General features: G+C 38.0%; 32 protein-coding genes and 1 pseudogene. 17 read left to right on the top strand and 16 right to left on the bottom strand.

Annotation, left to right across the window (positions count from 1 at the left end; translation table 11 throughout):
- Positions 1 to 311: 311 nt before the first annotated feature.
- The 7 genes from NT175_07670 (at position 312) to NT175_07640 (ending at position 7,324) form a co-directional block, all read left to right on the top strand.
- Positions 312 to 947 (top strand): CBS domain-containing protein, encoded by a 636-nt coding sequence (locus NT175_07670; GenBank protein ID MCX6234588.1) that lies wholly within the window; start codon positions 312 to 314, stop codon positions 945 to 947.
- A 25-nt stretch (positions 948 to 972) separates the two neighbouring features.
- A complete protein-coding gene (locus NT175_07665) occupies positions 973 to 1,851 on the top strand; it encodes an NAD kinase (GenBank protein MCX6234587.1) in 879 nt (292 codons plus the stop codon).
- A gap of 74 nt (positions 1,852 to 1,925) precedes the next feature.
- On the top strand, positions 1,926 to 2,681 hold the full coding sequence (locus NT175_07660) for a DUF6089 family protein (protein MCX6234586.1): 756 nt from the start codon (positions 1,926 to 1,928) through the stop codon (positions 2,679 to 2,681).
- Between the two features lie 40 nt (positions 2,682 to 2,721).
- Positions 2,722 to 3,474 (top strand): isoprenyl transferase, encoded by a 753-nt coding sequence (locus NT175_07655; GenBank protein ID MCX6234585.1) that lies wholly within the window; start codon positions 2,722 to 2,724, stop codon positions 3,472 to 3,474.
- Positions 3,471 to 6,101: a BamA/TamA family outer membrane protein gene (locus NT175_07650; GenBank protein ID MCX6234584.1), complete on the top strand. Its 2,631-nt coding sequence runs from the start codon at positions 3,471 to 3,473 to the stop codon at positions 6,099 to 6,101. Before NT175_07655 ends, NT175_07650 begins: the two co-directional genes overlap by 4 nt.
- 66 nt (positions 6,102 to 6,167) lie before the next feature.
- Positions 6,168 to 6,731: an OmpH family outer membrane protein gene (locus NT175_07645; protein MCX6234583.1), complete on the top strand. Its 564-nt coding sequence runs from the start codon at positions 6,168 to 6,170 to the stop codon at positions 6,729 to 6,731.
- Positions 6,732 to 6,808: 77 nt separating this feature from the next.
- Complete coding sequence (locus NT175_07640; GenBank protein MCX6234582.1) at positions 6,809 to 7,324, top strand: OmpH family outer membrane protein; 516 nt, start codon at positions 6,809 to 6,811, stop codon at positions 7,322 to 7,324.
- 86 nt (positions 7,325 to 7,410) lie between these two features.
- Here the strand turns inward: NT175_07640 and nadB are convergent, their stop codons facing one another.
- The 4 genes from nadB to NT175_07620 form a co-directional block, all read right to left on the bottom strand.
- Entirely contained in the window at positions 7,411 to 9,006 is a 1,596-nt protein-coding gene (gene nadB, locus NT175_07635) for an L-aspartate oxidase (GenBank protein ID MCX6234581.1), read from the bottom strand.
- A gap of 30 nt (positions 9,007 to 9,036) precedes the next feature.
- A complete protein-coding gene (gene odhB / locus NT175_07630; protein ID MCX6234580.1) occupies positions 9,037 to 10,302 on the bottom strand; it encodes a 2-oxoglutarate dehydrogenase complex dihydrolipoyllysine-residue succinyltransferase in 1,266 nt (421 codons plus the stop codon).
- A 9-nt stretch (positions 10,303 to 10,311) separates the two neighbouring features.
- A complete protein-coding gene (locus NT175_07625) occupies positions 10,312 to 13,143 on the bottom strand; it encodes a 2-oxoglutarate dehydrogenase E1 component (protein MCX6234579.1) in 2,832 nt (943 codons plus the stop codon).
- Between the two features lie 166 nt (positions 13,144 to 13,309).
- The gene (locus NT175_07620; GenBank protein MCX6234578.1) at positions 13,310 to 13,477 is read right to left on the bottom strand and encodes a 4Fe-4S binding protein; all 168 of its coding nucleotides are present in this window, start codon (positions 13,475 to 13,477) and stop codon (positions 13,310 to 13,312) included.
- Positions 13,478 to 13,722: 245 nt separating this feature from the next.
- On the opposite strand from NT175_07620, the gene NT175_07615 reads away from it, so the two are divergent.
- The 4 genes from NT175_07615 to NT175_07600 all read left to right on the top strand — a co-directional run bounded on the left by NT175_07615 (position 13,723) and on the right by NT175_07600 (position 20,175).
- Positions 13,723 to 15,573, top strand: coding sequence for a 2-oxoacid:acceptor oxidoreductase subunit alpha (locus NT175_07615; protein ID MCX6234577.1), 1,851 nt, complete (start codon positions 13,723 to 13,725; stop codon positions 15,571 to 15,573).
- Position 15,574: 1 nt separating this feature from the next.
- Positions 15,575 to 16,612, top strand: coding sequence for a 2-oxoacid:ferredoxin oxidoreductase subunit beta (locus NT175_07610; protein ID MCX6234576.1), 1,038 nt, complete (start codon positions 15,575 to 15,577; stop codon positions 16,610 to 16,612).
- Entirely contained in the window at positions 16,613 to 17,950 is a 1,338-nt protein-coding gene (gene tilS, locus NT175_07605; protein ID MCX6234575.1) for a tRNA lysidine(34) synthetase TilS, read from the top strand.
- Positions 17,951 to 18,045: 95 nt separating this feature from the next.
- Positions 18,046 to 20,175, top strand: coding sequence for a thioredoxin family protein (locus NT175_07600; GenBank protein ID MCX6234574.1), 2,130 nt, complete (start codon positions 18,046 to 18,048; stop codon positions 20,173 to 20,175).
- Here the strand turns inward: NT175_07600 and NT175_07595 are convergent, their stop codons facing one another.
- Positions 20,176 to 21,564, bottom strand: a complete 1,389-nt coding sequence (locus NT175_07595) for a dipeptidase (GenBank protein ID MCX6234573.1) — start codon at positions 21,562 to 21,564, stop codon at positions 20,176 to 20,178.
- Positions 21,565 to 21,745: 181 nt separating this feature from the next.
- On the opposite strand from NT175_07595, the gene gap reads away from it, so the two are divergent.
- Positions 21,746 to 22,765: a type I glyceraldehyde-3-phosphate dehydrogenase gene (gap, locus tag NT175_07590; protein MCX6234572.1), complete on the top strand. Its 1,020-nt coding sequence runs from the start codon at positions 21,746 to 21,748 to the stop codon at positions 22,763 to 22,765.
- On the opposite strand, the gene NT175_07585 is transcribed toward gap, so the two are convergent.
- Together NT175_07585 and NT175_07580 are read right to left on the bottom strand one after the other, a co-directional pair.
- A complete protein-coding gene (locus tag NT175_07585) occupies positions 22,757 to 23,521 on the bottom strand; it encodes a UDP-2,3-diacylglucosamine diphosphatase (GenBank protein MCX6234571.1) in 765 nt (254 codons plus the stop codon). The genes gap and NT175_07585 overlap by 9 nt on opposite strands.
- Before the next feature lie 38 nt (positions 23,522 to 23,559).
- Entirely contained in the window at positions 23,560 to 24,720 is a 1,161-nt protein-coding gene (locus NT175_07580; GenBank protein ID MCX6234570.1) for a TlpA disulfide reductase family protein, read from the bottom strand.
- A gap of 190 nt (positions 24,721 to 24,910) precedes the next feature.
- On the opposite strand from NT175_07580, the gene NT175_07575 reads away from it, so the two are divergent.
- Positions 24,911 to 25,402: a hypothetical protein gene (locus NT175_07575; GenBank protein ID MCX6234569.1), complete on the top strand. Its 492-nt coding sequence runs from the start codon at positions 24,911 to 24,913 to the stop codon at positions 25,400 to 25,402.
- Here NT175_07575 and lpxK read toward each other — a convergent pair.
- Positions 25,399 to 26,472, bottom strand: a complete 1,074-nt coding sequence (gene lpxK, locus NT175_07570) for a tetraacyldisaccharide 4'-kinase (protein ID MCX6234568.1) — start codon at positions 26,470 to 26,472, stop codon at positions 25,399 to 25,401. The genes NT175_07575 and lpxK overlap by 4 nt on opposite strands.
- 141 nt (positions 26,473 to 26,613) lie before the next feature.
- On the opposite strand from lpxK, the gene NT175_07565 reads away from it, so the two are divergent.
- Both NT175_07565 and NT175_07560 read left to right on the top strand, forming a co-directional pair.
- On the top strand, positions 26,614 to 27,708 hold the full coding sequence (locus tag NT175_07565; GenBank protein MCX6234567.1) for a Nif3-like dinuclear metal center hexameric protein: 1,095 nt from the start codon (positions 26,614 to 26,616) through the stop codon (positions 27,706 to 27,708).
- Positions 27,709 to 27,739: 31 nt separating this feature from the next.
- Positions 27,740 to 28,609, top strand: a complete 870-nt coding sequence (locus NT175_07560; protein MCX6234566.1) for a C4-type zinc ribbon domain-containing protein — start codon at positions 27,740 to 27,742, stop codon at positions 28,607 to 28,609.
- 31 nt (positions 28,610 to 28,640) lie between these two features.
- Here the strand turns inward: NT175_07560 and NT175_07555 are convergent, their stop codons facing one another.
- Together NT175_07555 and NT175_07550 are read right to left on the bottom strand one after the other, a co-directional pair.
- Entirely contained in the window at positions 28,641 to 30,113 is a 1,473-nt protein-coding gene (locus NT175_07555) for a hypothetical protein (protein ID MCX6234565.1), read from the bottom strand.
- Positions 30,114 to 30,168: 55 nt separating this feature from the next.
- Positions 30,169 to 31,653 carry a hypothetical protein gene (locus tag NT175_07550; protein ID MCX6234564.1) on the bottom strand — a complete coding sequence of 495 codons (1,485 nt, stop codon included), beginning with the start codon at positions 31,651 to 31,653 and terminating at the stop codon, positions 30,169 to 30,171.
- A gap of 141 nt (positions 31,654 to 31,794) precedes the next feature.
- Between NT175_07550 and proS the strand changes: the two genes are divergently transcribed.
- The gene (gene proS / locus NT175_07545) at positions 31,795 to 33,270 is read left to right on the top strand and encodes a proline--tRNA ligase (GenBank protein MCX6234563.1); all 1,476 of its coding nucleotides are present in this window, start codon (positions 31,795 to 31,797) and stop codon (positions 33,268 to 33,270) included.
- 2 nt (positions 33,271 to 33,272) lie between these two features.
- On the opposite strand, the gene NT175_07540 is transcribed toward proS, so the two are convergent.
- From NT175_07540 to NT175_07530, 3 genes are all read right to left on the bottom strand, one after another.
- Entirely contained in the window at positions 33,273 to 34,595 is a 1,323-nt protein-coding gene (locus tag NT175_07540) for a hypothetical protein (protein MCX6234562.1), read from the bottom strand.
- Positions 34,596 to 34,756: 161 nt separating this feature from the next.
- On the bottom strand, positions 34,757 to 35,350 hold the full coding sequence (locus tag NT175_07535; GenBank protein MCX6234561.1) for a DUF2807 domain-containing protein: 594 nt from the start codon (positions 35,348 to 35,350) through the stop codon (positions 34,757 to 34,759).
- A gap of 41 nt (positions 35,351 to 35,391) precedes the next feature.
- Positions 35,392 to 36,378, bottom strand: coding sequence for an acyloxyacyl hydrolase (locus NT175_07530; protein ID MCX6234560.1), 987 nt, complete (start codon positions 36,376 to 36,378; stop codon positions 35,392 to 35,394).
- Between the two features lie 582 nt (positions 36,379 to 36,960).
- Between NT175_07530 and mazG the strand changes: the two genes are divergently transcribed.
- The gene (gene mazG, locus NT175_07525; protein ID MCX6234559.1) at positions 36,961 to 37,734 is read left to right on the top strand and encodes a nucleoside triphosphate pyrophosphohydrolase; all 774 of its coding nucleotides are present in this window, start codon (positions 36,961 to 36,963) and stop codon (positions 37,732 to 37,734) included.
- Between the two features lie 39 nt (positions 37,735 to 37,773).
- Here the strand turns inward: mazG and NT175_07520 are convergent, their stop codons facing one another.
- The 3 genes and pseudogenes from NT175_07520 to NT175_07510 all read right to left on the bottom strand — a co-directional run bounded on the left by NT175_07520 (position 37,774) and on the right by NT175_07510 (position 40,413).
- Entirely contained in the window at positions 37,774 to 38,409 is a 636-nt protein-coding gene (locus NT175_07520; GenBank protein ID MCX6234558.1) for a peroxiredoxin, read from the bottom strand.
- A gap of 73 nt (positions 38,410 to 38,482) precedes the next feature.
- Positions 38,483 to 39,967: a TolC family protein gene (locus NT175_07515; protein MCX6234557.1), complete on the bottom strand. Its 1,485-nt coding sequence runs from the start codon at positions 39,965 to 39,967 to the stop codon at positions 38,483 to 38,485.
- Positions 39,968 to 39,999: 32 nt separating this feature from the next.
- A pseudogene (locus tag NT175_07510) lies at positions 40,000 to 40,413 on the bottom strand (FtsX-like permease family protein).
- Between the last annotated feature and the right edge of the window lie 135 nt (positions 40,414 to 40,548).

The following is a 40,548-nucleotide window of genomic DNA, read 5'->3' as shown; positions in this document are numbered from 1 at the left end:
GACCAACGCAACATGTCCTGAAAAGGACTTTAAGAACACAGACATGAGTTAATGCCAATCATTCGTTTGGCTAAGCTCGCAGGAGAAACTCGCATACCAAAGGCGTTATAACTTGGAAAGGATTTATAGGAGAAATTTAACAAATATTACCTTATCGGAGTATCCCATTCCATGGTCTTTGGAATTATTCTACCGGTTGAGTATGGCAACTTTAATGATCCGAAATCAGGTAGTTCGGTCAGGATAAAAGATAAAATGATTAAGTTTGCAGCATATATTGATTGATGATAGCCAAGGAATTAATATCCAACATGATAATTCCTCTCCTGATTTCTGATAATGGGGAGATAGCTCTGAACAGGATGGATGAGTTCAATGTGACTCATTTGCCGGTACTCGATGACAACACACTTATTGGGCTAATAACAGATACGGATATTTTTAACAGTAATGAATTTTCACTATTATTGGGCCAATATACCTTTTCTCTTGGTCTGGTTTATGTTACGCAGTACCAACATATTTATGATGTCATAAAGCTTTTTGATACTCACCAGCTGACATTATTACCCGTTTTGGATGATAAACGCCATTATTTGGGATCTATTACACTTCCAAAGCTGGTCAACCAATTCTCAATTTTATCTGCCGCTAAAATCCCAGGTGCCATCATTATCCTAGAGCTTAATACTAGCGATTATCTGATGACTCAGATAGCTCAGATTATTGAATCGAATGAAGCCAAGATACTTAGTCTCTGCACAACAACTTACAACGATTCAACCCGAATGGAGATAACTCTGAAAATCAATAAAGTTGAAATTCGATCAATTTTACAAACATTTAACCGTTACAATTATATTGTCAAAGCTTCGTTTACAGAAGAGGATGTTTATGAAGACCTTCGTGAAAGATATGACTCTTTTATGAGGTATCTGAATACATAAAATCATGCAAGTGCAATAAATCTATATGATAATAACTGGTCTCTTTGGTAAAACAATCAATCATGATTCCCTTCAATACCTCCAGCAACTGATCGAAGCTGTTGAATCGCGAGGTATACATCTGGTAATTTTTGAACCATTTTATCATTCTATCATCCAGACCATCCGTTTTAATAGAGAACCTGAAACTTTTAATGACTTCACCGATATTTACAACCATATAAATTTTCTGATTTCAGTGGGGGGAGATGGGACATTGCTGGATACAATAACTCTTGTCAGAAATTCCGGTATCCCTATTTTGGGTGTCAATATGGGTAAAATGGGTTTTTTATCAAGTGTTGCCAAGGAAAACCTGGTTCCCGCTATCAATGCATTGGCAAATGGCACTTACTCGATAGATCAGCGTACAATGCTCAAGTTGATAGAACCGGGTGTTTTCGGTGATTTAAACTTTGCACTTAATGAGTTAAGTGTATTTAAAAAAGATCCTCATTCGATGATCATTATCAATGTTTTCATTGATGGTAATTTTTTAAATTCATACTGGGCTGATGGCTTGATTATAGCAACACCAACCGGTTCAACAGCCTACTCTCTGAGTTGTGGAGGCCCCATCATTACTCCAGGATCAGAGAATTTCATTATCACGCCTATTGCCACACACAATTTAACCGTCCGGCCTATCGTTATCCCCGATAAAAGCCTCATTAAGATTATTGTTGAATGCAGGCAAAGGGAGTATTTTATTAGCCTCGATTCACGGTTCAGGACTATCGATTCATCGGCAGAACTTATCATTGTGAAGGAAAATTTCAACATCAATCTTGTCAGACTTGAAGACGAGGTTTTTTTTAAGACTATCAGGGAAAAATTAAAGTGGGGGATAGATATAAGGAATTAATAGAATCATATCGCTTGACAAGAACTTTTCATGAGGAATAAAAAAATCATAATTTTGTCCGCCTATTTGCTTTTATGAAGAGATTTTTTTTGATATTACCGCTTATACTTATTGTTTCCACACTTTTTGGTCAGAAAGGAGAATTAGGCCTTTTTGGCGGAGGATCCTATTATGTTGGTGATATTAACCCGGTTAAACATTTTCTTCAGTCAAAAGCAGCATTTGGTATTTTTTACCGCTATAATATTGATACCAGGGTAGCACTCCAGGCAAGTTATAACAGGGGAAAACTCGTGGGTGATGACGCTGTTGCCCGGTGGATACCTGAACGGCAGCTTAAATTTGAATCGATCATTAATGATTTTTCTGCACGGTTTGAATTTAACTTTCTGGATTATTTTATTGGTAGTACAAGGTCATACTTTACTACTTTCATTTTTTGTGGGATCAGTCTGTTTACCTTTAATCCAAAAGCAGATGGCGTTGCACTTCGCCCGCTGACTACCGAGGGTGTAAATTATTCTAAAATTTCTATAGCCATGCCATTTGGCCTGGGATTCAAATATAGTTTAGGTGAAAACTTGGGCATTGGTGCTGAATGGGGCATGCGAAAAACTGCCACAGATTATATTGATGATGTGAGTACAATATATAATTTTCAGGAATCAGGTTCCCCTCATTATACTGATCCCTCAGGGACTTATAAGCAGGATATGCAACGCGGGAATTCACAGAATAATGATTGGTACAATTTCACAGGTATTTTCGTATCTTATAAGTTTAGTATATTTAGTACACATAAATGCCGCAATCAGGAGTTTTCAAAATAATAGGTGCAGGATGATGATATATATCTGATAAGGTGATCTGATGAATTTAAAGGAAAAAATAGATATTGAAAAGTTGCCCTTGCATATTGCAATTATTATGGATGGTAATGGCCGCTGGGCAAAGCAAAGGGGCAAACAAAGAATATTTGGTCACAGACATGGTGTTAAAGCTGTGAGAGAGACAACTGAAGCAGCAGCTGAAGTGGGAATTCAATATCTTACTCTTTTCGCTTTTTCAACTGAAAATTGGAATAGACCAAAACCTGAAGTGAACGCCCTGATGCATCTTTTGGTAAAAGCAATCAACAAAGAGACCAAAACATTACAGGAGAACAATATACGCCTTAAAGCCATTGGTGACTTGAAAAGCCTTGATAAAAGCTGTTATACAGAGTTAATGGAAGCTATTGATAAAACTTCCCATCTCAATCGGATGACTCTTATTCTTGCACTTAGCTATAGCTCTCAATGGGAGATACTGGAAGCGACCAAATCTATTGCCGGTAAGGTTAAAAATAAGGAACTGGCATTAAAAGACATCAATAAAGAGCTTTTTAAATCATATCTCACTACAGCTCCATTTCCTGATCCGGAATTGCTAATCCGTACAAGCGGAGAGCATCGGCTCAGTAATTTTCTACTCTGGCAATTGGCCTATTCCGAGTTGTATTTTACACCTAAACTCTGGCCTGATTTCCGGAAAGAAGATCTGTATGAAGCCATCATTGATTATCAAAGGCGCGAACGTAGATTTGGAATGATCAGTGAACAAATTAAAGGTCCAGTTGAATGAAGCGAAGTTATTATATTATCCTGTGTATAGTGTTGTTTTATTCACTGCCTCTCGGTGCTCAAATTTCTATTAGTGGTGATCTTTCTGAAATGGATTATGCCCGCCCTCTGGAATACGAAATAGGTGGCATCACCTTCTCCGGCATTCAATACATGGATAATAATGTTCTGACCATGCTTTCGGGATTATCAGTTGGTGATAAAATTACCATTCCTGGAGATAAAATCAGCGACGCTATTAAAAACCTTTGGCAACAGGGGTTATTTGAAGATATTCAAATTACGGCTACCAGGATTGAGGGGGATGTCATCTTCCTGAATATTTTTATCAAAGAACGCCCACGACTCTCGAAATTCTCTATCCTTGGTGTCAAAAAGAGCGAATCCGACAACATCCGCGATGAAATTAAGCTGGTAACCGGCGATGTCGTCACGGATAATCTTATAATCAGGACATCAAATACCATCAAAAAGTATTATCATGAAAAAGGCTTCCTGAATACAGAGGTTGCAATAACACAGGAAAAGGATACTAATACAAGGGCGAATCAGGTAATATTAAATATTAATATTGATAAAAATAGCAAGGTAAAGATTTATCAAATTAATGTCATTGGCAATAAAAACCTGAGTGCTGATCAGGTTAGGAAGGCATTTAAATCGACAAAAGAGAAAAGTTATATTCAGCCTTTGAATTATCTGGATACCCTCATTCTTTCTACTTTCAAGGCTGCCATGAGTTTTGATATGCTTGACGTAATCAACAACGTTGGGCAATATTTTTCGGATAATATGCGTCTGCGCATTTTTAAAACCTCAAAATACATAGCTGAGGATTTTAAAGAGGATAAAATGAACCTCATTAAAAAGTATCGTGAACTCGGTTACAGAGATGCAGAGCTCATGAAAGACTCCATTTCGATTAATCAGGATAATAATATCAATATTGATATCACTGTTTATGAAGGACCAAAATATTACTATAGAAATATTACATGGATAGGAAACACCAAATTTACAGCGGAACAGCTCAATGCAATTCTTAAAATTAAAAAGGGAGATGTTTATAATCAGGAAGCCTTAAATGCAAACCTCACTTTTAATCCAAACAGCATTGATGTCAGTTCTCTTTATATGGATGATGGTTATTTGTTTTTCAGTGTGGAACCTGTGGAGGTGCACGTCGAAAACGACTCTATCGATGTTGAAATGCGCATATATGAAGGAAAACAGGCTAAAGTGAACAAGGTAACGGTGAAAGGTAATACGCGTACCAATGATCATGTCATCATACGCGAAATACGTTCTAAACCGGGTGATTTATTTAATCGGTCAGATATCATCCGGACTACCCGTGAGTTGGCTCAATTGCAGTATTTCAACCAGGAAAAAATCAATCCGGTTCCAATACCTAATCCTGCTGATGGAACTGTTGACATAGAATATAATGTTGAGGAAACCTCTTCTGATCAAATTGAATTATCTGGTGGCTGGGGTTATGGACGGGTCATCGGAACAGTTGGTGTATCTTTCAATAACTTTTCAATGCGGAATCTGTTTAAAGGTGAAGCCTGGCGGCCAGTTCCTTCAGGAGATGGGCAGCAGCTCAAACTCCGATTGCAATCTTATGGGAAAGGTTATGTCAGTTATAATGCATCATTTACAGAACCTTGGCTTGGGGGAAAAAAACCTAATTCATTCAGCGTTTCCCTCTATCATTCACTGTATTCCAATGGATTAAATAAAAATGACCCGGAACGGCAATCTTTCGTTCTGAATGGATTATCCTTTGTTCTGGGAAAAAGGCTGACATGGCCGGATGATTATTTTACTTTGGTGCAAACCATTAACCTGCAGCGTTACGTACTTAAAAATTATACTAGTGTATTTTCATTCGGAACCGGAACCGGTGATTATAATAGTATAACATACATGATTACTCTCGCAAGGAATTCAGTCGACGCACCGATTTTCCCACGCAATGGTTCTGAGATTTCATTATCACTTGAACTGACACCTTGGTATTCACTCTTTGGAAATAAAGATTATTCTTCATTGGCTGAAAATGAGAAATATAAATGGATCGAATATCATAAATGGTTTTTCCAGGCTTATTTGTATAAACAGTTGGCCGGAAATCTTGTAATGGCTTTGCGATTGAAATATGGATTCATGGGCTGTTATAACCAGACTATTGGTATTACACCATTTGAAAGATATTACCTCGGGGGAGATGGACTCTCAGGGTATAACAATATGGATGGAAGAGAAATAATCGGTTTCAGAGGATATACAAATGAATCACTTACACCGAACTATTATAAAAATCATAATACAGGAGGAACTATATATACTAAAAACACTCTTGAACTCAGGTATCCGGTCTCACTTAATCCTAATTCCACCATTTATTTTTTAACATTCCTTGAAGCGGGTAATGACTGGCCTGATTTTCAGTCCTATAATCCCTTTAATTTGTATCGTTCAGCCGGTGTAGGCATACGGGTGTTTTTGCCAATGTTTGGCATCCTGGGTCTCGACTGGGGATATGGCTTCGATGCAGTCCCCGGTATGCCAAATGCCGGTGGTAGCCAATTCCATTTCTCTATTAACCAGTCGATAGATTGATTATGGTATGATATTTAACTAGATTAAAGCCCTGATTACAATAATGTTAACAGAAAAACAAGTACAATGAAAAGAATTATTTTGACCTTTACACTACTGATTAATATGGCATTATTTTCTTTTGCACAGAAATATGCATTTGTTGACACAGATTATATTCTTGAAAACATACCTGAATATAATGATTCACAGTCTGTCTTAGATGATCTTGCCAAACAATGGCAAAAAGAAATCGAAACCAGGTATAACGAAATTGATCAGCTTTATAAAGCCTATCAGGCTGAATCTGTTCTGTTACCTGAAGAAATGAAGAAAAAACGACAGGATGATATTATTAAAAAAGAAAAAGAAGTTAAAGAATTGCAGATGCAGAGGTTTGGAAAAGATGGAGATTTATTCAAAAAAAGACAGGAGTTGATAAAGCCGCTACAGGAGAAAATTTATAATGCAGTAGAGGAAATTGCTACAGAAGGTAATTATGCTATGATATTCGATAAAGCTGGCAGCCTTACAATGCTGTATGCAAATTCAAAGTATGACCTGAGCGATGATGTTCTCGATAAATTGGGTTATACATACAATTCCAATAAGTCAGATAATACGGAAAAACCAGACAATAAAGTAAAATAAGTGTTGAAGATCGATGCTGTCTTTTGAATTATCAGATTTATTCTTACATTTGCCCTCTGAGTTTAAAAACAATTAACATGAGAAATTTTAGAAAACTAATCGTAACAACGTGTGTTTTGTTTTTTGCGGTAGCCTCGCAAGCACAGAATCAGGAAAAATTTGGTCACCTTGATTTTGCTACCCTTTATAGCATGATGCCAGGAATTGATTCTGTGAAAGTTCAATATGAACAATATGCTAAAAGTGTTCAGGAACAGTATAATGCCATGCAGACTGAGTATCAGAATAAGGTTGTTGATTATCAGTCAAATCAGGCCACTTTGTCTGCTATAATCAAACAAACCAAAGAAAGAGAAATCCAGGACCTCCAGTCACGTATTGAGGCTTTTCAGATATCAGCCCAGCAGGATCTCCAGGATAAAGAAGCCGCTCTATCCGAACCACTTATTGAAAAAGCCCGGAATGCCGTTAAAGAAGTTGCAAAAGAAAATGGTTATACCTATATTTTAAACACTTCGGGAGGAATGCTTCTTTATGCTGACCCAAGTGATGATATAATGGAATTGGTGAAGAAAAAGCTGGGTATACAATAGCACGAAGATTTTCTATTTAAAATCCCGGTAATTAACGGGATTTTTTTTATCAAATTTAAAGGAGTTGCTGATACTTTTACCAATTATTAGTTGTCAGATTTTATTTCAGGTGCAATGTCTATAATTCTTGAATAATCAATGGAATAATGTAACCCCCTGCTTTCTTTTCTCTCTTTCGCCATTTTTATAATCAAATAGGCGATATTGATCATATTTCTTAACTCACAAATCTTTACAGTAAGAATAGATTTTTGATACAATTCTTCTGTTTCTCGGTAAAGTATTTCTAAACGGTCAAGTGCTCGTTTCAGACGCAAATTTGATCTGACAATACCCACATAATGACTCATTATTGACTGCAGTTCCTTCAGACTTTGTGTGATGAGAATCATTTCTTCGTTTAATACAGTGCCTTCATCATTCCAATCAGGTATTTCATTAACAAACTCATTTTTCATAAAGATTTCTGAAGCATGGATACTAGCGCGGTGGGAGAAAACAAGGGATTCAAGTAAAGAATTAGAAGCCAGGCGGTTAGCGCCATGTAGTCCCGTTGAAGCACATTCTCCAGAAGCATAAAGGAATTGAATGGAACTCCGGCCCCATTCATCCGTTTTGATGCCGCCGCATATATAATGCGCAGATGGGATCACTGGTATCATTTCTTTTGTGATATCAGTACCAATGCTAAGACACTTGGCATAGACTGAAGGAAAATGATCGATCAGTTCATTCTTGTTGAGATGGCGGCAGTCCAGGCTAACATAGTCGTCACCGGTCAGCTTCATCACATTATCTATTGCCCGGGCGACAATATCGCGTGGGGCCAGTGAGCCCCTGGCATCATATTTCTGCATAAACTCCTCACCATCCCTGGTTCTTAATATAGCTCCAAATCCCCGCAAAGCCTCAGTGATTAAAAAGGCTGGTTTCTCGCCTGGATTAAATAATGCTGTAGGGTGGAACTGAATAAATTCCATTTTTTCAATAATCCCCTTAGCCCGATAAACCATGGCAATTCCATCTCCTGTAGCAATATCAGGATTAGTGGTCGTATTGTAAACATTACCTATACCACCTGTCGCTATCATCGTGGTACGCGCAAGAATTGTGAAAATTTTATTTGTTTCCTTATTCAATACATATGCCCCATAGCAGCAGATATTTTTCGTGCGTTTTGTCACATTCATGCCCAGATGATGCTGAGTGATAATGTCAATCGTGAAATGATTCTCAAGAATTTCGATATTAGATTGTCGCCTGACTTCCTTAAGTAAAGTTTTTTCTATCTCCTCTCCTGTGTGATCTTTATGATGCAGAACCCTGTGCTCGGAGTGCCCTCCTTCCCTGGCCAGGTCAAAACGCCCAGATTCTTCCTTGTCAAAACTAACACCCCATTCAATCAACTCTTTCACCCTCTCTGTTGATTCCGTTATGGTCATCCTTACAATCTTACCATCGCAAAGGTCATCACCAGCAATAATAGTATCTCTGATATGTTTCTCATACGTGTCAGGTGTATACATCACTGCAGCTATTCCTCCCTGGGCATAACGCGTTGCTGTTTCATCGGCATGGGTCTTGGTCACAATACACACAGTCCCAAATTTTGCTACTTTCAATGCATAGCTTAAACCTGCGATTCCTGAGCCGATGACAAGAAAGTCAATCTTTTTACGCACCATATGATTAGGATTGTAATAAAACAATTATTAAAGAGTGAGTAAAATCCTGACAGGATCATTACCACCGAAAAGCATTTTGGCAGGATTTTCCAGCATTTCCTTTACTTTGACAAGGAATCCCACAGACTCTCTTCCATCTATAATCCTGTGGTCATAGGACAGTGCCACATACATTACCGGACGAATTTCCACTTTTCCGCTTATTACAACTGACCTGTCAATTATGTTGTGCATACCCAGAATTCCGCTTTGGGGGGGATTTATAATCGGAGTTGACAGCATCGATCCAAATACTCCACCGTTTGTGATGGTAAATGTGCCCCCGGTCATTTCTTCCAGTGTTATTGAATTATTTCTTGCCCTTTCAGCCAAATCCTTGATCTTTATTTCTATCTCAGCCATGCTCATCATTTCAGCATTTCTGATAACCGGAACCACTAGTCCTTTGGGTGCACTAACTGCAATCCCAATATCTGCATATTTATGGTAGACGATTTCATCACCATCAATTGTGGCATTTACTTCCGGGAAATCGTTCAAGGCTTCTGTTACTGCTTTGGTGAAAAATGACATTAATCCTAAGGAGATACCAAATTTCTCGACGAAAATATCTTTATATTGTTTCCTGATATCCATGACAGGCCCCATGTTCACCTCATTAAAGGTTGTCAGCATGGCGGTTTCGTTTTTTATAGCAACCAAACGTTCAGCAAGTTTCAATCGCAATGTGGACATCTTTTTCCTCTCTATATCACGGTTTCCTTTCCATAACGATGCACGAGATGGGTGTGATATTTTATCCTTTTGTTCAGCGAATTTCAGTACATCACTCCGTGATATCCTTACACTTCCATAACGACCAAGAATTTCTTTCTCCGAAATAGCATTTTCTGACATGATCTTTCTTGCCAGAGGTGAAATATGCATGTCCTTGGCAGAGGCTGTAATATCTGATTTGTCCCGAACCGGTAAAGAAGAAGAAACCTCCGAAGTCTTACCTTTAGTTTCTTTCAGAGAAGAAGCACCCGGAACTATTTCTTTCTTTATTTCTTTTACAGCTTTGGTGTTAATAGTCCCAATTCTTGAACCGACCTGGAGTGTTTCCCCCGCCTGTACAAGAATATTTATCTGGCCGCTTTCTTCTGCAGTGATGCTGATAGTGGCCTTATCCGAATCGATTTCGGCTATCTCATGGTTTTTTTCTATATAATCGCCGTCATTAACGAGCCATGAAGCCAGTTGTACCTGTGTAATCGATTCTCCCGGACTAGGAACCTTAATTTCAATGACCATTATAAATAGTTATTTGGATTTATTTTTTTTCTGTCTGATTACGGCACCTTCTTTTTCAAATGCACGCCATTGGTTACCGATACATACCATTTTACATTCCAGTTTCAACCGGTGGCAGTCACATGCATCGAAGGTCTTACTGATGATTTTACGTTGCTGGAGCAAATGAAAATTTATTGATCCTGTTGCCGGACTTCCGCTTGCAGGCCTTGCAATGACTTTTATATTAATATCTGCCGAGAGAAAGACTTGATGAATAAATGGCCATGCTCCCATATTCACAGGCTCTTCCTGAACCCAGAGTAGTCTACTGGCATGTAAGTATTTATTGATCAACGCTTTGATCTGTTTTATTGGCGTTGGATAAATTTGCTCAATCCTGATCAAGGCAATGGTATCATTTCCTGATTTTTCTTTTTCATCAAACAGATCATAGAAAACTTTACCACTACAGAATACCACTTTGTTGATTTTATCAGGATTGGCTTCTGAATCATCTATTAGTTCTTTAAATCCGCCTGAAGTAAAAGCATCCAGCGGGGACACGCACAAAGGATGACGTAAGAGGCTTTTAGGAGTGAATATGATCAGTGGTTTTCTGAAATGTCTGTGCATTTGACGCCTTAATGCATGAAAATAGTTGGCTGGTATTGAACAATTGATGACCTGAAGATTGTTTTCAGCACAGAGTGAAAGGAATCTTTCCAAACGAGCAGAAGAATGTTCAGGACCCTGTCCCTCATAACCATGAGGTAATAGAAGAACTAAGCCATTCATCACACTCCACTTGTCTTCGGCACTACTAATGTACTGATCGATTATAATTTGAGTTCCATTGCTGAAATCTCCGAATTGTGCCTCCCAGATGGTGAGAATTTTAGGTGAGGATAACGCATAGCCGTATTCAAATCCCAGAATACCATATTCAGATAGGGATGAATTATATATACTAAATCCGGGCTGGCCTTCACTCAGGTGATCCAGTGGAATATACTTTTCCTCAGAATCTTCAATAGTCATTACTGCATGTCTCTGTGAAAAGGTGCCACGCTGTGAATCCTGTCCGCTGATTCTCACAGGTATACCCTCCCTAAGCAGAGTGCCAAAAGAAAGAAGTTCGGCCATAGCCCAGTCTATCAGTCCAGATTGTTCGAACATTACCCTGCGGTCGTTTTGTAATTTAATGGTCTTACGGAAAAACTTTTTATCTGGAGGGATTTCTGCTATCTTAAGCCCAATGCTAACTAATGTTGAATGGTCTACGGCAGTCACGGGAGAAGATTCAAAATCTTCATCTTTGGCCTTGGAGAATTCTTGCCATGTATCCTCAAAGAATGAAGTTATGGTTGATTTCTTCATATTTTTTGAATCGATCAGTGACGTTTCCATGGATTCCTGGAATTTTTTTGCAAATAAATCGTCCTGACTGATATCAGAATGACCCTCGGCTATTAATTTGTTTAAATAAATATCCTTTGGATTGGGATGATTTTCAATAATCTTATACAAGACCGGTTGTGTGAATCGGGGCTCATCTCCTTCATTGTGACCGTATTTGCGGTAACCTAGAAGATCGATAAAGACATCCTTGTTGAAAGTTTTACGGAATTCCATTGCCAATTGGACCGTGTAAACGAGTGCTTCGACATCGTCGGCATTAACATGGAAAATAGGTGACTGGATAGTTTTAGCCACATCGGTACAATAGATACTTGTGCGTCCGTCAAGATAATTGGTCGTGAATCCAAGCTGGTTATTTATTACCAAATGAATAGTGCCTCCTGTTTTGTATCCTTCCAGCCCTGACATCTGGATAACTTCATAAACAACCCCCTGGCCTGAAATGGATGCATCACCATGAATAAGCACAGGTGTTATCCGGTTTGAATCTCCATTATAAATATGATCAATGCGGGACCTGACGATACCTTCGGCTACCGAGTTAACAGCTTCAAGATGTGAGGGATTGGGACAAAGGGTTAGAAGAATCTTTTTGCCTTTTTTAGTTTCCCTGATGGATGTATATCCCAGATGATATTTAACATCACCCAATAGTGATTCTTCTTCATATTCTTTGCCTTCAAACTCATTGAAAATATCTTTCAGTGATTTTTTTAAGATATTTGCCAGAACATTAAGCCGTCCTCGGTGTGCCATTCCGATTATGAACTCCTTTGTGCCAAATTCGGACCCTTTTTCTATGATGGCTTCAAGAGCAGGTATCAGTGATTCAGAGCCTTCAAGAGAAAATCGTTTCTGACCAGGGAACTTAGTATGTAAAAAGTGTTCGAAATCAACCGCCTTGGTCAACATTTGTAATATTTCCAGCTTGTCTTCTTTTAAGAAATCAGGGGTATTCCGGCACCCTTCCATTTTCGCTTTTAACCAGGCACAGATCTCTGTGTTTCTTATGTACATGTATTCGATCCCAATGGATTGGCAATACGTTTGATTCAGAAAATCAATAATTTCTTTTAAAGTAGCCCTGCCAATGCCAACCTCCTGTCCAGCCAAAAAGTATTGATTCATGTTTGACTCTGCCAGTCCATAATTTTCTATAGCCAACGTTGGACTGTATTTGCGCCGTGTACGAACAGGATTGGTTTTCGTAAACAGGTGGCCACGTTTACGGTAATCATCTATAAGAGAGATGACCTTAAATTCGGAAGACGTCCTTAACTTTTGTTCTTTCGTTAGCGGGTAGTTCTCTTTTGCGAACTGGAAACCTTCAAAAAATTTCCTCCAGCCAAAGTCAATAGAATCAGGATCCTTTTTAAACGCATTATATAGTTCTTCAATTTGTGAAGGATCGGCATTATTTAAATAAGAGAATTCATCCATGTATGCAACTGATACAATGTGGCTCCACAAAAATAAGTAAATTAATGAAATACACAGGATTCCTCCTTCGTTCTATAAACAAAAAAAAGTCCACAATGTTGTGGACTATTAAGATCTTTAAAGGTTGGAATAAATAAATCCCCCAAAAGAGTGTAACAGATGAGTCCTATTCTGGATGTATTGCTTCAACAGGGCATACGTCGGCACATGACCCACAGTCAGTACAAATATCCGGATTTATAACATATATTTCGCCTTCAGAAATGGCGTCAACCGGACATTCATCGATACATGTGCCACATGCTGTACAGTCGTCTGATATTTTGTAAGCCATAATGATTTTTTTTTGGTTAATAATGATGTAATAGATATAAAGTCATTTGTGTCTTGCAAAATTATCTGAAATATTTTCAATAAACCAAAAAAAAGTTTATTTATTTAGCAGTATTTCCATTAGGCTATTAATTAAGAAAAGTCATAAGATTCTTGGGATTGAGAGCCATTGTTATTAAAAAACAAAAAAAAATGAAATGAAATCTTAATTACTATAATTTTGCTGTCCTAATTATGTGCATAAAAATGGTTAAGAAAAAGAGAAAGATCATCGAAATTGATGATGCAGTTGTAAAATTTGCCGGTGATTCTGGGGATGGAATGCAACTGACAGGGACGCAATTTTCTGATACATCTGCTTTTGTCGGGAATGACCTATCGACATTTCCTGACTATCCTGCTGAAATCAGAGCACCTCAAGGCACAGTTGCCGGTGTCTCGGGATTTCAGGTGCATATCGGTCACAAGGAGGTAAAAACCCCAGGAGATTTAGCAGATGTTCTCGTTGCAATGAACCCTGCAGCTCTGAAAACCAACTTAAAATGGGTAAAAACCGGTGCAACTATTATTATCGATATTGATAACTTCGAATCCAAACAATATAAAAAAGCAGGATATGAAACTGATCCACTGGAAGATGGGACATTAGATGGATTCAATATCGTCAAAGCTCCCATTACGACCTTGAATAAATCTATTGTAATAGAAATGGGCCTTGATAGCAAAACCGCTGATAAGACCAAGAACCAGTTTGCTGTTGGTATTCTGTACTGGTTGTTTGACCGTGACCTGAATTTTGGAGAACAGTTTCTTGATGATAAATTTAAATCTAAACCTCAACTGGCTCTGGCAAACAAGAAAGTACTCAGGGCGGGTTACGATTATGCAGAAACCATAGAAACACTTGAATCCAGATTTCAAATACTTCCTATCAAGGAGCGTAAAGGTTTATTCAGGAACATAACTGGCAATAATGCCGTTGCATGGGGTTTTCTTGCTGCCTCCGAGCGGTCAGGACTCCCGCTTTTCCTGGGATCTTATCCAATAACCCCAGCCTCAGAGATTCTCCAGGAGCTAAGTAAAAGGAAACACCTTGGTGTGAAGGCTTTCCAGGCTGAAGACGAAATTGCAGGTATTAACTCAGCTATTGGTGCCAGCTTTGCAGGTAACCTCGCTGTTACAACAACATCAGGACCCGGATTGGCGCTTAAAAGCGAAGCTATTGGGTTAGCAGTCATCACAGAGTTACCTTTAGTTATTGTCGATGTCCAGCGTGGAGGCCCATCAACAGGATTACCTACCAAATCTGAACAGGGAGATTTGCTTCAGGCCTTATATGGAAGAAACGGTGAAAGTCCAGTCATCGTTATTGCCGCTTCATCACCTGCAAATTGCTTCGATTACGCCTTTAAGGCGTGTAAACTGTCCATTGAACATATGACCCCGGTAATACTTCTCACTGATGGATATCTGGCAAATGGTTCTGAATTATGGAAAATACCGAAGATGTCTGATTTACCGGAAATAGTGCCCCGATTTGTAAAAGATAATGATCCCGATTTTAAACCTTACCGTCGAGACCTTCAAACATTGAGCCGGTTATGGGCATTGCCCGGACAGGAAGGATTAAGACATCGCGTGGGAAGCCTGGAAAAAGAAGACGTGACAGGTATCGTATCACATGATCCTCTCAATCACGAAAAGATGGTCAGATTACGGGAAGAGAAAGTTCAGCGCGTTGCGAATTATATTCCTGAATTGCAGCTTGACGGAGAAGACTCAGGAGACCTCCTCGTCATCGGCTGGGGTGGAACCTACGGCTCCTTGCTCAGTGCAGTCCAGGATCTCCAACGGGAAGGAAAAAGTATTAGCCTGGCTCAGTTCAATTATATTAAACCTCTTCCCAAGAATACTAAAGATATCCTTAATGGATTCAAAAAAATAGTAGTCTGTGAACTGAACCTTGGACAGTTTGCTATTTATCTGCGCTCTCAGTTTCCCCAATACGCATATTTGCAGTACAATAAAGTTCAAGGGCTACCCTTCATGATATATGAGTTGAAGCTGAAGTTCAATCAAATTTTGGAGGAATTATAAAATGGCAAATGAATTTCAGACCGAAGATTTATCCACGCCGATAGTTTCTAAAGAAGATTTCAAGCTGGACCAGCCTGTTAAATGGTGTGCCGGTTGTGGTGACTATGCCATCCTCTCGTCAGTTCAGAATGCCTTACCTGAAGTAGGAGTCAGAAAAGAGGATGTCGTGATAGTTTCAGGCATCGGTTGTTCATCACGGTTTCCATACTATATCAATACCTATGGTTTTCATGGACTTCATGGAAGGGGCTCCGCTGTTGCCTCCGGCATAAAAATCGCCAATCCTAAACTCAGTGTATGGCAGATAACCGGTGACGGCGATTGTATGGCAATTGGAGGAAATCATTTTATTCACCTGGTCCGAAGAAATATTGACATTAATATTTTACTCTTTAACAATAGGATTTATGGCCTGACTAAAGGACAGTTCTCTCCCACATCGCCAAAAGGTCTCAAAACTAAAAGTTCTCCTGATGGAACAATTGAATCTCCATTCATTCCAGGTGAATTGGTCATGGGCTCCCAGGGAACTTTTTTTGCACGGATTCCTGATACCGAGCCACAGCGGATGAAGGAAGTTTTTGTTGAGGCCGCTAAACATAAAGGTACATCAGTGGTTGAAATTTTACAGAATTGCGTTATATTCAATAATGGCATTCATTACTCAATTACAAGTAAAGAATTGAAAGATGATCACCAGATCTATCTGGAACACGGAAAGCCTATGATTTTTGGCAAAAACAAAAATAAAGGCCTGATGCTTAAAGGTATGCGGTTGAAGGTTGTTACAATTGGTGTAAATGGAATTAGTGAGCAGGATATCCTGATTCATAATGCGAAAAGTCCTGATGATGCTTTGCATTATATGCTTGTACGCATGACCCTGCCTGAATATCCAGTTGCAACAGGTGTTATCAGATCTTATGATGACAATGTCTATGAGGATGTAATGGAAGCACAGATCAAAAAAGCAAGAGAAGAAAATAAGATCAAAACGGTTGACGACCTAATGAACAGTGGGAATGTCTGGGAAATCTAGATGTTTAAAGCCTTTCTGGATTATATTACCTTAGAAAAACTATTTAAATCCGGTGACCGGATTTTATTAGCAGTCAGCGGCGGTATGGATTCTGTCGCTATGACAACACTGTTCCAACGGGCTGGATTTTCATTTGGAATTGCTCATTGCAACTTTGGTCTGAGAGGTGCTGATTCTGATGCAGACCTTTTATTCGTTCAAGCAATGGCAGAGCGACTGCATGTTACCTTCTTTTCAAAAAAAATGGATACCTTGGCTTATGCAAGTGATAAAGGATTGTCCATCCAAATGGCAGCAAGGGAATTACGCTATGAATGGTTTGAAGAGTTACTGGCGACATATGATTATCAGTATCTGGCCACCGCTCATCATGCCGACGACCAGATCGAAACACTTTTCATTAATCTCATCAGGGGAACAGGCATTACTGGATTACATGGTATCCTACCCAAACATGACAAGATCATCCACCCTATGCTATTTACATTCCGCGAGGATATTGAGAAGTTTATCATTGAGAATGATCTGGCATACAGAACAGATAACTCTAATTTGTCTCTAAAATATCTCCGTAATCAGATAAGGCTTCAGCTGATTCCAATCCTTAGAAGTATAGAACCTGACTATCAGAGGATAATCACAGAGTCAATTTACAGGATCAGGGAAGCAGAATCCATTTATCATGAACACGTGAAAGCCAGACTGGATGGCATAATTCAGACCGATAAATCGGTGACCAAAATATTGATTGAAAACGTCAAATCTCTAAAATCTCAGAAAAGTTATATCTTTGAGATGCTTTCTCCATATGGATTTAACTACCCTACTGTAGAACGGATCATTTCCGCTCTTGATGAAATACCAGGTAAACAATTTATTTCAAAATCCCACAGATTACTTAAAGACAGGGAGTACCTGATCATATACAGAAAAGATCTCACAGACAAAGATGTTCCTGATAATATCCTGATTGACAATGATATTCTGTTCCTGGATGATCCCCTCCGGCTGAAATTTAGTGTCATCGAAGAATGGAAGAATAATATTGTCACAGATCAACCCTCTGTTGCTTGCCTGGATTATGATGAATTGACATTCCCTCTTGAATTGCGCAAATGGAAAAAAGGCGATTATTTCTATCCATTTGGTTCAAAAGGGAGAAAAAAAATAAGTGATTTTTTTATCGACGAAAAAATGTCACTGTATGAAAAAGAAAATACCTGGTTGTTTATTTCAGGTGAAGCCATAATATGGGTGATTGGTAAAAGAATCGATAACCGTTACTGTATTACAGCAAAGACTAGGAAGATTTTTCAAATTAAACTATTTACAGATTGACCATCTATTTCTGTTTTTGTAAATAATTAGAAATTTTTAACATATTCAATTCCCAGTATTTACTTACTTTTGCCTTCTTAATAAAGTTTTTGCACATGACTGTATTATTTCGATATTGGCTCCACATCTGGCGTCCGATACTATTCAAGTTTTTTTTACTGGCATCGCTTGCCGGATCATCTCAGGTGCTTCAACCGGTAAAGTGGAGCTTTAGCACTAAGAATCTTGGAAATCAAGAGGTTGAACTTGTTTTTTTGGCTACTATCGATTCCAACTGGCATCTTTATTCACAGTATATTGATTCAGCGCCTCCGGCGACTACCTTCACATTTGAAGAAAATCCCGGAATCATGAGAGTTGGTAAAGTCATGGAATCCAATGCGCTTGAAGAATATGACTCGAGTTTCAAGATGGTGCTCAAGTACTTTACAGAAAAGGCCATTTTCACCCAGAAAATAAAATTGCTTGTTGATAAGCCTCTGACAGTCAAAGGCTATATAGATTTCATGTCTTGTGATAACACTAAGTGTATACCACCGGCTGACGAAGAATTTGAGTTCATTTTTGATCATGCTATAAAGACAGGAGTTACCACGACAGAAAAAGCTGATGGATCTCAACTCCCCATCGCTCAAGTGAATACTCTCACCCTGGCTGATGATTCAGATACACTTATTACTCAACAGACAGCTAAAAGAGAATCTACCACCTTAAAGGCAGATAATATTGAGGATTCTCATAATATCAGGATGAAAAGATCACTTTGGGGATTTTTCATTTTATCCATCTTAGCTGGTCTGGCTGCTATTATCACGCCATGTGTCTTCCCGATGATCCCCATGACGGTAACATTTTTCATGCATGATAATGAAAAAAAGAAGAAAGCGAAATTCCAGGCGATCATTTACGGATTATCTATAATTGCCATCTATACAATTATCGGAACTCTGGTAGCTGTGACTTTAGGAGCTAATTTTGCCAATTTCCTTAGTACACACTGGCTGCCGAATATTTTGTTTTTCCTGATTTTCATGGTCTTCGCTGCATCGTTTCTTGGTGCTTTTGAAATGACCCTTCCCAGCTGGCTGATCAATAAGGCTGACAAGCAAGCTGACAAGGGCGGAATTACCGCACCTTTTTTTATGGCCTTTACTCTTGCACTGGTTTCTTTTTCTTGCACTGGTCCGCTTGTTGGTGCGATACTGGTTGAATCTGCCGGTGGACAGATCCTTAAACCCATCATTGGTATGCTGGGTTTTTCACTTGCATTTGCACTCCCGTTTACTATTTTTGCTTTTTTCCCGTCATGGCTTGGTAGCCTGCCAAAATCCGGTGGCTGGCTTAATTCGGTAAAAGTTGTACTTGGATTCATCGAACTGGCACTTGGTCTGAAATTTCTCAGCATAGCTGACCAAACCTATCATTGGGGAATTCTTGACAGAGAAGTTTACCTCGCACTTTGGATAGTCATCTTCACACTTATGGGATTCTATCTGCTTGGTAAGCTTAAATTTGCTCATGACAGTGATGTCCAACATATCAGCGTTACACGTGCAATTCTTGCCATATTTACCTTTTCTTTTGTGGTGTACATGATTCCCGGCATGATCGGTGCTCCACTGAAGAAATTATCCGGTTATATGCCGCCTCAGACCACCCTTGATTTTGATCTCAATAAAATCATCCGCGACAATATCAAGCTCAGCGGAGGTATAAATGAAGTCTCCAATTCTGAAATCTGTGATAAACCGAAGTATTCTGATATTCTTGACTTGCCACATGGATTGGAAGGCTATTTCGACTATGAACAAGGTCTTACCTGCGCAAAGCAACAAAATAAACCGGTTTTTATCGATTTCACAGGGCATGGTTGCGTGAATTGTCGTGAGATGGAGGCCAATGTATGGTCTGATCCGAAAGTTCTTAAACGTCTCAAGGAAAATTATATCGTCATCGCTCTTTATGTGGATGATAAGACAAAAATACCAGAATCAGAATGGATAACATCAACATACGATGGTAAGGTAAAAAATTCTGTTGGGAAAAAATATGCCGATTTTCAAATAACCAGGTTCAATGTTAACGCTCAACCATATTATGTGTTGCTTGACCATAAGGGAGAATTGTTAACCGATCCGAGGGCATATAACCTTAATGTTGAGGCATTTGTTGATTTTCTTGACAAAGGTATTGCGGAATTCAAGAGAAGGAATGGCTCAAAATAACTATCTAGGCTTCTCTCCCTTTTTAATCATTTCCCCATAATACTGGTAGAAATAATAGATTGTTTCAATTCCTTTAAAGAACTGCTCTAAAGAGAAGTTTTCATTAGGTGAGTGAGTGGCATCCGATTCCAGACCAAATCCCATCAATATAGATTTGATGCCGAGAATGGATTCGAAGGACGAAATAATAGGAATACTTCCGCCGCTTCTGAAGGGTACCGGATCTATTCGATAAACTTTGAGATAAGCTTTTTCAGCCGCTTTATAAGCAGTCATATCCATTGGAGATACATATGGTTTTCCACCGTGCAGATATTTGATATTTACCTTAACATAATCGGGTGCAATCGACCTGAAATGTTTTTTAAAAATCGCTGCGATTTTTTTATGATCCTGATTAGGTACAAGGCGCATTGAAATCTTGGCGGAGGCTTTGGAGGGAAGGACAGTCTTAGCCCCCTCGCCGGTATATCCTCCCCAGATACCATTTACATCCAGAGAAGGACGTATACCAGTCCTTTCAATTGTAGTAAACCCATCTTCCCCCATTTCCTGTGCAATATCTAATGTTTTTTTAAAGTTCTGCAGGTTAAAAGGGGCTTTAGCCATAGCATTTCTTTCCTCCGGTCTAATCTCAACCACGTCGTCATAAAACCCTGGAATTGCGATTCTGTTCTTTTCGTCTGTCAAGGATGCAATCATCTTTGCCAGTACATTAACTGGATTCGCAACAGCACCTCCATATAACCCGGAATGAAGATCCCTGTTCGGACCAATCACTTCAACCTCCATGTAGCATAAGCCTCTTAATCCGATGGTAACTGACGGCGTATCTTTATCGATCATGCCGGTATCTGAAATGAGGATGAAATCTGCTTTGAGCATCTCTTTATACATCTCGCAAAACTTACCTAAACTTGTCGAACCGACTTCCTCTTCTCCTTCGATCATAAATTTTACATTACAGGGTAATGAATAGGTCCTCGTCATGAATTCAAATGCTTTTGCATGGATATATGCCTGCCCTTTATCGTCATCTGCTCCCCTGGCATAAATTTTCCCATCCCTGATTTCTGGTTCAAATGGTTTGGACTTCCACTGGTCCAAAGGATCCACTGGCATGACATCCATATGGCCATAGACAAGCACTGTTGGCAATAATGGATCAATGATTTTTTCAGCAAAAGTGATTGGATTGCCTTCTGTCTCAAAAACCTCAGCTTTATCAGCGCCTGCCTGTAGTAAAGCTTTTTGCCAGTAAATGGCTGCTTTCATCATATCGGGTTTGTGCTCTGAAATTGAACTGATGGAGGGAATTCTTATCAGATCAAATAATTCATCCAGAAAACGTTGCTTATTTTCTTCAATATACTGTTTTATTGATTCCATGAGTTGATTATTATAGTAGTGATTAAAACATATTAACTTCAACCTGATTAATCGCTCTTAAGCTATTAAATTGAAAGCAACTAATTTGGTCCTTAAACGGGGATAAATATAATAATTCTGTTCTAAAGCTTATTAAATTTTCAAAATGTTTACTTTTGGAGGACGTCAATAATATTGTACTATGTCAAGTATTAAGGTCGCTATCAATGGATTTGGTCGTATTGGAAGGATAACATTCCGGCAAATGATCAAAAATAAAAAAATTGATGTTATTGCTGTCAATGACCTGACAGATGCCAGGACACTTGCACACCTGCTCAATTATGATTCTGTTCAGGGTAAATTCAAGGGAACTATCAATGTAAAGGATAATTACCTGATTGTCAATGGAAGGAAAATACTGGCATTATCTGAACAAGATCCTGAAAAGCTTCCCTGGAGGGAGACCGATATCGACATCGTAATTGAATCTACAGGGGAATTCACAACAAAGAAAGATGCATTAAAACATATACGGGCAGGTGCAAAGAAAGTCATCATTTCGGCTCCTGCCAAAGGCCCCGCTGATGATGTCAAATACCTGGTTCTCGGCATCAATGATCATATTCTCAGTAAAGAGGACATCATCATTTCCAATTCTTCCTGTACAACAAATTGCGTGGCACCTCTTATACAGATTCTTGATGAGAACTGGGGCGTTGATGAGGGCTTTATAACGACTGTGCATTCTTATACAAGGGATCAGAATCTTATAGATGGCCTACATAAAGATCTGCGCCGGGGTAGGGCTGCTGCTATCTCGATCGTCCCAACCACTACAGGTGCAGCCAAAGCATCAACGCGGATATTCCCTCATCTGGAAGGTAATCTGGGAGGAGCAGGTATTCGTGTTCCGGTTCCTGACGGATCGCTGACAGATTTTACATGTACCGTTAGGAAGGGAACCTCCATTAAAGAGATTAATCTCGCTTTTAAGAAAGCTGCTAAAGGTCGGTTTCTTAAAATACTTCAATATACTGAGGATCCCATCGTATCGGTTGATGTCATCGGTAACACCCACTCAGCAATCTTTGACGCTGGTTTGACTGCCGTTCTTGGGGATAGGCATGATCTGGTGAAAGTAGTAGCATGGTATGATAATGAAACCGGCTATGCAGCAAGGCTTGTCGAACTCGTTGAAAAATGGGCAAACTTAAAATGAGGAAGGATAAAACTTTAACTCCAGATTTGTACCATCATAAACAGCATATGAAAAGTTGACAAGCCAGTCACCTAGAAGGATGAATCGGGTTTGACCATTTATTTTAACATCGGTGGGTAGATGCCTATGTCCGAAAATAAAACAATCGATATCTGGATGCTCTTTTAGAATACTTGTTGCATAATGATATAACATTTCATTTTCTAAATGGTTCTTTTTCTCCTTTTTACCCTCCCTGGCTATATGAGCATATTGGCTCCTTTTTGAAAAGAATAAGCCGAGACGTGTACCAATATCAGGATGAAGCCAGCTAAACAAGAATTGGTTAGGTCTGAAGGCAAAGGTCTTCTTCAGAAACTTATATCCGGTATCACCTGGTCCAAGTCCGTCACCATGTGCCAGATAAAACTTTTGACCGGAAAATTCCTTGATCTCCGGATTCCGGTGCAGTTGAATATGGATCTCTTTTTCCAGATAGTCGAATGCCCATACATCATGATTGCCACGGAAAAGATGAATGGGTATACCTTCATCTGTAATTTCGGCCAGCTTACCCAATAATCGCACAAATCCTTTAGGAACTACTGTAGTATATTCAAACCAGAAATCAAAGATATCACCCATCAGGTAGATCTCATAAGCATCCTGCTTTACTTCATCCAACCACTTTATAAATAATTTTTCTCTTCTTAAACTGTTATCATGGTCAGGTATGCCAAGGTGAAAATCAGAAGCAAAATAAATTTTTCCTTTCATGTTTTGATTCTTAGCCGTAAGTTCCAATATGCTGATGTTTATTTAAACAATTCCTTTAGTTTATCTGCCAGATCTTTACCTTTTAAATTCTTTTCGATGATCTTGCCCTCCCGGTCAATAAGATAGGATTGTGGAATCTCCTCCACATTGTAGATTTTTTGGATGGGTGAGCTGGGATATTTTAGATCACTGACTTGTATCCAGGTTATTTTATCCGTTTTAATGACATTGACCCATAAGTCTTTGTTATTGTCAAGTGATACACTAAAAATCTCAAAATCCCTGTTTTTATATTTTTCATAAAGTGCAATAAGGTTTTGGTTTTCTTTCCGGCATGGTGCACACCAGGCAGCCCAAAAATCGAGTAAAACGATTTTATTTCTATAATCCGAGAGTTTATGAGGAATACCCTGAGGATCATTTAAGCTTATATCTGGAGCTTTCGATCCAATTTTGAGATTTTCAAGTATAAGCTGCCTCTCCATTTCTACCTCCTTATACGACGCTATGCGTTTATGGTGATCTAATGTATGCTTGTTAGTTGGATAGTTTATCGTCAGAGCGCTGTCTAATATTAAAAAATAATTCAAATGATCCTTCTCATTTAAAACAGGTTGCGGACCAAATTTCTGGTTGATAATGAAAAGCGATGAAAGTGATCCGGGATTCTGCCGGATGATTTTTTTAACAGAATCCTGCTGATCTTGAATGATCGTTTCATAAATAACATTGATAGAATCCCTGATTCTTGCAAAATCTGGCAATTCTTTGCTCTTGAGGAATACCTGGTTTAGTTTCTGAATTCTTTCCTCATTGCGATTTGTGAAATCAAAATAATGTTTTAAGATAATATTATCACTGGTACCGCTAACCATGTATGATCGATGAACATCATATGCATCGGCCTGGAAATCAATAATATCTCCTCTTTTTAATACAAGAGGGAAATAATCATACGTTCCTATCTGGATGACATAGAACCCAGGTTCAATGACATTTAGATGGAATTTGAATTTTTCATCATTTGTTTTTATACGGATTGAATCAATCGGCCTTAACTGGCGAATATCTACCTCTTTTAGGTACAATGTCCTCCCATCCATACCGGTAAATCTTCCAAGTATAATGCATTCATCCTTACTAACTTGGTCTCTTTGGCAATTCTCCAAAAAAGAAGCAAACAAAATTAAAAGGGGCACAAAGACTTGTAATCTGATGAACTTCACATTTACAGGTATTGAAAAAGGAATAATTTTATAGTATCTCGTCCATACAAAATTAGTTTTTTGTTGATTTTCAACAAAAAATAAACGAAGCGACCTTCAATAATCGCATAAATGACTTGTAATAATAATTAGTTTTGTATTACAACCGATATGACTGAGATATATGCAAAAATCCTGTTTTATTCCTTTTCTTTATTGTCTAATAGTATCGGTAAATTTACAGGCTCAGAAGATACTTTTAGTTGAGTATGCCGGAACTATAAAAAATTTTAAATATTATGAAGGTGATAACATCCATATCAGGATTAAGAATGACACTGCTGCATTTCATTTAAAGGGTAAACTCACGAATATCAGAGATTCAACCATTTTCATAGATTATTGTAATGAGGTTACGATTACTGATATTGATGCAGTATTTCGGGAGAGAACCGGGATCAGAATAGCACAATCTGCAATGATCATTTCCGGAACAGGTTACTTTATTGTAGATACTTTCAACAGGACAATAAATAAGGAATCCCCACTTGTCGATCAGCAAACGGCTGTTATCGGCGGTTCTATCACTGCAGCCGGTCTGATAATGACTCTATTTAAGGAGCGTAAATTTAATATTAGGGATAAATGGCGTGTAAAAATCCTGATATTTGATTAGGTGGCTTTTTTAGTTTTACTTACGTAGTCTAAGATAAGTCTATCGAACGATGTGGAGATAGTCTTGTGGAAGGTGACAAAAACAGGGATATAGAATATGGGTAATCCAGAGATGTGTTCCTTCAACAAAGGTTCTTGAAGTCGCATAGCATCTTTTTCAGTAGTGATGATAATTTTGTTTTTCAGATACATCTTGTCATATTCTTCTCTTATCCTGTGGATGTCATCAACAGTATAGCGATGATGATCACCAAACTGAACCGTAACTAAATCGGTACACATTTTTTTCAGATGATCCTGAAGCGGATAAGGATTTGCGATGCCAACAACTAAAAGTATGCTACTGTATTTTTTTTTCTCAATGTCATTTTCCTCAACTGGTGTTCCGGATAATGGGATTAAATTGCCATAATCCAGGTATGAATAATGTAAATTCTGATAAGGTTCAGGGTGAATTTCTTCTGAAAGGTTTCTTTTAAGTATTGGGGAGAGAATTTTATCTGTTTTTGTAATGATCACTATATCAGCACGTTTACAACCAAATCGGGGTTCGCGAAGTGTTCCGAAGGGAAGAAGGTGATCGGTTGTAAACAGATTATGGTAATCAGTTAATAGAATTGATAAGCCGGGTTTAACGTAACGATGCTGAAGCGCATCATCAAGGAGAATAATGTCAATTTCGGGAAATTTTTCTTTTATAAGCTGTATACCTCTGCGCCGGTTTTCATCAACTGCCACGATGATCCCCCTGAATTTTCGTTTTATCTGAAGGGCTTCATCCCCAACCTGCTCAGTTGTTGAGTCGACATCAACCAACCTGAAACCCTTGGTCGATCTTTTATAACCACGACTTAATGTTGCAATGTTGTACTTATCCTGTAGTAACCTGATTAGGTATTCGATGTGGGGGCTTTTTCCAGTTCCGCCTACTGTTAGGTTACCTATGGAAATGACCGGAAAATTATAAGTTGTTGATGGCAATATGCCGATATCAAACAAAATATTCCTTATACAACCAGCAAGACCATATATTAATGAAAGTGGATAAAATAATATTTTGACAATGACCACTTTAATTTTTTTTTAAAGTTAAAAAATCTAATTATTGAAATACAAGAGATTATTAAAATTTAATAAAAGATGTTAATTTCGGGATGGAATTTAATTCGGATACCATTCAGAAACATTAATTTTATTTAAGAAAAAAAGCTAATGAAATTAAAACAAATCACTTTCTTTCTTGAAGAATATGCTCCTTTGTTTCTTCAGGAGTCATATGATAATGTGGGACTTATTATTGGTGATCCTGAACAGGAAATACATCAGGCACTGATTAGTCTTGATATTACAGAAGACGTAATAGAAGAAGCAATTACCAAACAATGTAATCTTATTATTTCACATCATCCCCTGATTTTCAGGAGTATCAGTAAGATTACTGGGAAGACTTCAGTCGAGCGTATGGTAATAAACGCAATTAAGAATGATTTGGCAATATATGCCATCCATACTAATATCGACAATCTACCCCACAGTGTCAATAAGTCTGTTTCAGAAAAGTTTAGAATAAAGAATTTACGGATATTAACCCCTAGGAAGGATTTGTTGCGCAAACTTGTCACTTTTTGCCCCTTGGAAAAATCCAATGAAGTCAGAGAGGCCTTATTTCAATCGGGTGCTGGTCACCTTGGGAATTATGATAAATGCAGCTTTAACCTTGAAGGAAGAGGATCATTCAGAGCAATGGAAAATGCTGATCCTTATGTAGGGAATATCGGAGAATTGCATTTCGAGAATGAAGTAAGAATTGAGATGGTTTATCCTGTCTATCGGGAAAAGGAGATTCTGGAGGCCTTGCTTCAGTCACACCCATATGAAGAGGTAGCTTATGACATTTACTCGCTGGGCAATGAATTTCATAATGCTGGTGCCGGTGTCATCGGAGAATTACCGGAAAGGATGGATGAAAAAAAATTCCTTGAAAAGGTAAAGCAAGAGATGAAATGTAGTTGTCTTCGACATTCTGGATTGACCGGAGGTAAAGTCAACAGGGTAGCCATCTGCGGTGGATCAGGCAGTTTTCTGATCCAGAAGGCTATTGTGGCCAAAGCTGATGCTTTCATAACAGCAGATCTTAAATATCATGATTTTTTTGAAGCAGAGGGTAAGATCCTGTTGGTTGATATTGGACACTATGAAAGTGAGCAGTTTATAAAAGAATTATTATTTACCATAATAAGCGAAAAATTTTCTAATTTTGCATGCTTCATTTCAGAGCTTAATACCAATTCAGTAAATTATTTTTAATTTATTATATATCAATTAATTAATTCGTTTTATGCCCCAAAAAACAACATCAAAATCTAGTCAGGCTTCGAAGTTACAGGTAGATCAGCCTGCTATCATTCAGGAATCACAACCTGCTGGTACAGCTTCTGTCGTAAACATCAAAGAATCTGATGATAGCGCTGAAGTGAGTATTGAAAAGAGACTTATTTCTTTATACTCATTACAACAAATCGATTCACAGATTGATAAGATCCGTATTATTCGCGGTGAATTGCCTTTGGAAGTTCAGGACTTGGAAGATGAAATTGTCGGACTTGAAACAAGAATTGAGAATCATAAGCAGGAGATTACTTCATTAGAGCGTTCTGTCAAAGATAAGGAATTAGTCATAAAGGAATGTGAAGCCTTAATCAAACGGTATGAAGAACAGCAAAAGAATGTAAGAAATAACAGGGAATATGATTCATTATCTAAGGAGATTGAGTTTCAAACACTAGAGATACAACTATCTGAGAAAAGAATAAAAGAGTATAAAGCTGATCTGGAAATTAAAAAAAGTGAAATAAAAAATTCACAGCAAGTCCTTGATGAAAGAAAAAATGATATGGGGGAGAAAAAAGCTGAATTAAAAGATATAGTTGCTGAAACTGAAAAGGAGGAGAAGACATTACAGGAACAGTCGCTTAAACATCAGAAATATATTGAAGACCGGTTGCTCAAAGCTTATAAGCGTATCAGAAAAAATGCACGGAATGGTTTAGCTGTTGTGCAAATTGAAAGAGATGCTTGTGGTGGTTGCTTTAGTAGCATTCCCCCTCAAAGACAATTGGATATCAGGATGCACAAAAAAATCATTGTTTGTGAATACTGCGGGAGAATTATTGTTGATGATTCTATAGTTGAAGCTGTTAAAATATGATCATTTTCAGCTTACTTACCCCTTAACAGTATTAATATTTAATTCCCAGGGTAAGCAAGAAATTATTGATTTTGGTATTTATCTTTGCTGGCTGGACAAAAACATTTGCTGATTCATACATATAGTAATCTTCAGCAAAGAAGGTATAATTGTAGGCAAAATCCACATAGAAATTTTTATCCCTATATCCCAGACCTGCTGCAATAGTGCTCTTTAGGGCATCATTAATTCCAGATTTATATGGGCTACCATAATAAGCATAACCTGCTCTTACACTTACCTGACCAAATTTCCATTCAGTACCAATACGAATATTAGAAGCAGAAGTGTATTTTGAGTGTATAGCCTGGTTTTCGGAATAAAAATCATAGTCGTAGCTACGCAACTTGGCTCTGGTATAGTCGAGATATTCATAGTCAGCGCTGATCAATCCATACTGACCAATAATGAATGCAATACTACCGATTCCTCTCATTGGTGTTTCCAGTTCATAATCGAAGTTACCAAGAGGTGAGGGCCAGGAATAGTTTTGTCCATTGTTCAACTTGGAGGACATACTGGCATTCCATTCATCCCTCATGTTACCATAATAGGAGGGTGTATGAAAAGCCGCACCTACACGTACCCAATCGGTTGGCCGGTATATTAAACCGAATTTGAAATTAAATCCGGTACCTTTAGTCGTTAAATCCTCATATCTAGTAAAGGATTTGAAAGTATTGGTGTCGTCGGTTATTTTGTTTATCTCCCGATAAGTCGATTCCTGATGAAACCGAATATAGGGTATCGCAATCGTCGCTCCCAGATATAACCTTTCACTGTAATTAGCCCCAAAGGAGAAGCCTACTTCATTCATATAACCTTCTGAGAGGATGGATTTCCTTTGATCTACAGGAGCAATAGAGCCATCAGGATAGAGCGGGGCTCTATTAAAATAGTTTAAGGTTAAAGGAATAGGATCGATTAAATAGGTTTCATAAGCAAGTTTAGTATCAAATGGATCAAGGTCATTGGTTGAGTTACCATTGGCATACTCTACATATGCATCCAGTAAGGAGTTCTCACGATTCGTTCCTCCTATAATAATCCTGTTATGGAAGTTATTATTCCTGATAAGGCTAAACCCGAATTGAACATTATGCCATTTACCCTCCTGGTTTTTTCCTGAAACATCGGAGGTATAAATAAATCCAACACTGCTAATATTAAAATTGTTCATATAATCCGAATTTTCTGAACCGTAATAAGAAGTGCTTGTTCCCGAATTATATACGGAAGGGGTGAAAACGATTTCCGAAGTTTTAAATATTCCAATTCCGGCAGGATTTGAACCAATGACTGATAAATCGGCTCCTACTGCTCCGAAAGCACCCGCTAAACCCATATATCGTGCTGTTCCTCCAAATGTAGTTTGGGAATAACGTAAGGCATCTACTTCATTTTGTCCGCCTACAGTCAGACATAAGAGGATAAGAATAGGAACAATTATTTCTCTTTTTTTCATTTTTTTTGGTTTTAAAACGAAAAACTAATTATTAATCCGAAGAGTATTACATGGACTACCTTCTATTTCCGCCACTGGATGATCCAGAACTTGAACGGGAAGGTGATGAACTGCTTCCACCGGATGACCTGGAGGGAGCGGAATAGTTACTGCCTGAGCGGGAAGGAGTAGAAATGCTCCTGCTATTAGAAGGTGTCGGTGGTGAATAACTTTTGTTGTTGAACTGAACTGGTTTTGAATTGTTTAAATTACCCGATTGTTTCTGTACCGTCCCTTTTGATTCATAGCTTCTTTTCGGTTGTGGAGCAGTGGAATTTGTATTTTGTTTAGGCTCAGAGTAATTTTTTACGTTTCCAGATCTGGGTGAATTATATTCCTGGCTGGATTTTGGTTTAGTATATTGCGGAGAACGGTAAGTTTTTACTGAATTCTGCTGTATTTGTTTACTTATTTGGTTATTATTTTCGTACCGGTTAATCGGACTCTGATTTTCTTTAACACCTCTTTGTTCGGCTGCTGGTTTAGTGTATGAGGGTTTTTGTCTGGTGTCTTGGTAAATTTCTTTGCTTTCCCTTGCATTGTTTATGTTCTGGACAGGGCTAATGTCGGGTTTTTCTGTTTCCACCGAAGTATTGTTGCGGCTCGAAAGTATTGGATTATTATTCGTTTCGGCGCTTTTAGAAGCGCGTGAATTTTCTGATGCATTGGAATTGTCAGAAGTTTTGGTTTCTGAGTAAGTTTCTGAGCTGGCGATACCTCTAAGATTTGATGACACCTGTTCTGAACCTGTCCGTCCAGGTATGCTAATATTGGAATTTTGATCACTTCCGCTGTTGTTTCTACCTCTGTAATCTGTGCTGTTATTACTGCTGTTTGATAATCTAGGCCCATAATAAAGGGAAGCATAGTCATTATAATTATCATAATAATGACTTCCGACCCAAAGGCCATCATTATAGCCGTCCCAATATCCATTCCAGTAACTGCCGTATCCATATGATGGCCAACCCCATCCATAATAAGGATTATACCAAGAGTCCCAATAGAATGGCGGGTAATAACTATATGAAGGATAGCCCCATCCCCAACCGATAGAGCCACATCCCCAGTTAAAGCCCAAGGACATATTCAACCCAGAGTACCAGGGATCATAATAAAAGGGATCAGTATAGTAATTACAGTAGTAACTATCGAAACAGTATGGCTGATAGAATCTTCTGAGTCTGGAGGCATACTCCAAATCGGAGTAATAGTTATTCGTGATATATGTAGTACCATTAGGATCGGTATAAGTTTCCGATTCAGAATATGCGGGTTCATATGTTTCGTAAATGGTATCATCAGTAATATATTCATCTTCAGGCTCATTATTTGCTGTGACTACTTCAGTGGGAGTATAGGTTTGCTGAGGAATTGGTTGAACCACTTTGGCCGAATAATAGACGTCATCATAAATTGGTTTATTAGACGAATAATAGGTTGATGAACATGAGGCCAGAAATAGAGCAGCTAGGGAAATGAATAATACTAAGGTTTTCATGATTTTATCCTCCATACTTTTATATATTTTTGTCTGAATCAGATTCATTTTTAATAAATCTTTAAATTTGCCCCTCATTCAGCACTTTCAGATTTTGAAAGAACAGTGTAATTTTAGCAAATATTATACCACAAATAACATATGGCTAAAGATTTTGCATCAAGAGAAGAAAATTATGCCCAGTGGTACAATGACCTGGTAATCAGGGCCGGCCTTGCAGAGAATTCGGCTGTCAGAGGTTGCATGGTAATAAAACCCTATGGTTATTCTATATGGGAAGGCATGCAGGCCGCACTTGATAAAATGTTCAAGGACACAGGTCATTCCAATGCCTATTTCCCTCTTTTAATACCCAAATCATTTTTTAGCAAGGAGGCCAGCCATGTTGAAGGATTTGCCAAAGAATGTGCTGTGGTTACTCATTACCGGTTGAAAAATGCCGATGATGGAAGTGGAATTATTGTGGATGAGGAAGCAAAGCTTGAAGAAGAGTTGATCATAAGACCTACTTCTGAAACAATTATTTGGGACTCTTACCGTAATTGGATACAGTCATACCGTGATTTGCCTCTTCTTATTAATCAGTGGGCCAATGTCGTGCGTTGGGAAATGAGGACACGATTGTTTCTCAGGACTACTGAATTTCTTTGGCAGGAAGGTCACACAGCTCATGCCACACAAGAGGAAGCTGTAAAGGAAGCCGAACTGATTCTGAATATATATTCAGATTTTGCAGAAAAATGGATGGCCATCCCAGTAATAAAAGGTGTTAAATCTCCAAATGAACGTTTTGCTGGTGCTGTTGATACATATGGTATTGAGGCTTTAATGCAAGATGGTAAGGCGCTTCAGACGGGAACATCCCATTTCCTTGGTCAGAATTTTGCCAAGGCATTTGATGTAAAGTTTTTAAACAAGGAAAACAAGTTGGATTATGTCTGGGCAACATCCTGGGGAGTTTCTACACGTTTAGTGGGAGCACTGATCATGTCTCATTCTGATGATCATGGACTTGTTATTCCCCCCAAACTGGCACCTACACAGGTTGTTATTGTTCCGATCTATAATAAGACCGATCAACTTTCTCTGATATCTGAACGGGCGTTCAGGATAAAGGAAGCACTTGAAAAGAAAGGCATAAGCGTATTATATGATGCACGGGATTCATATAAACCGGGATGGAAGTTCACTGAATATGAGTTTAAAGGTATTCCTATTCGCCTGGCAATAGGTCCGCGTGATATGGAAAATAATACTGTTGAAATTGCCCGGCGGGATACTTTAGAAAAAGAGACATTTCAGATTACCGATATTGAAAATAAGATTGAACATCTTCTTGTTCAGATTCAGCAGAAGTTGTATGAGCGAGCTTTATCATACCGTGAAAACAATACTCATATTGTTAATTCCTGGGATGAGTTCAAAGAGATTATCGAAAACGAAGGAGGATTCCTGATGGCTCATTGGGATGGCACTTCTGAAACAGAGATTGCAATCAAAGAAGATACTAAAGCCACTATCCGTGTGATACCGTTTGATGACAATCCGGAACCTGGTAAGTGTGTATATTCAGGAAGGCCATCAAAGCAAAGAGTCGTTTTTGCCAGAGCATATTAGCTTCACTTTTTTAGTAATTGATCAATTCGGAGGAATACATCCCAGTATGTATTCTTGTTCATTTCAGACCAATGAATGATGTTGTAGCGGTATTGATATGTTTGGATCTGACATACCAGGATAAATATCACGATGAGAGAAATATACATTACCCTACAGATTCTTGATCTAAGATTTTCGAGAGTCAGCCCTAGTAATATTGCAAATACTGAATAATACTCGATAAAAACCCTGGAAGAAAAACTACCTCCATAATACCACATCCACCAGGAAGAAAAAACGAATATGATAAGCCCCAGAAAAGCAAAGAGAGAAAAAAATTGGTATATATTTTTTCTGAATAAAAAATACCCCCCAGCCAGTGAGATGAGGAGCAACGGTGTATAAACAAATAAGCCTTTTTTATAACTGAACAGGATTTTAATAATCTGTGGTCTCAAAAAATTAAATCCTTCATTAGCATAAGAATAAATTAAACAATGATCGGTTTGAATCAAATAGATAATAAATTGTATTCCGAAAATCAATAAAAAAAAAGTGATTCCCAAAAACAGGAAAGGGTAGCTTTTGAAGGTTGATTTTAATCCCTGAGTGAGATGAGATAACTGGTCGGCCATAAACGGGGTAATGAATATAATCAGGAGATTGACGGGTCGGATAAGTGCGATTATTCCAAGCAGGGCGCCAAGTAGGGGAAGACTTCTTTTGTCATAGTTGGTGAAATATCTCTTCAAAAAATACAAGAACATGGTAATAAAGGCGAAAGAATATACATGCGACATAGAGAATTCGATAATTGTATAATAGAAGAGGTTGGTGCCGAACACAAGAGAAAAAAGTATCAGAGAAACATAGCCATCCCGGAGGTGATATAAACTTAAAAGCTTTTTAAGAAAATAAAGTGAAAGTGCTAAATAGAAAATCACCCCAATCTGCAGCATGAGAGTATAATACTTTGAATAGCCATCTGGAGTATTGTGGGAAAGAAGGGTAATGGCATGTCCAAGAATGAAAAAGGGTGCCAGGCAGAGAGCTGTTCCAGCATAATATTTATTGATGACATATCCATTATATGTATACCTGTAATCGTAAAAGAGATCTTTTTTATAATATTTCACCATTTCGATGGAATCGAAGAAGCCAAAGTTCAAATCCTTATATATAAAAACTGCCGGTAAATAGGCATAGTATCCCTTTCCATCTGATTCAATGATCCCTTTTGAATAATCCTTACTGAGGTTAATATTCATTGATACAAACATCAGAATAAGAATAATGGCAGGTATCGTCACTCTTATGGTGAGGTGTTGGATGGAGTTTTTCATTATATAGATCAGGCTCGAATAGTTATAAGTAGTTCATTTTTAATCTATTTGTCCAGTTTTATTAACTGTCCTGTGCCTGTGATTTTTGTCTTTATTATTTCCGGATTTCCTTTATAATAAATATTGCCGATGTTTTCAATTTCGACTTACAGTTGTTTAGTTCAATAGACATAGCAGTCGTTGGATCCCCGGTTATTCATGAATGTGAATTGGGTAATAAGATCCTGACAGTAGAAAGGCCCGTAACTGGAAGCATAGATATAATTAACATTAGATGTTCCTCTTATATTAAAATCAACAGTACCATAATGGAGGCTAAGGACTGATTTCTGTGTTGCAATATCCAGGTCGATGGAACCTGAACCATCCCAAACCTCAATATTCAGTGAATCGCTTACTATTGTGTTGGTACTGATGATGTTGCCTGAAGCCTTATAATAAATGTTGACAAGATGTGCGACAGAAAGATAGATATCGATGTCCTTATTATAGTTTCTAACCCAATCACATGTATTTTCATTTCTAATAGTCAACTTTTTATCCTGCACATCTGTAATGATCGATCCCATAATGTTTTCGTCTGCCTCCACTTTAATACCACAGTGGACATCCTGAGTGATGATCAGGTTGACATTATCAGCAAGGTCAATATATTCAAAATCAGGCACATTTCTTTCTTCGATAATGATCTTTCCTGTGTTTTTAAAACAATCTCCAAGGTCAAGTTTTTCGCAGGATATAAATAGGAAGCTCAAAATTAACTTAATGATGATATGTATTTTAGGAAGGGTCATTGTTAATAGTACCATTTAATTTTATATCCCATTCCCCAACCAATAAAATCAGCCCTACCCCAGTGAACCTTAAGTGTAATGTTGGCATAAAGATGTTCAGAAAAATCATATTTTATCGATACTTTCTGATAGACAGATCCATCACTCTGATCTTTTCCGCTGAGGTACATTCCGTAGTTAAAATCAAAAGCGAGTTTTCCAAGAGCCAACTGATAGGCAATATTCAACCCTGTTTTTATCAGTGAAAATTTATTTTCTACTATGACATGATTTTTCTCCAGTATTTTTTCATCAGATCCATCATAAGAAACATCAAAACCTCCACCGAATTTGCTTTTATAACTTATCTGTTTAAGGGCGGTACCAAACAGGGAGTAAACAAAAAACTTTTTACCAACAAGTGCTTGCAGATCTTTGAATCCGAAAACACCGGTTAGATTAAATTCTATTATACGGTGGATATCAAAATCAAAGGGTTTGGTCGGGGAATATAGTCTTTTTTGTATAGGTACGTTTTGCCTGTTAAAAAAACGTTGTAGACCTATTGAAATGGCTGGTACGTTTAATCCATAATTAGGCAGCTTAAATGATCCGTTGCTGAAATGGGTCAATGTTAGACCGGCAGTGAACCAGTAAAAATCATTAAGTCTGTAATTGAGTTCAAGCATCAGATTCCCTGCGAAATTAATATGTGAACCTATTGCCAGATGTTTAAAATTTTCAAGTCTTTCAAATTTTTTTGTTAGATAGCCTATGCCTGCACCAAGCCTAAATCCAATGGTGATGGTTTTTGTTTTAATAATAGGAAAATTGATATATGGAAAGAGGGCATTGGCGGTTCCAAGGTACGGAGATATGCCAAGTCCTGAATGATAATACACGATACCGATATCGGGATAACTATACATCTGTTCCCAAAACTGTTGGCCATAAGTGGCTTTACCCAAGCTGATTTCAATGGCCGGGAAATGGCTATTGTATATTTCCATTCCAATATGATGATTAGCGATAAAGCCGTAATATAATTTACATTCTAAATAAAGATTTGACCGGTAAAGTTTATGTTTAAATCTGTTAGGAGGACGTTTATAATCATCACCTCTTCCAGCAAAAACCTGATTTGAAGTTGTGAGGATGAAAATCATCCATATTAAGATGCAGGAGATGCCAAGGGATCTTATGGAGTTGCCAATGTTCAACTTGTCATGATTGTTTTTCTTGATGGTTCAGTATTGACTCAGATGCGCAAAATTACATAAATTTAAGCGTTTGGAAAATCCTTACTTTTGTCAAAATTTTACTTATGAAAACGCAAACAGAAAAACAGATTGGAAAGGCTAAAACGAGAGTTGAAAGAATTTGGTTATAAAGTGATTAAAGATGATTTAGACGTTGCATGAGTCAAAGGCCGATTTTTACTGGAGGTACAAACCCCGTTTATGAAACTGGCATCAACAGATAAGCACAAAAGAATGTTGCTACGAGCACGCGGATGAAATTTTTATTTCTTATCGGGATTAGCAGCTTAAATTAAGTAGTTGATATTGTATAACTTAAAAAATTATTTACGGATGAAAGAAAAATTGGATGCTTTTGAAAGATTGCTCACAATTATGGATGAGTTAAGGGCAAAATGCCCCTGGGATAAAGAGCAGACGTTTGATAGTTTGAGGCATCTTACCATTGAGGAGATGTATGAGCTTTCTGATGCCATCCTTGTAAAAGACATAAATGAGATAAAGAATGAGCTAGGAGATATAATGTTACATATTGTATTTTATTCGAAGATTGCTTCTGAGACCAATGATTTTGATGTTGGGGATGTGATCAATGATCTCAATAAGAAGCTTATAAAGCGGCATCCACATATTTATGGTAATGTAGAGGTTCAGAATTCACGGGATGTCAGGAACAATTGGGAGAAGATAAAGATGGGAGAAGGACGCAGGTCGGTTCTTGGAGGTGTTCCCAATGCATTGCCTGCACTTGTAAAGGCATATAGAATTCAGGAAAAGGCCAGCGGTGCAGGTTTTGACTGGGAAGAACCAAGGCAGGTTTGGGAGAAAGTCATGGAAGAAAAAGATGAGCTTTTAAAAGAAGTGAATGAAGGCTCCGCTAAAGATAAAATAGAGGATGAATTTGGGGATCTGCTTTTTGCCCTGGTCAATTATGCCAGGTTTATTAAAGTCAATCCAGAAGATGCTTTAGAGAAGACAAACAGAAGATTTATCAGGAGATTCAACTATATGGAAGAACAAGTAGATAAGGATGGAAGGTTCTTGAAGGATATGACGCTCAGTGAGATGGATATATACTGGAATGAGGCAAAAAAAAATGAAGGATAAAAAATACAGAATGGAATTCTTTATCCTTCATGATTGAATTTAATGTTTACTAAGGTACTTTGCTACACCATCTGCTGTCGCTTTCATAGCTTCGTCGCCTTTGTGCCAATTTGCAGGACAAACCTCACCAAATTCTTCAAAGAACTGCAATGCATCGACCATCCGGATAGCTTCATCGATATTTCTGCCAAGGGGAAGGTCATTCACTAGCTGGTGGCGCACCATGCCTTGTTTGTCAATCAGGAAAAGGCCACGGTATGCAATGGGAGTACCTTTGAAGCCCATTTCATCATCTTCGGTATTATATTCATATTCACCAGCCAGAACATCATAATTCTGGGAGATGGTTTTAGAAAGGTCAGAGACCAGAGGGAATTTAACACCTTTAATTCCACCGTCCTTTTTTTCGGTATTAAGCCATGCCCAGTGCGAGAATTTCGAGTCGATAGAGCATCCGATAACAGCTACATTTCTTTTCTCAAACTCATCGAATTTTTCCTGAAATGCCAGGATTTCAGTTGGGCATACAAAAGTAAAGTCGAGGGGATAGAAAAAAAAGATAACATATTTTTTCCCGATATACTGCTCCAATGAAAATTTTTCGACAAATTCTCCACCGTTTACAACGGCATCTGCTTCAAATAAGGGAGCTTTTTTACCAACTAATACTGCCATTTGCTTGATATTTTAGGTTAATAAATGTAAAAAAAGTTATTACATGCCGTAAAATTACAAAAAACTTAACTTCTTACATTAGTTGATTTAAATCGAGTGTAATTTTCTTATTTTCAATATAATCATGAAGTGTCAGTTTACGTAATTCAAAGAAGTTTCTCCAATAGGTATTAAGTGTGCTGATATAAGCTTTTCTGTTATTATCCTTATCGGTCTGAGCCAGGTTTAACTCTATAATATTGATGGTTCCGATCAAATATCTTTGTTTAGTTACATCATAGCGTTTCTGGGCAACTGTATCGCTTTTGGCTGCAATAGATAGCTGGTTCCTTAGCATATTGAATTGCATGACCTTTAGAAAGACTTCCTGGTCAAAGTCAATTTGATCCTGTTCAACAGATGTTTTAATTAATTCCTGGTTTGATTCGGCCATTTTTATTTTTCCTTTTGATAAGCCCCAATCAACAATAGGTACCTGAATGCCGAGTGAAATCTGTTCCTGATTAAGCGGTGCAGTATAGGCTTCATCAATAAAATCTCCGCTTTGTGTCAATCCATAAACTGCATAAAGATTTGCGCTGAATCTTCCTTCAAGTTTTGCTCTGCTGACATCACTTTGGGCTTCAAGTAAGCGGCGGCTGAATGAAAGAGCCTCAGAACGATTATCCCTGGCTTCAGAAAGAGCATCCTGAATGTTCACAGAGATTGTGTATGATTTAACGGGAGGTACAAGTTCTATTCCGAGAGTATCCTTAATCCTGAGATAGGATTTGAGGTTGAATGATTTTATTTCCAGATCCAGCTTTGCTTCCTCGACATTGGTATTAGAATTAAGAAGGTTCAGCTCCATTTGTAAAAGTTCGTTTTCGGCGATTGTTCCGATATTATACCTTCCTTTTGCTATCTGATAGAGAGTATCATTGTTTGCCTGGTTGACGAGCTGGATATTAAGGTTAATCTGTGCGAGTAAAAGGTCAAAGAAGTAATTGGTTGCAGTAATGGAAACCTGTTCCATATCTTCCAAATATTTTCTCTTAGCCTCTTCATATCGCAGGGGTTCAATTTTTCTATCCCATTTAAATGAGTTAAATTCAAAAATAGGCTGCCGTATACCGATATTCAATGGCGTAGTGAGATAAGAAAATGTGGAATCATCAAAATTATCTATCCGCTGGAGGTTCGTGTTCATAAAGATTTGGCCCCCAGTAAATGGAATGTTTTGTGATACCGAAAGGTTTACAGAGGAGCGTGAAATCTGGCGTCTGATGAAGACTTCGGTACCATCGGGTTGTGTAATGACGTCAATAGATCGGCTTAAGTTGGGGAGGGTAGCATCAAATTCGACAAGGGGTTTATATCCTGCCTTATAAGTCCTGAATTGCCAGTAACTGCTGCGGAACCTATGTTTGGCAATAAGTGCATCAGGAGATTGATTTTTTGCGATATAAATAACATCATCAAGTGTAAGTTTTTTGGTTATATCCTGACCATGACTATAAAAAGAGAATGTCACTATTAAACATGTGATGATGATTTTCACTATATTCTTTCCGGTCATAATTTATCTCGAAAATTGATTATTCAAATAATTTATTCATAACGTAATGATTCCACAGGATCTTTTTCGGAGGCTTTTTTTGCAGGCATATAGCCGAAAAGAATACCAACAGCCAAGGAAACGCCAAAGGAAATGAAAATGGATACCGGTGAAACGATGGTGAGTATATGTGTAAGGCTCATGATAAGTTTAGAAAATGTTATGCCCACAATGATACCGATAATACCTCCGGTCAATCCGATTATGGTAGCTTCGAAAAGAAACTGCAGGGTGATGTCTTTTTTATTGGCTCCTGAAGCCATTCTGATGCCAATTTCTTTTGTACGTTCAGTGACAGAAGCCAGCATGATGTTCATGATACCAATACCGCCGACGATGAGAGAGATACCGGCAATAGCGCCTAACACAATATTAAAGATATCTTTTGTTCTTTGCTGTTGTTTAACCTGAATAATTCATAAATCCAAAATTCGGATAAAAAGCTATACTATTTCCAGGACGAATACAAAAAATTAGGCAAGCTGGGATAATTTGTAAGATATTGATGCAGTTTTTGTTTTGACAAAATTCATTGTTCAGGT

This window comes from Bacteroidota bacterium (assembly GCA_026391695.1).
Lineage (GTDB): Bacteria > Bacteroidota > Bacteroidia > Bacteroidales > JAGONC01 > JAPLDP01.
This window is presented reverse-complemented; position numbering and strand designations above follow the sequence as displayed.

Coding starts and splice junctions, on each gene's coding strand:
- NT175_07660 (MCX6234586.1), top strand. CDS start 1,926: ATGAAGAGATTTTTTTTGATATTACCGCTTATACTTATTGTTTCCACA.
- NT175_07520 (MCX6234558.1), bottom strand. CDS start 38,409: ATGGCAGTATTAGTTGGTAAAAAAGCTCCCTTATTTGAAGCAGATGCC.
- NT175_07655 (MCX6234585.1), top strand. CDS start 2,722: ATGAATTTAAAGGAAAAAATAGATATTGAAAAGTTGCCCTTGCATATT.
- gap (MCX6234572.1), top strand. CDS start 21,746: ATGTCAAGTATTAAGGTCGCTATCAATGGATTTGGTCGTATTGGAAGG.
- NT175_07615 (MCX6234577.1), top strand. CDS start 13,723: ATGGTTAAGAAAAAGAGAAAGATCATCGAAATTGATGATGCAGTTGTA.
- NT175_07665 (MCX6234587.1), top strand. CDS start 973: ATGATAATAACTGGTCTCTTTGGTAAAACAATCAATCATGATTCCCTT.
- tilS (MCX6234575.1), top strand. CDS start 16,613: ATGTTTAAAGCCTTTCTGGATTATATTACCTTAGAAAAACTATTTAAA.
- NT175_07610 (MCX6234576.1), top strand. CDS start 15,575: ATGGCAAATGAATTTCAGACCGAAGATTTATCCACGCCGATAGTTTCT.
- NT175_07515 (MCX6234557.1), bottom strand. CDS start 39,967: ATGACCGGAAAGAATATAGTGAAAATCATCATCACATGTTTAATAGTG.
- NT175_07645 (MCX6234583.1), top strand. CDS start 6,168: ATGAAAAGAATTATTTTGACCTTTACACTACTGATTAATATGGCATTA.
- NT175_07595 (MCX6234573.1), bottom strand. CDS start 21,564: ATGGAATCAATAAAACAGTATATTGAAGAAAATAAGCAACGTTTTCTG.
- NT175_07650 (MCX6234584.1), top strand. CDS start 3,471: ATGAAGCGAAGTTATTATATTATCCTGTGTATAGTGTTGTTTTATTCA.
- NT175_07555 (MCX6234565.1), bottom strand. CDS start 30,113: ATGAAAAAAAGAGAAATAATTGTTCCTATTCTTATCCTCTTATGTCTG.
- NT175_07550 (MCX6234564.1), bottom strand. CDS start 31,653: ATGAAAACCTTAGTATTATTCATTTCCCTAGCTGCTCTATTTCTGGCC.
- proS (MCX6234563.1), top strand. CDS start 31,795: ATGGCTAAAGATTTTGCATCAAGAGAAGAAAATTATGCCCAGTGGTAC.
- NT175_07560 (MCX6234566.1), top strand. CDS start 27,740: ATGCCCCAAAAAACAACATCAAAATCTAGTCAGGCTTCGAAGTTACAG.
- odhB (MCX6234580.1), bottom strand. CDS start 10,302: ATGGTCATTGAAATTAAGGTTCCTAGTCCGGGAGAATCGATTACACAG.
- NT175_07670 (MCX6234588.1), top strand. CDS start 312: ATGATAATTCCTCTCCTGATTTCTGATAATGGGGAGATAGCTCTGAAC.
- NT175_07600 (MCX6234574.1), top strand. CDS start 18,046: ATGACTGTATTATTTCGATATTGGCTCCACATCTGGCGTCCGATACTA.
- NT175_07575 (MCX6234569.1), top strand. CDS start 24,911: ATGCAAAAATCCTGTTTTATTCCTTTTCTTTATTGTCTAATAGTATCG.
- NT175_07540 (MCX6234562.1), bottom strand. CDS start 34,595: ATGAAAAACTCCATCCAACACCTCACCATAAGAGTGACGATACCTGCC.
- mazG (MCX6234559.1), top strand. CDS start 36,961: ATGAAAGAAAAATTGGATGCTTTTGAAAGATTGCTCACAATTATGGAT.
- NT175_07640 (MCX6234582.1), top strand. CDS start 6,809: ATGAGAAATTTTAGAAAACTAATCGTAACAACGTGTGTTTTGTTTTTT.
- NT175_07565 (MCX6234567.1), top strand. CDS start 26,614: ATGAAATTAAAACAAATCACTTTCTTTCTTGAAGAATATGCTCCTTTG.
- NT175_07620 (MCX6234578.1), bottom strand. CDS start 13,477: ATGGCTTACAAAATATCAGACGACTGTACAGCATGTGGCACATGTATC.
- NT175_07625 (MCX6234579.1), bottom strand. CDS start 13,143: ATGGATGAATTCTCTTATTTAAATAATGCCGATCCTTCACAAATTGAA.
- NT175_07585 (MCX6234571.1), bottom strand. CDS start 23,521: ATGAAAGGAAAAATTTATTTTGCTTCTGATTTTCACCTTGGCATACCT.
- NT175_07530 (MCX6234560.1), bottom strand. CDS start 36,378: ATGGAAATATACAATAGCCATTTCCCGGCCATTGAAATCAGCTTGGGT.